Here is a 54,886-nt window from a genome sequence, read left to right as displayed (position 1 = left end):
AGGACCAGGTGGAGGCGTGCCGCGAGGCCCTCGGTCGGGTCCGTCAGGGCATCGAGCTGTTGCGTGCCAAGCCGGACCTGATGAAGGCGTTCCGGCTCGCCAACCGCGCCATGGCCGTCCAGCGGGCCCGCAGCTCATGGGTGAAGAACGGACGTGCCGGAAGCCCCGACCCGGCCGCAGGCCGTTGGCGCCCCTTCCAGATCGCGTTCATGCTGCTCTGCCTAGCCGGCATCGACGACCCGAAACACGACGACCGGCGGATCTCCGACCTGCTGTGGTTCCCTACCGGCGGCGGCAAGACGGAGGCGTACCTCGGGCTGATCGCCCTCACCGCGTTCCTGCGTCGCCTCCGCAAGGGCGCGGACGGCGGAGGCGTCACCGTCCTCATGCGTTACACGTTGCGTCTGCTCACGCTCCAGCAGTTCGAGCGCGCGGCGATCCTGCTCTGTGCCATGGAGGAAATGCGGCGGCACACACCGGAGTTGGGGCGTGAGGAGTTCTCCGTCGGCATGTGGGTGGGTCGCTCGGCCACCCCCAACACGCTGGCCCAGGCCGACCGCAGGCTGGACGAACTGCGCGCGAATCTCGACAAGCGCCTGGCCACCGAGAACCCCGTTCAGTTGCACGCCTGCCCCTGGTGCGGGACCCGCCTCGACGCCCGGGACTACGAGGTCGACGAGGACGCCAAGCGGATGCACGTCCGCTGCCCCGGCACGGACTGCGACTTCGCCGAGGGCCTGCCCGTCCACCTGATCGACGAGGCGGTCTACGACGCCCGACCCACGCTGGTGATCGCCACCGTCGACAAGTTCGCCTCGATGCCGTGGCGCCCGGCGACCTCGGCGCTCTTCAACCTCGACGACCCGGCGGACCGCACCTCGCCCCCGGAGCTGATCGTTCAGGACGAACTCCACCTGATCTCGGGGCCGTTGGGGACGCTCACCGGTCTCTACGAGACCGCTGTGGACGCGCTCGCCGAACAACCCAAGGTGATCGCCTCGACGGCCACCATCCGCCGCGCCGCCGACCAGGGACGCCACCTCTTCGCTCGCGCAGTACGACAGTTCCCGCCCGCCGGTCTGGACGCCCGCGACTCGTGGTTCGCCGTGGAGACACCGCGCGAGGAGAAGGCGAGCCGCCGCTACGTCGGCCTCTTCGCCCCCGGCACCAGTCAGTCCACCCTGCTGATCCGTACGTACGCCACCCTCCTCCACCGGGCCGCGCAGGCGAAGACGGAGGACGAGGTCCGCGACGCGTACTGGAGCCTCGTCGGCTACTTCAACAGCCTCCGGCTGCTCTCCGCGGCCGAACTCCAGGTCCATGACGACGTGGTGGCCTATCTGGAGCTGCTCGCCGAGCGTGAAGGGGTGAGGGTCCGCTCCGTCGCCAACTACTCGGAGCTGACGAGCCGCGTGGACGCCAGCGAGATCCCCACCCGGCTCAGGGGGATCGAGAAGAGGCTGCCCGACGAGGACACCGTGGATGTCCTGCTCGCCACCAACATGATCGCGGTGGGCGTGGACGTGGAGCGGCTCGGGCTCATGGCAGTGATGGGACAGCCACAGACGACCGCCGAGTACATCCAGGCCACGAGCCGGGTCGGGCGCGCGCACCCCGGGCTGGTCGCCGTCATGCTCAACTCCGCCCGTTCCCGCGACCGTTCCCACTACGAGAGTTTCCAGCACTTCCACTCGGCTCTCTATCGCGAAGTCGAGTCCACCTCGGTCACGCCGTTCTCCTCCCGCTCCCGCGAACGGGCCCTGCACGCGGTGATCGTGGCCCTCGCCCGCATCCTGATCCCTGCCGCCCGGCCCAATGAAGGTGCCGGCGAGGTCGAGGCCTACGAGCACATCCTTCGGGGCCGGATCAAGGAGGTACTCCTTGATCGTGTCCGTGAGGTCACTCCGGAGGAGGCCGATGCCGTGTCCCAGGACTTCGACGAATTCGTCGCATGGTGGTGCGCCGCGGCTGACATCCATGGCGGCCTGCTGTTCGAACCGCGCAGGGGCAGCCGTGTCCCCGCGCTCCTGAAGTCGTTCGACGACGAGTCCGAGGACGGCAAGGCGTGGTCCACGCTGTGGAGCCTGCGCGATGTCGATGCCGAGTCCGCCCTGTTCATGGAGGGAACCCGATGACCCCGCCCCCCGCCCGTCGCCGCCGGACCGGCGCGAACGGCGCCGCTCCCGCTCACAACCTCCCGCGGCGCGGCGAGGTCCGCCGCGCCCAGGCGATCACCACGTACGGCGTCGGGGCGCTGATCGCCGTCGACCACGAGTCCTTCGTCGTCTCGGGTCTGGACGAGGCCGACAGCAGCTGGAGCCCCGACGAGTCCCCCCGCATCCACGAACGGCGTCTGGCCCGAGTGCTCGGGGTCGACTACTTCCGGCTTCCGCCGGCATCCGACGACACCAGCAAGGACGGCCTGCGGGTTCGTCGTTTCCCCGTGATGCACTCCTGCCCGGAGTGCACCGAGTTGCAGCGGCACCGCGACTTCAACCCGCCCGCCGGTCGCAGCGTGTGCGGGACGTGCGAGGTCGACCTCGTACCCTCCCGTTTCGTCGTCGCCTGCGAGAACGGGCACCTCGGCGAGTTCCCGTACTGGCACTGGGTCCACCGCTCCGCCGACCGCGGTGCCACGAGGCCCGGGCAGTGCGGGGGCAAGCTCAAGCTACGCTCGTCCGGGCGCACGGCCTCGCTCCGCTCGATCCTCATCTCCTGCACCTGTGACCGGGCTCCCGAGGTGTCGATGGAGGGATCCTTCCGCAGGAACGCGCTCAAGGATCTGGGCCTCACGTGCCGAGGTCCGCGCCCGTGGCTCGGCACATCCGCCCCCACGCAGGACTGCGGACTCCCCCTGCGCACGCTCCAGCGCGGTTCTTCGGCGGTGTGGCAGCCGGTGCTGAAGTCGGCGCTCTCCATCCCGCCGTGGAGCGACGGCCGGGCGGATCCGCTCGCCGAACACTGGCCGAAGCTTCGGAAATACACCGATCGCACGGCCGTCGAGGGCTTTCTCGACGCCATATTCGACGACGAGTGGCCCGTTTCCCTGGACGAGGTGATGGAACTGCTCGACGCGGAGCGCGAGGAGGACCCCGACCTCGAAGGCGAAGCAGCCCCGGACCATCGCTACCGAGCCTTGCGGAACATGGAGTATGAGCGTCTGCGCGCCGGCAACGACGAGCGGGAGCGCTCCCGCGACGAGCAGTTCGTCTGTGAGAGTCCGCTGGGTGACCAGAGTGTGCTGGATCCGCTGGGCGTCACCGGACCGATGCTGGTCAAGAAGCTCCGCGAGGTACGCGCCCTGAAGGCGTTCACCCGGCTCGCCCAGCCCGATGCGGCGACCGAACCGAAGGAAATGCCGCTCTCCGACACCGCCCTGCGTTGGCTGCCAGCCATGGAGGTGCGGGGCGAGGGTGTCTTCCTCCGCCTGGACGAGGACCGTCTCGGCACCTGGGAGAAGGCCCCGGCGGTGGCGGCGCGGATCGAGCGGATGCGCACCGCTCACCAGCGGATGCTGGACCAGCGGGCCGACGACCCGAGCGGGGCCGTCCCCTCTCCGGCCACGCCCCGGATGGTGCTGCTGCACACCCTGGCCCACGCCCTCATCAACGAGTGGAGTCTGAAGGCGGGCTACCCGGCCGCGTCCCTGCGCGAGCGCCTGTACGCCGCCGACGACATGGCAGGCGTGCTCGTCTACACGGCGACGAGCGACTCGGCCGGCAGCCTCGGCGGTCTCGTGGCGCAGGGCGAACCGGAAGCCCTCGACGACGCGATCCGTTCGGCCGTCCATCGTGCCGAGTGGTGTTCCTCCGACCCACTGTGCGTCGAATCCGAGGCGTCCGGCACAGGCGGAACGAATCTCGCGGCCTGCCACGCCTGCGTGATGCTCCCCGAGACAAGTTGCGAGCACAACAACATCCTGCTCGACCGCGCCCTGCTCGTCGGCACCCCCGAGGGCCCCGAGGCGGGATTCTTCGCCCACGTCCTGAATCCCTGACGTCCGGCCGAGTGTTCTCCTCCGCCTTGGTCCAGCGCGCCTTCGAGGAGCTGTGAATGCCTGCGGCCCTCAGCCCTCCCCCCAGCTGCGATGGTTCAAGTCGTCGTACAGCGGCGGTAACGCGATCGAGTGCGCGGAAAGCGCGTCCGCCGCGATCGCCAGTACGTGAACTACTTGGCTTCCCCTTCGAAGTGAGTCAGAGCACGGTCCAGCACGTCGTCCGCATCGCGGCCGTGCGCCTGCATCCAGCGGAGGAGGTCGGCGATGATATCGGTCGCCGCCTCCTCTGCCGCGGCGAGAGCCAGCGGTTCCGATTCCGCACCAGCCGGGCCCAGTCCCTTCTTTCCCTGTAGCTGTTGAGTAGCTCGTCGACTCCGACAGTCAGAGGGCGGACCGTGTGAGTACAGGTCGCGGGCAGCCCAGTGGCCATCTCGCACCATGTCACCTTGCGGTCAGCACGCAGCTCGACACCCCACCGGTCGGCCATGGCACCGATGAGTGCCATCCCGCGGCCGGCTTCGCTGTTCAAGTCCGCCTGGACCAGAATCGGCAGGGCGCGGGTGTCGGGGTCATGAACCTCGACACGCAGGTAGCTGCCGTTCATGGAGACGACGAGGGTGGCCGGGGTTCCGAGACCAACGTGGGTGATCACGTTTGGTAACCAACTCGCTGACGCAGACCTGCGCCACGTCGATCACATCGGGCAAGTGCCACCCGTCCAGGTGGAGCCGCAGGGTACGCCGCAGGGCCGCCAACTCCCGAGGTTCCACGAGGAAGGGCAGGTCCCACGGCTTCCTCGGCATGCAAATGATGCAGTCCATCCTTCAACTCCCTGCGCCAGACGGTAGGTTGCGGTATGCGATGCACCGAACACTCAGAGTTGCACTGAAACTCTCAGAATGAAACTCTCAGACAGAGAGGATGGGAGCACGGCAACAACTGTGCGCCCCCGGCGCGCGCTGGCTTGCTACCACGGTGGGCAGGCCAAGACCATCTGGTTGGATCAACATGAAAGGTCACCGCATGCCAGTCGGGCCCACGACTCGCCGTCGCCAACTTGGCTCTGATCTACGTCGACTTCGTGAGCTCAAGGGCCTGTCCCTTGAGGAGGCGGGGACGCGCGTCGGCATCTCCAAGGCGACGCTCAGTCGCTACGAGACGAAGGAGGCCACAGTCAAGTGGCCGATCGTTGAGGCGCTGTGCCGGGAGTACGACACATCCGGCGAGGAGCGCCACGCCTTGGTCGAGCTGGCGAAAGGCGCCAAGATTCAAGGGTGGTGGAGGTCGCTCGCCGACCCCATCCCCGAGTCTATGAACCTCATGCTCACCCTCGAAGACGAGGTAGTGCGCGAAGACCACTACGCGTGCGTGTACGTCCCCGGGCTGCTACAGACACGCGCCTACGCAGAGGCTGTGCACCGCACGTCCGAAGTGGACTGTGCTGAACGGGAAGTTCAGCACATGGTCGACATCCGCATGAAGCGGCAGGAAATCCTTCAGCGTGACGAACCTCCGCGGATCTGGTGCGTGGTCGACGAGGCAGCCCTACGACGTCAGGTCGGTGGAGCCGAGACCATGCGGCGGCAGCTCCAACATCTCCTTGCAGTCTCGGATTTGCCCCACGTCAACATCCAGGTGTTGCCCTTCGCGACAGGTGCGCACGCGGCAGCGGTGGGCAGCTTCGCCATCCTTCGGGGCCCTTCTCCCGAGCTGGACGTGGTGTACATGGACCTTCTCGGCGGCGGGCTTTTCATGGAGAAGCGGGCGGAGTTGGATCGTTATAGGTTGGCGTTCGAATACCTCAGTGCGCAGGCGCTTGATTTCGAGTCCTCGACTGAGCTCATCGACCGTATGAGCAGGCAGTCCAGATGACCGCACCTTCGACGCCCCAGTGGTTCAAGTCCTCATACAGCGGCGGCAGTGGAACCGAGTGCGTGGAGTGTGCGTCCGTCGACGGCGATGCGCTCATAAGGGACTCCAAGCATGCAAGCCGCTGGCCCGTCAGGCCCGGCCGGCGCAAGCCTGTTCATGTCGATCGTCACCCATCACCACGGAGGGCACATGGCGCTGCACCGGCTGGGCAAGGACCCCGGCCGGCTGGCACAGCTGGACGTCCCCGATCACGGAACGGTGATCGAGTTCCCGCGGCGCATGACGCCGTTCTTCCCGGAGGTGAACAGCCTTGTCCGAGACCGCGTTTGAGGATCTTATCCGCTCGGCTCGGCACAGCGCCCGCCACCTTGAGACGCGGGACGCGTACGCGCTCGACGAGGACTACCGGCAGTGGACCGCGGGCGACCGGTTCGATCCGGTGGAACGCTGGCCCTGGTGGTTCGAGCTGGTTTCCGCCACCGTCGCCCGAGGTGTGTCCGTGCGGCGGGCCCGTGTCGTCTCGGAACCAATCTCGCCCTATGTCCGTTACGAGTACGAGCTCACCAGCCCGCACAACGTCAAGGCCGGCGAAGAGGTCCGCTGGCTGCCCCGCAGGCATGCCTCCGCCCTCGCCCTGCCGGGGAACGATTTCTGGCTGTTCGACAACGAGTCCGTACTGTTCAATCACTTCGCCGGGGACGGGATGATGACCGGCGAGGAGCTGGTCACCGACCCTGCCGTCGTGAAGCTGTGCGCCTCGGCCTTCGACTCCGTATGGGACCGGGCTGTCCCCCACGAGCGCTATCAGCCGCTTGGATAGAAAGTGTTCGCATCACCGAACCTTGTCGTCCCCGCCTCTCAGAGAGGACAGGACCAATCGCCCATACCGCGTGGTGAGGGCTCCCGCCGTGGCTGCGACCGACAATGTCAGGGCGATGAACAGGTGTGCCCAAGAGTTGTCACCGAGGACCTGGAGGATGCTGAGGGCTGTGCCGAGTGGCAGGCCGAGGATGGTGAGGACGCCGAGGGCGCCGCTGATCTGCTGACTTTCCTGGTTCTGTACGAGTCTGCTGTAGTCGGCCGCTTCGGCGAGGATCTCGTGGAAGCGGGCAGGCAGCCGGTGCTGGTGCTGGAAGGCGAGCAGCAGATCGTTCGCCGGTCCGTGCGCGGTGAGGTGCTGTCGCCAGTAGGTGCTGCGGAAGACGGCGATGTTCCTCTCCAGTGCGGCGACCCGGCGGGCCAGCTGTGACGTGTTGAACACCTCGGAGAGTTCGTCGGTGAGCTCGTCGATGTGATCGCGCTGGAGCGCGCCGAGAAGCAGGGCGTCGAGGTAGACGGTGCGGGAGTGCAGCGCGGCGAATTCGAAGAAGTCGCCCGCACCGGTGTCGGCCCGGTGACCGAGGAAGGCTGCCCCTTGACGCAGTACGAGCGCGCTCCAGTCCGCCGAGATCCTCACCGTGTCCTTGAGCTGTTCGCCGGCGGTCTCCGGAGGCAGCGGGAAGTCGTCCGGGGTGGAGCGGGACGCCAGTTGCCACAGCCAGCGGTCCGCGCTCGGCGGCAGTGTCCCCTCCAGGCCGGAGCGCAGGGCAGCAGTCTGCTCTGACGTGGGGGTCATGAAGGCGATGGTGTATGGCTGGGCTATGGCGAACGGTGCGCCGGGGTGGTGAACGTCGGCGATGCCAGCGAGCAGACCGGTCGGGTCGAAGGGGCCGGTGAGCGGGTTTTCCCCGGAATCGCGCCGCCCGACCAGGGCCCTCAGCAGGGGCAGCAGTGGCCCCTCCGCGCTCAAGTGCAGCACGGCGAGGGCATGTTCCTGATTGTGGGCGATGGCCGCGTGGAGGAGTTCCATGCCCAGCAGGCGCAGCCCGTCCTGCTTGATGTCCAGCGGCAGGTGCCAGCGTCGTGGCCGCCCGGGTGCCCCGTAGAGCGCGCGGGCAGAAGCCGGGGCGAAGTAGGTGGACCGAGTGGCGGCGTCGGTGCGGCGGCTGCCCAGCTCGAAGGGGAAGGGGCCTTCAGGCCAGTCGGGGACGCGCAGCAGCCGCACCGGCAGGACGACGGTCAGTTCCTGGCGTGCGCCCGTGACGTGGTCAAGCGGTGGGGCCCCATGCCTGATCACCGGTAGTACTCGGACGGGTCCGGCTGGTCGAGGCGGATGACGAACTCCGCCCGGTCGGGGCTTTCGGCGCTGACGTGGAAGCGAACGCGCTCGCCTGTGCGGATCGTCCGGAACCCCTCGGTCACGATCTGCCGGTAGTCGAAGCTGTAGTACCGCTCGTCTTCCTCGTCCTGAACCACGTAGGTGCCCAGTGCGCCGCTCAGTCCCCCGCCGCTCGGACGCCTGTCCACAATGATTCCTTGACGCGGCCCGCCGCCACTCATGCCGTCGTCTCCTCTGCCGATGACGCGCCGAGGTCCTGGACGCACCGGAAGCCGACCGCGTTGCTCGTGCCGCGCTTGCGGTAGACGCCCTTGCTGCCGGCCTGCACCGCGCGCATCGGGTTGTCGTAGCTGCCACCGCAGATAACGGCTTCGCCAGGGTCGCCCAGACTGGTGGACGTCCATTCCCAGCAGTTGCCCACCATGTCGACGACACCGAACGGGGAGCGGTTTCCGGGCCGCTCGTCGACGGGTTTCACCCCGGCCCCGCGCACGGCGCCGCCCGCGAAGTCCCGGTACCACGCCTGATACGTCACCACGGGGCGGCCGACCCAGGTGTCGGCACAGTTGATCCGGGTGCCGTCGGGGTCATCGCCCCATGGGAACAGGCGACCGTCCGCGCCACGTGCGGCGGCCTCCCACTCAAGGGAGGTCGGCAGGCGTTTGCCCTCGAACGCCGCGAACGCGTATGCGCTCCACCAACTGACGCAGATGGCCGGGTGGGCGTCGTAGCGCGGGTTCTCGTAGTAGTCGCGCCGCTGTAGCCGGTCGGTCCAGGGGCGGTGGGTGACACCGGCCGGCTGGTCCGGGTGGTCCCACTGCGAGGTGCCGTCCGGGTCGAGGGCGTCAAGGAAGCGGCGGTAGCGCGCCACGGTCACCGCATGGCGGTCGAAGCGTACGGAATTCCCCACTCGGCGGATCAGCAGCCGTTCTGCCGGCCCGACCAGGTACGCCCCGGCGGGAAGCACGCAGTCGTCAGTCTCCGGGCTGCTGGGCATGGCGGCGAGGAACGCACGCACCTGCTCGGTGAGGAAGGCGCCGCCGGAAAGGTCGGCTGCCACGTCCCGGTTCGCCGGCTCGGTCAGAAATCTGGCAGCCAGGAGTTCCTGGTAAGCCGTGTGTACGAAGGCTACGTGTTCGGGGCCGACCGGCCGCACCAGCGGAGCGAGTACGCAGGCGTCGAGATCGAGGCGTCCGTCTCTGAAGGCGTCGGCTCCCAACTGCCGGTGCAGATCGGCGAGGGAGAAAACGGTGCGGTCGGTGAGGAATGCGTGTCCCAGCGCGGCGGGGAGCCGCTGCTCCAGACCGGGTTGTCCACGATCGGTCAGCGTACGGGTGATGTGCGTGCCCAGGATGTCCGCGAGCGGCTGCCCGGGCGGAAGGCTCAGTGCCGCCGCGAGACGCTTTTCCAGAGGCGTCGCCTCGGCTTCGGCCAGGCGCACGACATGGAAGTGCGGCACCCGGGACGGGTCGAGGCCGTTGGCGTACATCTGCTCGACCAGTTGCTCGGAGCGGCCCGCGCCGCTGTCCAGCAGCTGACGCACCTGGGGCGAGTCCGCGAGGAAGGACACCCGTGAGCTCATCACCACGGTGGATTCAGCGGACAGGACAGCGGCGAGATCGGTGAAGAGCCGCAGGAATCCGGCGGGGCTTGATTCGTCGACGCCTTCATCGACGGCATCGAGCACGCACAACGCGGTCCCCGAACGGATCAGGTAGAGGAAGAGGTCGTAAGCGCGTGAGCGGTCCGATGTCATCGCCGGCGCGAGGAGGCGGGCCACGTACTCGGAGAACGGTTCGTCCTTCGGTTTGAGCCCGAGGTCGAAGTAGAAGCGGAAACGGCGGAGTTCCGGGTTGGCGGCCAGCGCGCGCAGCAGCGTGCTCTTGCCGCTCCCTGGGCGGCCGGTGACCAGGATGTTCGCGCTGCCGTGCGCCAGGCGGGACAGCAGCTCCGCCACATCGTCGCACTGCTCCATCCGCGACTCACCGGTCCGCGGGTCCATGGTCAGCGCTGCCCCCGGGACAGCGGCCCTCGGTTCCGCCGGGTTGTCGGCGGAACCGAGGTCGGCAAGGTGCGTATCGAGATTGACGACGGTGTCGACGAAGCCGTCGTAACGCACGATCCGGAAGTCCAGCCCCAGCATCCGGTGGAGGGCACCGGGCTCGGCACCTCCGTCGTCGTCCAGCACGACGAACCGGGTGAGCTTGGGCAGCCGGGTGCGCAGCAGTTCCCCGCCGCTGGACGCGAGGACGGCGCTCAGGTCTCCGGCGTCCCTGGAGAGCATCAGCTCGACGTACTCCAACCGCATCCCCGACTCACGGCAGAACAGCTGGTACACGGTGTCCGGGCTGAGGACGAACCGCTTGGCCTGCCGGTATCCGAGGGTGACGTACAGCCCTGCGAGGAACTCGCAGCGGCGGGCCACCTCGGGCGCCACGTCGGGCTCACCGCCAAGGAGTGCCGCGCTCCCGGTGTCGGTGAACCAGACCAGCACGTCGACGAGTCTGCGGACCGCCAGCAGCCCGTCCTCGTCGCTTATGTCGTATCCGTCATGGGTGGACCGGTTGCGGAGCCGCCGGATGTCGTCGAGCGCGTCCAGCACCGTGCTGCTGCGAATGTGGGGACGACAGCGCTTGACCAGGTCGTTCAGCGCCTTCGTCGAAGGGTCGCCCTCGACGCCGTGATGGCGCCACAGCTCCTTGAGAAGCTTCTCGGTCAGTTTCCCGACCAGGGCCACCGCGTTCTCGGGGTAGCCGTCATTGAGGGACCGTAACGGACGCTCCAGGTCGAGCCCCAGTCGATCCGCGATCCGCGAGTGGTCGTCGAGCTCACTCCGCAGTCGCCGCAGCCGTTCATCGACCATCGTGCTCACTCGGACTCCCCAGGTCGCCGACCGAGGACGAACGCGAACCGGTCCGGGAACACCAGAACAGGTTCCGGATGGGCCAGTCGCATCTCTTCGATGCCCTTCTCGATCTCGCTGTCGCTGAAGGTCGAGAGCAGGGACATGTAGCGGGCGCGCACCATGCCGAGGTACTTGTCCCGGTCGATGCGCAACTCATGCTCGACGTAACCGAGGCTGGCTTCCAGCCCAGCCGCGCTCAGGTGTCTCTCGATACCGGCGGGGTCGGGCTGCAGCTCCTCGAACCGCGCGAGGGCCGCCTTGAACAGCGGGTACTGGATGGTGGCCGGAAGCATCACCACCAGCAGCCGGCCGCCGGGCGCGAGCCGGTCCGCCAGGCCGCGAAGCGTCTGCGCCTGATCGGCCACATGGTGCACCGACTCTTTCAGCCACATCGCGTCGAGCTGCTCGTACGGCAGAGGAGTGCGTCCTTCCGCGATGTCCTCGGCGGAAGCGACGATCGGCGTCAGATCCGCCGGAGGCGGCGTGCCGAGCTGGCCGAGCATCGCCTCGGAAGGATCGATGCACAGAATGGGGTGGCGAGGCTGAAGCTGGTTCGCCACTTCTCTGGCGAACAGCCCGGTACCGGAGCCGACGTCGGCGATCCGATCCGTGGGGACGAGCCGCAACGCCTCGGCGATCCGGCCGGACATCCAGGGAACGTAGTGCGGACCGTAGACCCAGTGCTCGTCGTACTCGTCTGCCAATTCCTCGTAATGACCTCGCACTTCGCGCCGCTCCACGATCCCCCTCGGTGCCCCTCGTGTGTGTCCGGTCATGCTGGACAAGGCACAGGCAGGTTATCTCAGGTGTTCGTTCGGCGACAGCCTGTAATTGCCCGCGCGCATCTCGTTTCGAGCGCCTGCACGGCAAGCTGACGACGTTGTCCTTGAGCACGCGAGCGGTCCCGGCCGACGGGGCGCCGCAAGGTGTACGGCGCCCGGATCCCGTGACGTGTCAGGCCATAGACGCCAGCTCCGCCCTCCCGAACAACAACGCGTAGCCAGGGGGAAGTTGGGCCAGTACCCGCGTGGTCAGGGCCGCGCCGATCTCCGTCGCGACCACACTGAGGACCGAGCTGACGTCCCAGCGGGCCGTTGCCGGGGTGGAGTTGTCGAGGGTGGTGGCGACCGAGTCCACGAATTCCCTGGCTGTCAGGGGGTGGGGGACCGGGATCTGGGCGGCGATCACGCGGCCGGCCTCGGGGGGCAGGGACTGGGCCAGGGCGACGCGTTCGTCGCCCGTCACATGGCTGCCGAGGGCCGCGAGGACGACGCGGGTGATGCGTTCGGCCTCCGCGCTCGTCGGGTACTGGCCCGCCTCGCGGACGGCCTCGGTCAGGTCCTGCCAGCGGGGCGACGGGGTGGGGGCGGTCGTTCTCGGGTGCGGCTCTGTCGCCGTCGTGGTCATCTTGGGGGCTCCTTCTGCGGGGCGCATCCGTACGTCCAATGGCCGGTTACCCCGCAGGGCGGCCGGCAGCCGGGACGGGTGGGCAGGGTTGGGGGCCGAACGGCCCTGCGCGGGGCGGGACTTCGGGTATCCCGCCCCGCGCCGCGCGTCAGCTGCCGAGCTGCTTGCGCGAGGGTGCCCCGCCGGTGATCTGGATGCGCCGGGGCTTGGCCTGTTCGGCGACCGGGATGCGCAGGGTCAGGACACCGGACTCGTAGGAGGCGTCGATGCGCTCCGTGTCGAGGGTGTCGCCGAGGAAGAGCTGGCGGGTGAACGTGCCCGTGGGCCGTTCGGCGACCAGCGTCTGCGCGCCCTCCGGGGCGGGACTGCGGCGCTCCGCGCGGACGTTGAGGACGTTGCGCTCGACGTCCAGCTCGATCGTCTCCGGGTCGATGCCCGGGAGGTCGAAGTGGACCAGGAAGTCGTCACCGGCGCGATAGGCGTCCATCGGCATCGCGGACGGACGGGCGGCGTTGCCGCTGACCTGCTGCACGAGTCGGTCGAATTCGCGGAACGGGTCGGTACGCATGAGCATCACGGGTCACTCCCTTCTTCAGGTGCTGGGTGCGATGCCCTACGGCTTCTTATATAGCTCGAAGCCGGAAACTTGACAAGCCTCGACTCAGGTCAGGTCGGCCCGCGCGCCTGCGCGTTAGCCTCGGCATCCTCTACGACATACGGAGGCATTCATGGCCAAGGTTCCCAGCGCCGTCGTCGCCGCGAGCGGGCTCGTCGGCGGGTACGGGGTGGCCCGGTGGACGAAGAAGCGGCCGCTCGGCGGGGCCGTGCTCGCCGTCGCCGGTGCCGTCGCGGCGCAGCAGTGGCGCAAGCGGGCCGGGAACACCGCCGCGGGTGTGCTGACCGCCGCCTATGTCGGCGGCTTCGCCGGGTCCCACCCGCTCGCCAAGAAGGTCGGCGCCTGGCCCTCCGTCCTCGGTGTCGCGGGCGCCGTCGCCCTCGCCTCCTGGGCCGTCGCCGACCGCAAGGCCTGATCGGGAGGCGGGGAGGCGAGGGCAGGGCAGGCAGGAGGCAGGCGAGAGGGCCGGACACGCCGAGACACGCCACGCCAACCCAACCCAAGCCAAGCCCACCCAAGTCAAGTCAAGCCGCGCCAAGGCGAGAAGAGCCGAGCAGGCCGAGGGCCCGCCAGGCACGGCCCGGCCCCACCAGGCCCCACCCCGGCCGGGCACGGCCCGGCCCCACCAGGCCCCACCCCGGCCAGGCACGGCCCGGCACCGCCCGGCCCGGCACCGCACGGCCCCGCCCCGCCCCGCCCGCCCCTCCCCGCCGAAGTCCTACGGCCTGCTCGCCGCCGGTGGCGACGGCGGTGCCGACGGGCCCTGGGTGCCGGGGGGCGTCCCCGGAGTGCCGGGTGGCGTTCCCGGAGTGCCGGGCCCGCCCCGGCCCGGGGTCCGCGTCCCCTCCCCCGTCCCCTCCCCCGACGCCTCCCCCTCGTCCACCGCCGTCAGGGGCCTCGCGATGTCCTCCAGGGAGCGGCGTTCCGCCCGTACGGCCAGTGCCGCCGCCACCAGCCCCGCCGCGCACATCAGCGCCGCCCCGATGGAGAAGGCCAGGACCGTGTCGCCGACCCGGCCCGTGCCGGTGAGGTCGGCGAAGAGCAGGGGGCCGCTGATGCCGCCGGCGGCGGTGCCGAGGGCGTAGAAGAACGCGATGGACATCGCGCGCGTCTCCATCGGGAAGATCTCCGACACCGTCAGATACGCGCTGGACGCGCCCGCCGAGGCGAAGAAGAGGACCGCGCACCAGCAGGCCGTCAGCGTCGTCGCGCTCAGCGCGCCCCGGTCGAACAGCCACGCCGTGCCGAACAGCAGCAGGCCCGAGATCAGATACGTCGAGGAGATCATCACCCGGCGCCCGACCGTGTCGAAGAGCTTGCCGAGCAGCAGCGGGCCGCAGAAGTTTCCGACGGCGATGACCGCGAAGTAGTAGCCCGTACGGTCGGTCGGCACCGCGAAGAACCTCGTCAGGATCGCGCCGAAGCCGAAGGTGATCGCGTTGTACAGGAACGCCTGGCCGATGAAGAGGGAGAAGCCGAGCACCGCACGCCTGCGGTAGCGGCCGAAGACCGTGCGGGCGATCTCCCGGAAGGTGATGCTGCCGCGCCGGCGGATGGCGAGGCGGACGTCCGTCGCCGGCAGCCGGGTGCCCTTCTCGGCCTCCACCTGCCGTTCGATGCCGGAGACGATCTCCTCCGCCTCCTCCTCCCGGCCGTGGATCAGCAGCCACCTCGGGCTCTCCGGGACGTGCCGCCGCACGAGCAGGATGACGAGCGCGAGTACGGCGCCGAGCGCGAAGGTCAGCCGCCAGCCGACGTTCATCGGCAGCAGGCCGGTGTTCAGGGCCACGATGGACAGCAGCGAGCCGCCGACCGCGCCCAGCCAGAAACTGCCGTTGATGATCAGGTCGACCCGGCCGCGGTAGTGCGCCGGGATCAGCTCGTCGATCGCGGAGTTGATCGCCGCGTACTCGCCGCCGATGCCGAAGCCGGTCAGGAAGCGGAAGAGGAAGAACCACCAGGCCTCCCAGGACACCGCCGTCAGGGCCGTCGCCACCAGATACACCGCGAGGGTGATCATGAACAGCTTCTTGCGGCCGTAACGGTCGGTCAGCCGGCCCCAGAACAGGGCGCCCACACAGGCACCCGCCACGTACAGCGCGGCCGCCACGCCCGTGATCTGACCGGACGTGATCGACAGACCGCTGCCCGGTTCGGCCAGTCGGCTGGCGATGTTGCCGACGACCGTGACCTCCAGACCGTCGAGGATCCACACGGTGCCCAGGCCGATCACGATCGTCCAGTGCCAGTGGGACCACGGGAGGCGGTCGAGGCGGGCGGGGATGTCGGTGGTGATGGTCCTGCCGGTTTCCGGCGACGCCTTCTCGGCTGCTGTCATCGGCTCCCTCCTCGTCGAAGGACGCCCCCCTTGCGTGGAGGACGGCATGACGACGGGTGCCCCGCTCTCGCCGATACAGGCGCCGGGTGACCGGCCGTCAGCCGCCCACCGCCCGCGACACCGTGAAGATCAGCAGTCCCGCCAGTGATCCCACCACCGTGCCATTGATCCGGATGAACTGCAGGTCGCGGCCGATGTGCGCCTCGATCTTCCGGGTGGTGTGCTCGGCGTCCCAGCCCGCCACCGTGTCCGTGATCAAAGAGGTGATCTCCGCCCGGTAGGTGGTCACGACGTGCACCGCCGCGCCCTCCAGCCAGTTGTCCACCTTCTCCTGCATCTTCGGCTCGCTCGCCATCCGCGTGCCCAGCGACAGCAGCGCCGAACGCAGCCGCGTCCGCAGCTCGCTGCGCTCGTCCTCCGCCGCCGCGACCATCATCGACCGTACGGCCGTCCAGGCGGACGCGATCAGCTCCTGCACCTCGCCACGGCCCAGCACCTCGCCCTTGAGCCGCTCCACCCGCGCCCGGGTCTCGGTGTCCGACTGGAGGTCGGAGGCGAAGTCGTTGAGGAAGCGGTCGAGGGCGCCGCGCGCCGGGTGGGACGGCATGTCCCGCATCTCCGCGCAGAAACGCAGCAGCTCCTTGTAGACGCGCTCGCCGACCTTGCGGTCCACGAACCGCGGGGTCCAGCCGGGCGCCCCGCCCTGCACGGCGCCCATCACGCTGTCGCCGTGCAGCACCAGCCAGTCGTGGGCGCGGGTGACCACCAGGTCCACGGCCCGCTTGTGACCGCCGTCGGCGACGACCTTCTCCAGCATCTTGCCGAGGCCGGGCGCGATCTCCCGGGCGCCGGCCCGCCGGGTGATCGCCTCCCCGACCACCGCCTGGACGTCGGAGTCCCGCAGCACCGTCAGCGCGCCGCGCAGCGCGGTCGCCAGCTCCGCCGTCACCCGGTCCGCGTGCTCCGGCTCGGCCAGCCAGGCACCCAGCCGGGCACCGACGCCGACGGCGCGCAGCCGTTGCCGTACGACGTCCTGGGAGAGGAAGTTCTCCCCCACGAACTCGCCCAGCGAGACGCCGAGCTGGTCCTTCTTGGTGGGGATGATCGCGGTGTGCGGGATCGGCAGGCCGAGGGGGTGCCGGAAGAGCGCGGTGACCGCGAACCAGTCCGCCAGCGCGCCCACCATGCCCGCCTCCGCCGCCGCGGAGACGTAGTCCGCCCAGGCGCCCGCGCCCGCGTTGCCGGCCAGCTTGGCCAGGACGTAGACCACGGCCACGAACAGCAGCAGGCCCGTCGCGGTGAGTTTCATGCGCCGCACCCCGCGCCGGCGCTCCTCGTCGGCCGGGGTGAAGGCCGTCATCGTCCGGTACGACGCGGCCGGTCCGGCCGTTCCCGTCTCGATAGGTTCCATCAGCTCCACCCGTTCGGTGATCCCGCGCACAATTGTCCCCTCCTGACCGACTCCCGGAACGGAACAGGAGTTCCCGGCGTCTGTTCCGGCGGGGGTTCGGACGGGGCCCCACCCGTTCGCCCCGGCCCATGAAGCATCATGAACTCATCAAGACCGGAGCCCGGGGCTCCCTCGCCCGAGGAGAACGGCACAAGCGTGACCAGCCGGCATCACGGGGCCCCTGAGGTGCCCCGCGCACAGCACCGCGCGAAGTACCTCGCCCTGCTCGGCGCACTCCTCGCCCTCGTGGTCGTCGTGTGCGCCGGGATCTACGTCACCGCCGCGGCCGGCGACCGCGCCACGGGCGGCGCCGTCGCCGACGGCCGCCCGCACCGCGACTCCTCCGCCGCGCCCGTCTCCACCGGCACCTGGGTCGGCTCCTGGGCGAGCGCCCCCGCCGGCGGCGAACCGGGCACCGAGACGGCCGGCCTCGCGGGCCACTCCGTGCGCAACGTCGTCCACGCGGACGCCGGGGGTACGAGTGCCCGGATCACGCTGTCCAACCTCTACGGCCAGACACCGCTGGACATCACCCACGCCACGATCGCGCTGTCCGCCGGGGACGCCGGCGCCGCGGCCGACGCGGAGACGATGCGGCGCCTCACCTTCGGCGGCGCCACCCGCGTCGTCATACCCGCCGGCGACCAGGCCGTGAGCGACGCGGTGCGGCTCCTGGTGCCGCACGACGCCGACGTCCTCGTCACCACCTACTCCCCCACCCCGTCCGGGCCGGTCACCTACCACCCGCACGCCCAGCAGATCTCCTACGTCGCCACCGGGGACCGCACCGAGGACACCACCGGTGCCCCCTACACCCAGCGGACGCCGTACTGGCGCTATCTGACCGCGCTGGACGTGCTGAGCAACGAGGCCGACGGCACGGTCGTCGTCTTCGGCGACTCCCTCACCGACGGCATCACCTCCACCGTCAACGCCAACCGCCGCTGGCCCGACGTCCTCGGCGACCGGCTGCGCTCCGCGCTGGCGAACGGGCAGCGACTGCCCCGCTACGGCGTCGTCAACGAGGGCATCAGCGGCAACCAGGTCCTCGCCGACGGGCTCGGCCGCCCCGCGGAGAACCAGAGCGGCCTCGGCCGCTTCGGGCGCGACGCGCTCGCGCGCACCGACGTCAAGGTGGTCGTCGTCGACCTCGGCATCAACGACATCCTGCGCAACCCCGAGGTCACCGCCGACCCCGACCGCCTCCTCACCGGCCTGCGCACCCTGGTCCGCGAGGCCCACGCGCGCGGGCTGCGGGTCGTCGGGGCGACCCTGATGCCGTTCCGGGGGCACCGGGGCTGGACACCCGCCCGGGAGGCGGTGCGGCAGCGGGTCAACGCGCGGATCCGCGCGGGCGGGGTGTACGACGCGGTGGCCGACTTCGACAAGGCGCTGCGCGACCCGTACGACCCCCGCCGGCTGCGCCCCGACTACGACTCCGGGGACCATCTGCACCCCAGCGACCTGGGCTTCGCCACGATGGCCGGGGCGTTCGACCTGCGGACGCTGAAGGGTGCGGGGCAGGCGGAGCTGTGAACCGGGGGCGAGGAATACTGGGCGGCATGACCCGCTTGATCCTCGCCACCCGCAACGCCGGAAAGATCACCGAGCTGAGGGCCATCCTGGCCGACGCCGGACTCCCCCACGAACTGGTCGGCGCCGACGCCTACCCCGAGATCCCCGACGTCAAGGAGACCGGCGTCACCTTCGCCGAGAACGCCCTGCTCAAGGCGCACGCCCTGGCGCAGGCCACCGGGCTGCCCGCGGTCGCCGACGACTCCGGCCTGTGCGTGGACGTGATGAACGGCGCGCCGGGCATCTTCTCCGCCCGCTGGGCCGGCCGCCACGGCGACGACCAGGCCAACCTGGACCTGCTCCTCGCCCAGCTCTCCGACATCGCCGAGGAGCACCGCGCCGCCCACTTCGCCTGCGCCGCCGCCCTGGCCCTGCCGGACGGCACGGAACGCGTGGTCGAGGGCCAACTGCGCGGCACCCTGCGCCATGCCCCGGCCGGCCCGAACGGCTTCGGCTACGACCCGATCCTCCAGCCGGACGGCGACAGCCGCACCTGCGCCGAGATGACCGCCGAGGAGAAGAACGCCATCAGCCACCGGGGCAAGGCCTTCCGGGCACTGGTACCGGCGGTACGGGAACTGCTGGGCTGAGCTAGCACAGCGGCCCCGCACCTTTGAAACGAAGGTGCGGGGCCGCTTCCGCTTGTGCGCCCGGTCGGATTCGAACCGACAACACCAGACTTCTAAGGCCTGTCTCTCTGCCGTTGGAGTACGAGCGCAAACCGTGCCCTTACTTTACTGGGGGAGAGTATGCCTTCGCCGACCACCTCGGCACCAGGTGCTCGTCGTTGCGTGGCAGTTGGGGCACAGCAGGCGCAGGTTCTCCCGCCGGTCGTCGCCCCAGTCCCCGTCGATGTGGTCGACCTCCAGCGTCATGGGCTGCCCGAGCCACTCGGTACCGATGCCGCACTCGGCACATCGCTCCGGTACGCCCACCTCGCGGAGCGCACGGCGTAGCAGACGTGTTCGTGTCCGACGCACGCCGTCGTGCTTGACCAGGATGTCCTCGGGGCGCTTCGCACGGGCTGTGCCGGTCTTGCCACGCTGGTGTGCCCGCCCCAGGAAGCGCGCGGTCGAGACACCCGCTTCCGCGACCCACCCACGCAGCAGCGCGCGCTGCGTTCCGGTATCGGGGCGCCGAAGACGACGCAGCGTCTCCGCTATGGAGAACGACTCAAGGACGGCGGTACGCACCTCGTCGGGCCCGGGGCGGCCGGCGTCGGCGAACCGCTCGCGCGTGCGCCGTACTCCGCCGCTCATGCTCCACCGGACCACGCATGACGCTTCTTGCCCCGCCCCCGGTAAGAGTCGGTGACCGAATGGCAGTTGGGGCAGAGGAAGCGGAGGTTCTCGATGCGGTTGTCACGCCAGTTGCCATCGATGTGGTCGACCTCCAGCGGGAGCGGACGGCCCCGCCACACCGGCTCCGTGCCGCACCGCGCGCAGCGTTCCTCCACACCCAACTCGTTCATCGCCCTCTTGAGCCGCTGTCCCGGGATACGCGCGGCCTGCGCCGACGTACTCTCGACCAGGATCTCTTCGGCGGTTCGGCGGCGCTGGTTGTATCTCATCCGCTCAGTTCGGATCACGGACGTGAAATGCGAGGTGTCGAGTCCGTACGCCTTGATCCGCCGGGCGATGTTGGTCTGGTGACCGCCCACGGAGTCGAGTCCGAGTCGACGCACCACCTCGTTGACGCTGACGGATGCCGCCACCACCGGCTCGAGAATGGCACGCGTCCATTTCGCCCCCTCCCGTTCGAAGTGCGACGTATCCACCCCGAGCTTCTTCATGCGCCGCGCGATGTAGCCCCGCGTCGAACTCTTCGGATCCACCCCCAGCCTCTCCAGGGCCTCCGACAGCGTCCGTGCCCCGCGAGCCGCCTCTTCCAGGCGGTCCTTGTCGTATGCGCTGGCCCCCATCGAACCCCCTCCGGTCCGGGCGTGCGTTCGTAGCCCGCACTGGTCAACGAACCGGTTGCCGGACAGTCACGCACGGAACGTGAAGGCGGCCCGCACCATGTCGTTCCGGTGCGGGCCGCCAGCGGTGACAGAGGGGCTCAGATGCCCAGATCCTTGATGATCTTGGCTACGTGGCCGGTGGCGCGGACGTTGTAGAGGGCGTGGGAGACCTTGCCGTCCTCGTCGACGACGATCGTGGAGCGGATGACGCCCATGTAGGTCTTGCCGTAGTTCTTCTTCTCGCCGTAGGCGGCGTAGGCCTCGGTGACCTTTTTGTCCGGGTCGGCGAGGAGGGTGACCTTGAGGGACTCCTTCTCGCGGAATTTGGCAAGCTTTTCCGGGGTATCCGGGGAGATGCCGATGACGTCGTAGCCGGCGCCGGCCAGCAGGTCGAGGTTGTCGGTGAAGTCGCAGGCCTGCTTGGTGCAGCCGGGGGTGAGGGCCGCGGGGTAGAAGTAGACGATGACCTTGCGGCCCTTGTGGTCCGCGAGGGAGACCTCGTTACCGTCGGCGTCCGGGAGGGTGAAGGCGGGGGCCACGTCCCCCGGCTGGAGTCGCTCGCTCATCGGACCAGCGTAACCGGGGGCCCTTGCGGTGCGGCGCGGGCGGGAGCTGACAGACTGTCCGGGAACAGGACAGCAGGATTTCGGCAGACTTCGGAGGCCGTACGGTGGCGGACACGGCGGACACCAGAACCCCGGCGCAGATCGAGGCGGACATCAGGCGCCGCCGCGAAGTGCTGGCCGAGACGCTCGACGAGATCGGGGTGCGGGTGCATCCGAAGACGATCGTCGGGGATGTGAAGGCCAAGGCCGTGGCCAACATCGACCACACCGTGGGACGTGCGTACGTGCAGGTCAACCGGATGGTGAGTGATGTCAGGGCGCAGTTCACGGACGAGGACGGCCGGCTGCACGTGGAGCGGGTCGTGCCGGCGGCGCTCGTCGTGGCCGGGGTCGTGGGTCTCGTCGCCCTGTCCCGCCGCGGCGGGCGGAGCGGTCGGCGCGGCCGGCGCTGACCCGACGGCCACCCGGGGGACCACGGGCGCGGTGAAGGCAGGTAGGTTCGAGACGTGAGCGCCAACAGACACGAGCAGAGCACCCCGCAGCACGACAAGCTGCCCATCCGGATGCTGCACGACCGGGTGCTGGTCAAGCAGGAGACCGGTGAGGGCGAGCGGCGGTCGGGGGGCGGCATCCTGATCCCCGCCACCGCCGCGGTCGGACGCCGGCTGGCCTGGGCCGAAGTCGTCGCGGTCGGCCAGAACGTACGGACCGTGGAGCCCGGCGACCGCGTGCTGTTCGACCCGGAGGACCGGGCCGAGGTCGAGGTGCGGGGCGTGGCCTACGTCCTCATGCGCGAGCGCGACCTGCATGCCGTGGCCGCGGACCGCTTCGAGGGCTCGGAGGACTCGACCGGGCTGTATCTGTGAGGCCGTGACGGTCGTGAGGCCGTGGCGGTCGTGAGGCCGTGGCGGTCGTGAGGCCGTGGCGGTCGTGAGGCCGTGGCGGTCGTGAGGCCGTGGCGGTCGTGAGGCCATAGCGGTCGTGAGGCCATAGCGGTCGGCAATGACGACGAAAGGGCTGGTGACAGTGGTCACCAGCCCTTTCGTCGTGCCTTTGCTACCTTCGAGGACGAGCCCGACGAGACGCGCCGTACCGGGATGCAGGCAAAGACGACGCACCGGAAGTCAGACGCCGTTCGTCTCGGAGGTGCCGTCGTGGCCTGGGTTCTGCTTGTCGTGGCCGGTCTGCTGGAAGTGGGCTGGTCGATCGGCATGAAGTACAGCGAGGGTTTCACCCGGCCGGTGCCCAGTGTGCTCACCGGTGCCGGGATCGTCGCCAGCATGGTGCTGCTGTCGTACGCCGCCAGGTCCCTGCCGATCGGCACCGCCTACGGGGTGTGGGTCGGTATCGGGGCGGCCGGGGCGGCGGTGCTCGGCATGGTGGTGCTCGGTGAGCCGGTCACCGCCGCCCGGGTCTTCTTCGTGTGCCTGCTGCTGGTCGCCGTGGTGGGGCTGAAGGCGACCAGCGGCTGAGCGCGGCTCAGAGGCCGGGGCCACCGCCCGGCCCGCTGCCCGCGACGGTGCCGGTGCCGGTGCCACCGCCCGCGCCGCCGCCCGTGGCCGTGCCACCACCGCCGCCCGGGGAGCCGCCCGCGGCGCCGCCGCTCGTCGTGGTGTCGCCGCCGGTCGCGCCGCCGACGGTGGCCGGGTCGGCGCCGGTCGTGCCGCCCGTGGTGGTGTCGCCGCCGGTCGTGCCGCCGGCCGTCATGCCGCCGTCGGCCGGGGTGCCGGTGGTGCCGCCGTCGGTCGGGGTGCCGCTCGGGGTGCCGCCGGGCTGGGTGGCGCCGCCGGTGTCCTGGCCGTCGGTGCTCGCGGACTCGCTCGGCACGCCGGGCGCGGGCGGCTGCGGCTCGTCGGCCCCCGGCTGGAGCTGGAGGTCGAAGGAGGCCACCGGGGCGTTGCGCAGCGCGTCGTGGGTGTACTGGGCCCAGATCTGGGTGGGGGCGCCGCCACCGTTCATACGGGCCTGGCCGAGCGCGCCGTACAGCGGCATGTGCTTGGCCGTCACCGGGTCCTGGCCCATCACGGAGACCACCGTGGCGAGGTCCGGGGTGTAGCCGGCGAACCAGGCGGCGGTGTCGTTCTCCGCGGTACCGGTCTTGCCGGCCGCCGGACGGCCCGCGGCCTGCGCGGCGGTGGCGGTGCCGCCCTGGACCACGCTCTTCAGCATGGAGGTGGTGGTGTCGGCGGCGCTGCGGCTGACGACCTGCTTGACCGACGCGTCGGGCAGCTTGACCTCGTCGGTGCCGTTCCGGGTGATCTTCTGGACCAGGGTGTACGTGCCGTGCTTGCCGTGGTTGGCGAGCGTGGCGTATCCCTCCGCCATGTCCAGGACGCTGGCGGTGGCGGTGCCGAGCGCGATGGACGGGTACGGCTGGAGGTCGGGGGTGTCCGCGGGGAGGCCGAGGTCGATCGCGGTCTTCTTGACCTTGCTCGGGCCGACGTCGACCGCCATCTGCGCGTACACCGCGTTCACCGACAGGTCGGTGGCCTTGGTGACGGTGATCTGGCCGTACGACTTCTGGTCCTCGTTCTGCGGGGCGTACGTGCCGCCGCTCCAGCCCTGCACGGGGCGCTCGTTGGTGCCGTCGTACTGGGTGTTCGGGGTGATCCGGCGGCCGTCCTCGGTGGTGGAGCCGTTCTCCACCGCGGAGGTGAAGACGAACGGCTTGAAGGTGGAGCCGACCTGGAAGTCACCGCGGGTCGCGCCGTTGGTGTACTGCTTCACGTAGTCGATGCCGCCGTACATCGCGACGACCCTGCCGGTCTTCGGGTCGACGGAGGCACCGCCGGCCCGGACGTAGCTGTCGGCCTTGTTGTTCTTCTTGTCCAGCTTGGAGACGAGCTGGTCGTCGACCGCCTTGACGAAGGCGTCCTGCTTGTCCTTCTGGATGGTGGTCGTGATGCGGTAGCCGCCGGCCGCGAGCTGGTCGGCGCCGATGATGTCGTTGGTGGTCAGGTAGTGCTTGACCGCCTCGACGAGGTAGCCGCGCTGGCCGGACATGCCGGTGGAGCTCGTCTGCTCCTTCGGCATCGGGAACTTCATCCCGGCGCGCTCGGACTGGCTGAGCCAGCCCTTCTTGACCATGCCGTCCAGGACGTAGTTCCAGCGGGCCACGGCCGCGTCCTTGTTCTCCGGGTGGGCCACGACGTCGTACTCGCTCGGCGCGTTGACGAGCGCGGCGAGGTAGGCGGCGCGGGCCGGGTCGAGGTCCTGGGCGTCGCGGCTGTAGTAGGCCTGGGCGGCGGCCTGGATGCCGTAGGCGTTGCGGCCGAAGTAGCTGGTGTTGAGGTAGCCCTCCAGGATCTCGTCCTTGGACTTGTTCCGGTCGAGCTTGATCGAGATGAAGAACTCCTTGGCCTTGCGGGTGACCGTCTGTTCCTGGGCCAGGTAGTAGTTCTTCACGTACTGCTGGGTGATCGTGGAGCCGGACTGCTTGCCCTTGCCGGTGGAGGTGTTCCACGCGGCGCGGATCATCGCCTTGGGGTCGACGGCCGACTCGGTGTAGAAGTCGCGGTCCTCGGCGGCCAGTACGGCGTGCTGGGCGGCCTTGGAGACCTGCGCGAGCGTCACGTTCTCGCGGTTGATCTCACCGTCGCGGGCGAGCTGGGAGCCGTCGGCGTAGAGGTACACGTTGCCCTGCTGGGTGGCGAGGGCGTTGGCCGGCGGGATGTTGACGAGCGAGTAGCCCACGAAGAACAGCCCGATGACGGCGAGCAAGGCGACGATGAAGGTGCCGAGCACCATCTTCCAGGTCGGCAGGAGCCGCCGCCATCCGGTGCGCTTGGGCTTCTTGGCCTTCTTCTTGCCCTTGCCGCCGCCGGTGTCGGGGGGCGTCTCCGGGGCGGCGGCGAGGACGGCGGTCTCGGGCCCGGCGCTCGGGCCGGTGCCGGTGCCGGTACGGGGGCCGGGGGTGGCGGCGCCGGCGGTGTTCGCGGCACCGGCGAGGCCCGCGGCGCCGACGGCACCCGCCACGCCCGCCGCACCAGCCGCGCCCGACACCTTCGCCGCGCCGACGGCGCCTGCCGCACCGGCACCTGCCGCGCCCATGCCGGGAGCGGAGGGGCGGGGGCCGCCCGGCCGGGAGCCGGTCGTGTGGGCGGTGGGGCCGGTCGCGTTCGGCCCGGCCGCGGGGGAACCCGCCTTGGCGGCGTCGCCGGGTTCGCCCTTGCGCGGGGCGTTGACGCGGCGGAGTACCTGGGTGGTCTCGGGTGCCGGGGTCTCCTGACCCGGCTTGCCGGCGTCCTTCGCGGAGTCCTGGGGCTTCCGGGGCGGCGTGACACGGCGCAGCACCTGGGTGCTCTCGGCGGGCTGTTCGGGTGCGCGGGCGCCGGGGACCTGTGGCTTGGCGGAGCCGGCGGTCCGGTCGGCGGTGCCCTCGCCCTCGGCGGCCGTCGCCGCGGCCTTGTCCGTACGGGCGTCCCGTGCCGCCTGCCGGGCACGGGCGACGGAGGCCGTACGGTCCTGGGGTGCGGGCACGGAACGGCGAGCCGTGTCGGCCCCCGCCGTACCGGTCTCCCGGACACCCTCGGTCCCCCCGGCACGCCCGCCCTCGCGAGCACCCTCGGAGTCCTCGGCCCGGCCGGTCCTGCCCCCGCGCGCGTCCCGGTCGGCACCGGCACCGCGACCCGCGCCGACGCCTCGGTCCGCGTCCGCGGATCGCCCGGCGCGTTCGCCGCGACCGGCGTCCTCGGCCTCCCCGGCCTTTCCGGCGCCCCCGGCCCGCGTCTCGGGCCTCACGGGCTTCTCCTGCCCCTCGGCCCCCTCCGGCTTCCCGGCGCCGTCCGACTCCCCGGTGTCGTTCTCCTCGGTGTCCTTCACCCGGCCGGTTCCCTCCGGAGGAGTGGTGGGGGATCCCGGCGTCGGGGTCCCGGGCCTCGCAGCCGGCAGCGGCTTTTCCGGTGCCACGCCTTCGTTCGGCTGCTGCGGCTGTGGCTCGTCGCTCATCTCGTGCACGGACTCCTGTTTCGCGTCGTACGTTCCCGTACGCCTCGTACGCCTTCTGCGTCCCCCGTTTGAAGACTCTCGCACCTGGCGTTCCGTTCCCGGATTCCGGCACGCTTCCGGCACAAAATGCGTGGCCGGCCACCGGGCCTCCGGACTAGGCTCCTGCGCTTCGGTGTCGAGTGGTCCGAGGAGGTCGACTGACGTGGGCGCGGGACGGTTGTACGCGGCCGTCGCGTTAGGGGGGTTCAGACGGTACGCGACGTACAGGGCCGCGACTGCGGCAGGGGTCTTCACCAACACGGTCTTCGGGCTGATTCTCGTCTACACCTACAAAGCCCTATGGGATCTGAAACCGCATCTGGGGGGATACGACCAGGCGCAGGCCATCACCTACGTGTGGCTGGGCCAGGCGTTCCTGTCGACGCTGGCGATCAGCGGCGGGGGCGTCGAGGACGAGCTGATGGAACGCATCCGCTCGGGGGACGTGGCCGTCGATCTGTACCGGCCCGCCGACCTCCAGCTGTGGTGGCTGGCCGCGGACCTGGGCCGGGCCTTCTTCCAGTTGCTGGGCCGGGGCGTGGTGCCGTTCGTGTTCGGCGCGCTGGTCTTTCCGGCGTACCTGCCGGCGGACGCGGGCACCTGGGCCGCGTTCCTGCTCGCCGTGCTGCTGGCCATGCTGGTCGGCTTCGGCCTGCGCTACCTGGTGGCGCTCAGTGCGTTCTGGCTGCTGGACGGCACCGGGGTGAGCCAGATGACGTGGCTGCTCGGCTACTTCTGCTCGGGGATGCTGCTGCCGCTGAACGTGTTCCCGGGCGCGCTGGGCACCGTCGTACGGGCCCTGCCCTGGTCCTCGCTCCTCCAGGCGCCGGCGGACGTGCTGCTCGGGCAGGGGGACCCGCTGCGCACCTATCTGTTCCAGGGGGCGTGGGCCGTGGTGCTGCTCGGTGCCGGGCGGCTGCTCCAGTCGGCGGCGACGCGGCGGGTGGTGGTGCAGGGTGGCTGAGCGCGGGCGGCTCGCGGAGGGCGTGCGGGCGTACGGGCTGATCGCCGGGATGTGGATCCGGTCGACGATGGCGTACCGGGCGTCGTTCGTCATGACCACGTTCGGGAGCTTCGCGGCGACCTTCTTCGACTTCGTCGCGATCATGCTGATGTTCTCGCGGGTGCGCGCCCTCGGCGGCTGGTCGCTGCCGGAGGTGGCGTTCCTGTACGGGCTGTCGGCGGTCTCCTTCGGCCTGGCGGACCTGGTGATCGGTTCGATGGACCGGCTGGGGCGGCGGCTGCGGGACGGCACGCTGGACGCGCTGCTGGTGCGGCCCGCGCCGATACTGGCGCAGGTGGCGGCCGACCGGTTCGCGCTGCGGCGTCTGGGGCGCCTGGCGCAGGGCTCGATGGTGCTGGGGTGGGCGCTGACGCGGCTGGACGTCGACTGGACGGCGGACCGGCTGCTGCTGATGCCGCTCACGCTGCTCAGCGGCTGCGGGATCTTCTGCGCGGTGTTCGTGGCGGGGGCGGCCTTCCAGTTCGTGGCGCAGGACGCCGCCGAGGTGCAGAACGCGTTCACGTACGGCGGCACGACGCTGTTGCAGTATCCGCCGACGGTGTTCGCGAAGGACCTGGTGCGCGGGGTGACCTTCGTGCTGCCGCTGGCCTTCGTCAACTGGCTGCCCGCCACGTACGTCCTGGGGCGGCCGTATCCGCTGGGCCTGCCGGGCGGGCTGGCCTGGGCGACCCCGCTGGTGGCGGCGGGCTGCTGCGCGCTGGCCGGGCTGGCCTGGCGGGCGGGACTTCGTTCGTACCGGAGCACAGGGAGTTAGGACCTCATGGACGACTTCATCGCGCTGGAGAAGGTGGAGAAGGTCTTCTCGGTGCGCCGCAAGACCGGTTTCCTCAAGCGGGAGCGGCACGAGGTGCGGGCGGTGGACTCGCTGTCGTTCACCGTGGCGCGCGGGGAGATGGTCGGTTACATCGGGCCGAACGGCGCCGGGAAGTCGACCACGATCAAGATGCTGACCGGCATCCTGACGCCGAGCGGCGGCCGGCTGCGGGTCGCGGGCATCGACCCCTCGCGGGAGCGCTCGCGCCTCGCGCACCGCATCGGGGTGGTGTTCGGGCAGCGCACCACGCTGTGGTGGGACCTGCCGCTGATCGACTCCTACCGGCTGGCCCACCGCATGTACCGCATCCCGGACGCCCGTTACCGGGAGAACCTGGACCGGCTGGTCGAACTGCTGGAACTGCGCACCCTGTTGGACACCCCGGTGCGGCAGCTCTCGCTGGGCCAGCGGATGCGCGGGGACATCGCGGCGGCGCTGCTGCACGACCCGGAGGTGCTGTACCTGGACGAGCCGACGATCGGCCTCGACGTGGTGTCCAAGGCCAAGGTGCGGGGTTTCCTGCGGGAGTTGAACGCCGCGAGCGGCACCACGGTGCTGCTGACCACCCATGACCTCCAGGACATCGAGCAGTTGTGCTCCCGGGTGATGGTGATCGACCACGGCCGTCTGGTGTACGACGGCGCGCTCACGGGGCTGCACGAGGCCGGGGAGAGCGAACGGACCCTGGTGGTGGACCTGGAGCGGGAGCTGCCGCCCGTCGAGGTGCCGTCGGCGCGGGTGGTGCGGGTGGAGGGGCCCCGGCAGTGGCTGGCGTTCCCGGCGGGGCAGTCGGCGGCGCCGGTGGTCGCGCATCTGGCGGCGGAGTATCCGCTGGTGGACCTGTCGGTGCGGGAACCGGACATCGAGGCCGTCATCGCCAAGATGTACGCGGAAAAGGCGGTCTCGTAGGCTGCCGCCATGACCGACGACGCACGTCCGGACCTCCGCGCCTCCGACGCCGACCGGGAACGGGTCGCCGAGGTGCTGCGCGACGCCCTCGCCGAAGGGGCCTCGACATGGGCGAGTTCGAGGAACGGCTGGAGGCGACGTACCGGGCGCGGACGTACGGCGAGCTGACCCCGATCACCCGGGACCTGCCTGCGGCCCCCGCGCCGGTCTCCTTCGCCAAGGCGCCGGTCCGGGACGGCGGTTGGGCCGCCCGCGTGGTCGGCGGCGAGGGCTCCTCCACCGGTGGCGTCGCCATCCTGTCGGGCTTCGAGCACAAGGGCCGCTGGACCATGCCCAGGCGCTTCGACTGCCTCACCTTCATGGGCGGTGGCGTGATCGACCTGCGGGACGCGGACTTCGCCGACCACGAGGTGGAGATCAACGTGGTGGCGGTCATGGGCGGCGTGCAGGTGATCGTGCCGCCGGGCGTCGAGGTCGTGGTGCGGGGCGTCGGTGTCATGGGCGCCTTCGAGCACCCGAGGGACGACGGCCTGCCCGAGCCGGGTGCCCCGCGGGTGGTCGTCGGGGGTCTCGCGTTCTGGGGCGGGGTCGGGGTGACCCGCAAGGCGAGCAAGGGCGCGCTGCGGCGGGCCCGTGAGGAGCGCGGGGCGGCGTAGGCACCGGCGGCTACTTGCTGCACACCTTCGTCAGCTCGCCCGCCGCGTCCGTCACCGGCCCCACGTCCGGTGTCCGATCGCCGTCGCGCAGCGCCGTGCGGACGTCGCCCACGGCCTTGTCCAGGTCGTCGACGGCCTTGTCGAGGTCGGCGTCGTCGGTGCTGTCCCCGATCTTCCGCAGGTTCTTCTCGATGGCGTCGAGCGCGGAGTCGGCCTGCCCCGGGTCGTTCGCCGCGTTCTCCACCGCCTGCTGGAGGTCCGTCACGCTGTCGGCGATGGTGTCGGCGGTGTGCACGCAGTCCATCGCCTTGTCCACGGCGTCGCAGCCGCCGACGAGGCCGGCGGTGAGCACGGCGGTCGCCACGATGACGGCGAGACGGCCTCTGGTGGCGGCCATGATGATGTTCCCCTCCCCGGACGTCCCTCATCTCATGCGTAGGGGTAGGACGCGGGGAGGGGCCGCCGGGTTGCCCGCTACGAGGCGAGCGTGGCCTCCAGGGCCGCCCGCTGGTGCGCGGCCAGCGCGTCGCAGCCGCCGACCGCCAGGTCGAGCAGCGCGTTCAGCTCGTCGCGGGCGAACGGCTCCGCCTCCGCGGTGCCCTGGACCTCGACGAAGCGGCCATCACCGGTGCAGACGACGTTCATGTCGGTCTCGGCGCGCACGTCCTCCTCGTAGCACAGGTCGAGAAGGGGGACGCCGCCGACGATGCCGACGGAGACCGCGCTCACCGTGCCGGTCAGCGGCTGCCGGCCGGCCTTGATCAGCTTCTTGCCCCGCGCCCACGCGACGGCGTCGGCGAGGGCGACGTACGCGCCGGTGATGGCCGCCGTCCGCGTGCCGCCGTCGGCCTGGAGGACGTCGCAGTCGAGGACGATGGTGTTCTCGCCGAGCGCCTTGTAGTCGATGACGGCGCGCAGGGAGCGGCCGATGAGGCGGGAGATCTCGTGCGTACGGCCGCCGATGCGGCCCTTGACCGACTCGCGGTCGCCGCGGGTGTTGGTGGCGCGGGGCAGCATGGCGTACTCGGCGGTGACCCAGCCCTCGCCGCTGCCCTTGCGCCAGCGCGGCACGCCCTCGGTGACGGAGGCGGTGCAGAAGACCTTGGTGTCGCCGAAGGACACGAGGACGGAGCCCTCGGCGTGCTTGCTCCATCCGCGTTCGATGGTGACCGGTCGGAGCTGTTCGGGAGTACGGCCGTCGATGCGAGACATGGCATGGAGCCTAGCCGTAGATACGGAAGGGGCTCCTCCCGCCTCGGGAAGAGCCCCTTACCGGTGAATCCCGGTCCGGGTGTCACATCATGTCTTCGATCTCCGCGGCGATCGGGTCGGCGTCGGTGCCGATGACGACCTGGATGGCGGTGCCCATCTTGACGACGCCGTGGGCGCCGGCGGCCTTCAGGGCGGCCTCGTTCACCAGCGCGGGGTCGGACACCTCGGTGCGCAGGCGGGTGATGCAGCCCTCGATCTCCTCGATGTTGTCGATCCCGCCGAGGCCGGCGACGATCTTCTCAGCCTTGGTGGCCATGTTCCTTCTCCCCTGATCCGAACCGCTTTGTCGCAGTAACCCACAGTTGGCCCATCTTCGCGAGCGGTCATGCCGCGCGTGCCGAATGATGGCGATCACGACAGCGGAACCGTCCGGGCAACTGGTCTACACCAGCGAAGGGACGGTCGCCAAACCGCGTCCGAGTCGAGTGGCCGGAGGACGCCCATGAGCGAGGGGAGTCCGGCGCGGGAGCGCTGGGGCCGGCTGTTCCAGGGGCTGCAGAAGATGGGGCGCAGTCTCCAGCTTCCGATCGCGGTGCTGCCGGCCGCGGGGCTGCTGATCGGGCTCGGGCAGCCGGGCGTGGTGGGCGCGGACGGTCTGGGCTGGACGACGGTCGCGAAGGTGATGCGGGGCGCGGGCGGGGCGCTGCTGGACGGTTCGCTGGGGCTGCCGCTGCTGTTCTGCGTGGGCGTGGCCATCGGCATGGCGAAGAAGGCCGACGGCTCGACGGCGCTCGCGGCGGTCGCGGGGTTCCTCGTCTATTACGGGGTGCTGCACCAGTTCCCGCAGGACTGCCCGGCCGGTTCGACGGCGCTGCCGGGGGTGGGCTGCCGGGCGGGGGACGGGACGGTGGCGGCGTTCACCTTCCAGAACCCGGGGGTCTTCGGCGGGATCGTGGTGGGTCTGCTGGCCGCGTTCCTGTGGGCGCGTTTCCACCGTACGAAGCTGGTGGACTGGCTCGGCTTCTTCAACGGCCGCCGCCTGGTGCCGATCCTCATGGCGTTCACGGCCATCCTCTTCGCGGCGCTGTGCCTGTGGGTGTGGCCGCCGGTCGGGGCCGGGCTCGAGAGTTTCAGCCGCTGGCTGCACGCGGCCGGGGCGTGGGGGGCGGGGCTGTTCGGCGTCACCAACCGGGCGCTGCTGGTGGTGGGCCTGCACCAGTTCCTGAACGTGCCCATCTGGTTCCAGTTCGGCAGTTACACGCAGCCGGACGGGACCGTGGTGCACGGCGACATCAGCATGTTCCTGGCGGGCGATCCGCACGCGGGGCAGTTCACCTCGGGCTTCTTCCCGATCATGATGTTCGCGCTGCCGGCCGCGGCGCTGGCGATCACGCACTGCGCGAAGCCGCACCGCCGCAAGGAGGTCGGCGGTCTGATGCTGTCGGTGGCGCTGACGTCGTTCGTCACGGGGATCACCGAGCCGATCGAGTACTCGTTCATGTTCATCGCGCCCGTCCTGTACGCGGTCCACGCGGTGCTCACCGGGGTGTCCATGGCGGTGACCTGGGCGCTCGGGGTGCACGACGGCTTCAGCTTCTCGGCCGGTCTGATCGACTACGTCATCAACTGGCACCTGGCGACCAGGCCCTGGCTGATCATCCCGATCGGCCTGTGCTTCGCGGCCGTCTACTACACCGTCTTCCGCTTCGCCATCACCAGATTCGACCTCAAGACCCCCGGCAGGGAGCCGGAGGCGGAGGTCGAGGACGTGACGGGACTCTGACGACGGCACGCGGGCCGGCCCTGCACGGGGCGTAGCGTTCCGGTCGCGAAATTCGTGGTTCCTTACGGCACCTTCATCGTGCTACAACAGGTCTACACCAGTGAGTGGTGTAGACCACCACCCGATGGAGGACGACGTATGAGCACCGCCACCGCCACGGCGGCCCCCGCGAAGAAGCGGGGAGCGGGCCTGTTCCAGGGCCTGCAGAAGGTCGGCCGGAGCCTTCAGCTCCCGATCGCCGTACTCCCGGCCGCCGGCATCATGGTCCGGCTCGGCCAGGACGACATCTTCGGCAAGGACGGCCTGGGCTGGGACAAGGTCGCGACGGTCTTCAACGCGGCCGGCGGTGCCCTGACCGGCTCCCTCCCCCTGCTGTTCTGCATAGGCGTGGCCATCGGCTTCGCGAAGAAGTCGGACGGCTCCACCGCCCTCGCCGCGGTCGTCGGCTTCCTCGTCTACAGCAAGGTGCTCCAGGCCTTCCCGCTGACCGCGGAGCACGTCGACCACGGCAAGATCGTGGCGGCGTCCTACAACGACCCCGGTGTCCTCGGCGGCATCATCATGGGTCTGCTGTCGGCCGTGATGTGGCAGCGCTTCCACCGCACCAAGCTGGTGGACTGGCTCGGCTTCTTCAACGGCCGCCGCCTGGTGCCGATCCTGATGGCCTTCGTCGGCACGCTCGTCGGCGTCTTCTTCCTCCTGGTCTGGGAGCCCGTCGGCAAGGGCATCACGCACTTCGGCGAGTGGATGACGGGCCTCGGGGCCGGCGGCGCCGCGCTGTTCGGTCTGGTCAACCGCGGCCTGATCCCGATCGGCATGCACCAGTTCGTGAACACGGTGGCCTGGTTCCAGCTCGGCGACTTCAAGAAGGCGTCCGGCGAAGTGGTGCACGGCGACATCAGCCGGTTCCTCGCGGGCGACCCGTCCGCCGGTCTCTTCCAGTCCGGCTTCTTCCCGATCATGATGTTCGGTCTGCCGGCCGCGGCCCTCGCGATCGCGCACTGCGCCCGTCCCGAGCGCCGCAAGGTCGTCACCGGAATGATGGTCTCGCTCGCCCTGACGTCCTTCGTCACGGGTGTCACCGAGCCGATCGAGTTCTCGTTCATGTTCATCGCGCCGCTGCTGTACGTCGTCCACGCCGTGCTCACCGCGGTGTCCATGGCGGTGACCTGGGCGCTCGGGGTGCACGCCGGCTTCAACTTCTCCGCCGGCTTCATCGACTACGCGCTCAACTGGCATCTGGCGTCCAAGCCATGGCTGATCATTCCGATCGGACTGGTCTTCGGCGCGGTGTACTACGTGGTGTTCCGCTTCGCGATCCTCAAGTTCGACCTGAAGACGCCGGGACGTGAACCCGAGGAAGAAGTCGAGGACCTCACGAAGGCGTGAGACCCACCGGCACGAAGAAGACCCCGGAACCGTCAGGGTTCCGGGGTCTTCGCGTGCGTCGCGTGCCTCAGATCTCGTACACCGCGCCCCGCACCGCCAGGTCCACCGGGCCCGGGAACGCCTCGCGCGCGTCGCGGAGGTTGATCTCGGGGTCGGTCCAGGGGGCGATGTGGGTCAGGACCAGGCGGCGGGCGGCGGCGCGGGCGGCGGTCTCGCCGGCCTCGCGGCCGTTGAGGTGGAGGTCGGGGATGTCCTCCTTGCCGTACGTGAACGCGGCCTCGCACAGGAACAGGTCGGTGTCCCGGGCCAGCTCGTCCAGTACGGGGGTGACACCGGTGTCCCCGGAGTACGTCAGGGACCTCCCGCCGTGCTCCAGCCGGACGCCGTACGCCTCCACCGGGTGGCGGACCCGGTCGGTGTGCACCGTGAAGGGGCCGATCTCGAACGTGGCCGGCTTGACGGTGCGGAAGTCGAAGACCTCGCTCATCGAAAAGGCCGAAGGGGTGTCGCCGTGCGCCGTGGTCAGACGGTGCTCGGTGCGCTCGGGGCCGTAGACCGGCAGGGCCTCGCAGCGCCCGCCGTCGTGCCGGTAGTAACGCGCGACGAAATAGCCGAGCATGTCGATGCAGTGATCGGCGTGCAGGTGGCTGAGGAAGATCGCGTCGAGGTCGTAGAGACCGCAGTGGCGCTGCAGCTCGCCGAGGGCGCCGTTGCCCATGTCGAGAAGCAGCCGGAAGCCGTCGGCCTCGACGAGGTAGCTCGAACAGGCCGAATCCGCGGACGGGAACGACCCCGAGCAGCCGACGACGGTGAGCTTCATGAAGCAGAAACCTCCGTAGGCGAAAGACGGGTGGGCAAAGGATCCCCACAGGGACGAGGACCCTCGGAACAAGGGCTGACGGGGGTCGTGCGGTCCGTCGAGCGTACGGCGCCGCGGCGTGGGCCGCGCCTCTGCCAGGGGCCGTTGTGGGCGAACTCACCTGTGCTGTCACCGGTTCGGCTGGCCCCCGGGGCGCACGGGATCCGCACAAGGGCGCGCGGCCCGCGGCGCGCGCCGGTAACGTCGTCGTATGGACACGTCCTGGTGGCTGGCGCTCGCGGCGGTGGTACTGCTCGCGCTGGTGGCCACGGGCATCGACGGCTGGGGCCGCGGGCGCCGGCCCGGCGGGCGGCGGCTGCGGCCACCGGGCCGGGCGGGCGCGCGAGCGGCGCGGGCGCGCGGCCGGCACCCGGCGCCGGGTGACATCTGGTGGGCGAGCGTGCCCTACGAGGACCGCGCCGACGTGAAGGACCGGCCCTGTCTGGTGCTGGCCGTGCGGGGCGACCGGGCCACGGTCGCGAAGATCACCAGCAAGTACCACGACGAGCGCGCCGGGGTGATCCCGCTGCCGCCCGGCGCGGTCGGCGACGCGCGGGGCCGGCCGAGCTTCCTGCGGACCGACGAGCTGCGCGAGGTGCCGCTCGGCGACTTCCGCCGCCGGGTGGGAGTGGTCGACCCGGTCCTGTGGGACCAGGTGCGCCACCTCGCCCGGTGAGGCTCCGTCAGTTCTTCACCGCCACGTCAGTTCTTCAGCGGCACGTCAGTTCTTCACCGTCACGGTGACCGTCCATTCCTGGATGGCCTTGCAGGACATGTGCCCGGGGGTGGTGGCGCACATGGGCCGGGCGGACGTCAGCTTCCCGGTGCCGGCGGCCTTCGCGCGGTAGGCGGCCTCCGCGTCGCCCGGCCGGATGACGAGGCCGGAGTTGATCGCCTCCAGGGCGCCGCCGGTGACGGTGAGCGGCTTCCAGGGGCGGTCCTTGGTGCCGCCGAGGCCGATCCGCACCTCTCCGCCCTTGGCCACGCAGACGGTGCGCCCGCTGTCGGCGGCCGTCAGCCGCACCTGGTTCATGCACACCGGGGCCTGGTGCCCGGGGGCCGGGGAGACCTTCTGGCTCGCGGTGGAGCTGGAGTGGGTGCCGCAGCCCGCGAGGAGCAGCGAGGTGGCCGCGAGGGCGAGGAGTGTCGTACGGCGCATGAGGGACCGCCTTTCCGCGGGCCTCCGGTCGGCCCGCCTGGTACGGGTGTGACGTACCGCGGCCGTGAACGGATCCCGCCATTGGGCAAAGTACCGGCCAACGAACGGATCCCGCACGCGGAAGGCTTCCGCGTGCGGGATCGCAGGTGGTGCGGGTGTTTCAGGCGGTGCGGGTGATCAGCTGGTCGCCACGGACGTGTCGTCCACGAGGAAGCTGGTCGCCAGCGAGGAGTCCTCGACGCCGTTGAACTTCAGGGTGACCGTCTGGCCCGCGAGGGACGAGAGGTCGAGGCTCTTCAGGACGTAGCCCGAGCTGGCGTTCAGGTTCGAGTAGGTCGCCAGGGTGGTGGAGCCGGCGGTGACCGTCAGCTTGTCGTACGCGGTGCTCGTGCTGGTCTCGGCGGTGTCGACGTACAGGTAGAAGGACAGGGTCGCCTTGCAGCCCGTGGGGATCGTCACCGACTGGGAGATGCTGTCGGTGTGCGAGGTGCCGTAGCCGTCCATCCAGGCGTAGTACGAGCCGCTGTGGGCCGGGGCGCCGGTGTCGTTGGTGATGACGCCGCTGCTCGCGGTCCAGCCGGTGTTACCCGACTCGAAGCCCGGGTTGGACAGCAGCTGGGACGAGGTGCAGCCGCTGCCGCCGCTGGTGCCCACGGTCCAGGTGAAGGAGGTGGAGCCGGTGGCGCCGGTGGAGTCCTTCGCGGTGACGGTGACCTGGTAGGTGCCCGCGGTGGACGCGGTACCCGAGATCACGCCGGTGGAGCTGTTGATCGACAGGCCGGTCGGCAGGCCGGAGGCGCTGTAGGTCAGGGCCGCGCCCGCGCTGTCCGAAGCCTTGATGGAGAGGCTGACCGAGCTGCCGGTCGTGGTGGACTGGCTGCCCGGGTTGGTGACGGACACGGTGTTGCCACCGGTGGTGCCGCCCGAGGTGAAGGCGGCGGTGCCGTTCGGGGTGCCCCAGCCGGTCGGGCCGTCGTAGCCGGCCGCGGCCTTGCAGAAGTACGACGTGGTGCAGGAGCCGTTGGAGCCGCTCGTGACGTCGTTCAGGTTGCTGGTGTGGCTGTAGGGGTACTTCGCCGGGTAGTCACTGGTGCCCGGGGTGCCCGCGAGGGCGTAGGTGCCGGCGATGATCGGCGCGGAGGCGCTGGTGCCGCCGTAGACCGCCCAGCCGCCGCTGCCGTAGGAGTCGTAGACCGCCACACCGGTGGCCGGGTCGGCGACCGCGGAGACGTCGGACTCCATGCGCTTGGAGCAGCCGGTGTCGGTCTGCCAGGTCGGCTTCGGGTCGTACGCCGAGCAGCCGGAGCCGGTGCCCTCGGTGGAGCTGGTGTTCCACACCGACTCGGTCCAACCACGGGAGTTGGTCGAGGTGTTGAGGGCGGTACCGCCGACGGCGGTCACGTACTGGGAGGTCGCCGGGTACTCGGCACCGTAGCCCGAGTCACCCGCGGAGACGGTGATCGCGACACCGGGGTGCTTGAAGTACTGCGTGTCCAGCGTGGTCTCCGAGGAGTCCTCGGAGCCGCCCCAGCTGTTGGAGACGAACTTGGCGCCGAGCGCGACGGCCTCGTTCTCGGCGGCGCCGAGGTCCGCGTCGGTGGCCGAGCTGGCCTCGACGAGGATGATGTTGCAGTTCGGGCAGATCGCGCTGACCATGTCGACGTCGAGCATCTCTTCGCCGGCCCAGCCGCTGTCGTTGGTCGGCAGCGAGGTGGTGGAGCCGGTCTGGCTGACCTGCTTGAAGCAGCCGTTGGCCTTGGTGCACGAGGAGAGGCCGTACGTCGACCGGTACGTACCGAGGTCCGCCTCGGCGTTCGGGTCGTTGTAGGCGTCGACGATGGCCACGGTCATGCCCGAACCGGCCGTGGTGGGCAGGTTGTAGGCGCTGTGCAGGTTGGCCGGGGAGAGGCCGGAGGGCGTGGCGTTGGGCGTGATCGCCGAAGCCAGCTTGCTCGCGATGTCCGTGCGGCGCTGCGCGAAGCAGGACATGGTGCCCACGGAGTGGTCGGTGCCACAGACGTGGGTGGTGGGGACCTTCTGGCCGGCCTTGCCGGTCGAGTGGAAGGTCTGCCGCGTGGGGTCGGTCAGCGCCTTGTTGTTCTGGGTGACCTTGCTGGTCTGCGGGTGGGCCGCGACAGCGGGCTGGGCCGCGCCGGCCGTCGGCGCGGCGGCGAATCCGGCGACGGTCAGGGAGAGAGCGGGAAAGGCGACGGCCAGAAGTCTGCGCACACTTCGGGTTCGCCCGCTCGGGCGTGACTCACGCATGTGGGTACTGCCTCCATCGGGAAGTGGGGTTTCTCGCACTGGTTGGCAGGCACGTGACGCGCGTAGCGGCGGCAACGCAGTCATGAGCATGACACCTCAGACACCCCGCCGTGCCGCGTGAACGTGACATGACAGGGTGCGGGAGGAACCTAGCCCCGCACCCAGTTCACCCGGCAGTACCGGAAGGAATTCTTTGCTTGTCCATAGGATGGGCTTAGCCCCCTCGTGAGAGGGGGCTGGCGATCGCTTGGGACGGAAAGCGGGCGAAAACCGCGCTCGGGACTAAGCCCAGAGCTGGCCCTGCAGCGTCTCGATGGCGGCCTCCGTGGTAGCGGCCGTGTAGACGCCCGTGGAGAGGTACTTCCAGCCACCGTCGGCCACCACGAAGACGATGTCGGCGGACTCGCCCGCCTTGACCGCCTTCTTGCCGACGCCGATCGCGGCGTGCAGGGCGGCGCCGGTGGAGATGCCCGCGAAGATGCCTTCCTGCTGGAGGAGCTCACGGGTGCGGGTGACCGCGTCGGCGGAGCCCACGGAGAAGCGGGTGGTGAGCACGGAGGCGTCGTACAGCTCGGGGACGAAGCCCTCGTCCAGGTTGCGCAGGCCGTAGACCAGGTCGTCGTAGCGCGGCTCGGCGGCCACGATCTTCACGTCCGGCTTGTGCTCGCGCAGGTAGCGGCCGACGCCCATCAGGGTGCCGGTGGTGCCGAGACCCGCGACGAAGTGGGTGATGGAGGGCAGGTCGGAAAGGATCTCCGGGCCCGTGGTGGCGTAGTGGGCGCCCGCGTTGTCCGGGTTGCCGTACTGGTAGAGCATCACCCAGTCGGGGTGCTCGGCCGACAGCTCCTTGGCCACCCGCACCGCGGTGTTGGAGCCGCCCGCGGCCGGCGAGGAGATGATCTCCGCCCCCCACATGCCGAGCAGGTCCCGGCGCTCCTGGGAGGTGTTCTCCGGCATCACGCACACCATCCGGTAGCCCTTGAGCTTGGCCGCCATGGCCAGCGAGATGCCGGTGTTGCCGGAGGTCGGCTCCAGGATGGTGCAGCCGGGGGTGAGCCGGCCGTCCTTCTCCGCCTGCTCGACCATGTGCAGCGCGGGCCGGTCCTTGACCGAGCCGGTGGGGTTGCGGTCCTCCAGCTTGGCCCAGACGCGAACCTCGGGGGACGGCGACAGCCGCGGCAGGCGCACCAGAGGGGTGTTGCCCACCGCGGCCAGCGGGGAGTCGTAGCGCATGCTGTTCAGCGACCGATCAGCGCTTGCCGCCGGCGACGGCCGGCAGGATCGTGACGTTGTCGCCGTCGGACAGCTTGGTGTTGATGCCGTCCAGGAAGCGGACGTCCTCGTCGTTCAGGTAGACGTTGACGAACCGGCGCAGCTGGTCGCCGTCCACGATGCGGGCCTGGATGCCCGCGTGCCGGCTCTCCAGGTCGGTGAACAGCTCGGCGAGGGTGTCCCCGGTGCCCTCCACGGCCTTCTGGCCGTCGGTGTACGTGCGGAGGATGGTCGGGATGCGGACCTCGATGGCCATGATTGCGGGCTCCTGTCGGAAGGGTCTTCGGGGGCTGCGGGCTCGGTACGTCAGCCGAGGGGCGCGCCACCGTCAGCGGCCGACGGCGCGCACCACAGTCGTAACCATGGGCTCATCGTAACGATTCCCGGTCCGCGGACCGGGGTGTGATCCCACCTGGCGGACGATTCCCGGTCGGATGCTGAGATCAGTAGCTCTCGACGACCCGGACCTCCTCCTCGGTGACCTCTCCGTCCACGATCCGGAAGGAACGGAACTGGAAGTCGCCGAGGCCGTCCGTGTCCGCCGTGGAGACGAGGACGTAGTGGGCGCCGGGCTCGTTGGCGTAGGAGATGTCCGTGCGCGAGGGATATGCCTCGGTCGCGGTGTGCGAGTGGTAGATGACCACCGGCTCCTCGTCCCGGTCGTCCAGCTCGCGGTAGAGCTTGAGCAGATCGCCGGAGTCGAACTCGTAGAAGGTCGGCGACATGGCCGCGTTCAGCATCGCGATGAACCGCTCGGGGCGGTCCGAACCGGCCGGGCCCGCGACGACACCGCACGCCTCGTCAGGGTGGTCCTTGCGGGCGTGGGCGACGATCTGGTCGTGGAGGGCCTGGGTGATGGTCAGCATGACAGCCAGGATAAGCAAGGGGCCGCCTCGTACCGAGGGGTGGTACGAGGCGGCCCGCATGCTGGACGTCCTGAGCGGCGGTCGCCGGGGGCACCACGAGTGCTCCCGGCGGCCGGACGTCCGGGGAGTGGCCGGTGCCCCGGCGTCAGCGCTTGGCGAAGGCCGCGGCCTCCGGGTTGCGGCGCTTGAGCACCAGGTAGGAGACGCCGAGGATCAGACCCCACAGCGGCGCGCAGTACAGCGAGACACGGGCGTCCTTGTCGATGCCCATCAGCACGATCACCATGCCGATGAACAGCAGCGCGAAGACGCTGGCGTACGGGGCGCCGGGGGCCCGGAACTCCGAGCGGGGCAGCAGTCCGCGGTCGGACGCCCTGCGGTAGCGGAGGTGGCAGACGAGGATGACGATCCACGCCCACATGCCGGAGATGGTGGCGAAGGAGACGACGTAGTCGAACGCCTTGCCCGGCCACTGGTAGTTGATCCAGACGCCGACAAGCATCAGCGCGGCGGAGAACGTGGTGCCCACGAGCGGGGTGCCGCTGCGGGTCAGCCGGGTGAACAGCTTGGGGCCCTGGCTGTTGAGGGCCAGGTCACGCAGCATCCGGCCGGTGGAGTACATGCCGGAGTTGCAGGAGGACAGGGCGGCCGTCAGCACCACGAAGTTGACGATGCCGGCGCCGACCGACAGGCCCATCTTCTGGAAGGCGGCCACGAAGGGGCTCACCCCGGGGTGGAACTCGGTCCACGGCACCACCGACAGGATCATGATCAGCGCGCCGACGTAGAAGACGGCGATCCGCCACGGCACGGTGTTGATCGCCTTGGGCAGCACCTTGCGGGGCTCCTTGGACTCGCCCGCGGTCACACCGACCAGCTCGACGGCGAGGAAGGCGAACATGACCATCTGGAGCGTCATCAGGGTGCCGCTGACGCCGTGCGGGAAGAAGCCGCCCTCGTTCCACAGGTGGCCGACCGAGGCGGTGTCGCCGGCGTCGGAGAAGCCGACCGTCAGGATGCCCAGGCAGATCAGGATCATGCCGATGATCGCGGTCACCTTGACCATGGAGAACCAGAACTCCAGCTCGCCGAAGAGCTTCACGGAGATCAGGTTGGCGGCGTAGAGCACGATCGTGAAGATCAGCGCCGAGGCCCACTGCGGTATGTCGAACCAGTACGTCATGTACGCGGCCGCGGCCGTGACCTCGGTGATGCCGGTGACCACCCAGAACAGCCAGTACGTCCAGCCGGTGACGAAGCCCGCGAAGGGGCCGATGAACTCGCGCGCGTACTCCGAGAACGAGCCGGAGACCGGGCGGTACATCAGCAGCTCGCCGAGCGCGCGCATGATCAGGAAGATGACGAGGCCGGCTATGGCGTACGCCAGGATGAGGCTGGGACCCGCTTTGGAGATGCCCTTGCCCGCGCCGAGGAACAGACCGGTGCCGATGGCACCGCCGATGGCGATCATCTGGATCTGACGGGAGCCGAGCCCGCGCTGATAGCCCTCGCCGTCACCGCCCTCCGCCCCCTCGGGCATCGGGCCGTCGGGCCGCTGGTCGACCTGCGCTGAGGTCATGGTGGTGCGCCTTTCTCCATTCCGGCCCCGGCCTTTCGTCGGCCGCGGACCGGGTTTCGAATCCCCCCGGATTGATGGAGTCGGTGCCTGGCCGGCGGTTGCCGGCTCGGTGGCGCACCCGGCCGAACATGGGTGGTGTTCGCCGGGCGGTCGTGAAGATTTATCACGGCCGCAACACTGATCGCGGGAAGGGAGTGTGGCGCGCTCCACAGGAAGAAGCGGACAAAGAGCGAGCGAATATGACAGAACAGGCCGCAAGGGTGACGGGATCGTTATCCGGATTTGAGCGTCCGCTGAGCGGACGCTCAAATCACGGAAATCACGACATAAGGGTCGTCACCAGGGTTTCCTGGAGGCCGCCCAGCCACAGATAGGCCATCACCATCGGCTTGCGCGGGTCCTCGTCCGGCAGCCGGTAGAGCAGCTCGGTGTCGTCGTCGTCCGTGATCTCCAGGCGGGAGCCGATCGCCAGCCGGAGGTCGTTGAGGGAACCGAGCCAGCGCCGGGACTCCTCGGTCGACAGCTTCAGCACCGCGCCGCCCTCGTCCACCGGGGCCAGCGCGTCGAGGCTGCGGATCACCGCGAGCGCGTTCTCCCGCTTGCCGGCCCTGAGGTCGTTCTCCGTGAAGCGGCGGAACTCGGCGGAGTGGGCGCGCCGCTCCTCGGCCTGGGCGGGCGAGTCCGGGGCCTTCTCCGGGTCGCTGTACGCGTCCGGGAAGAGCCGGCGCAGCACCGGGTCCGAGGGCGGCTCGCTCGGCCCCTCCGCGAACAGCTCGGCGAGCGGGTCGCTGGGGGCGTCCTCGCCGGGGCCCGGCCCGATCAGCTCCAGGAGCTGGACGGCCAGGGAGCGGATGATGGAGATCTCGACGTCGTCGAGCGCGACGGCCGCGCCGCCGCCGGGAAGCGGTTCGAATTGTCCGGGCATGGAATTGGGTCGCTACTTCCGGTCCTGCTGGAGGGTGGCCCACAGGCCGTAGCCGTGCATCGCCTGCACGTCGCGTTCCATCTCCTCGCGCGTTCCGCTGGAGACGACCGCCCGGCCCTTGTGGTGGACGTCGAGCATGAGCTTGGTGGCCTTGTCCTTGGGATAGCCGAAGTACGTCTGGAAGACATACGTCACATAGCTCATGAGGTTGACCGGGTCGTTGTGCACGATGGTGACCCAGGGGACGTCGGGTTCGGGTACGGCGAAGACCTCCTCCGCCGACTCGGTGCGTTCGATCTCTACGGGCGCGGGTGACGTCACAGTGCCCATGCTGCCACGCGGGCCGGAAATCGTCACACTGACGAGATGGGGGTACGCTACTCGCCATGAACACAGCGGACCTTGGGCTGCCGGTGGACGTTCCCTCGACGGCGCTCTTCACGGACCAGTACGAGCTGACGATGTTGCAGGCCGCGCTGAAGGCCGGCACGGCCGAGCGGCGCAGCGTCTTCGAGGTCTTCACCCGGCGGCTGCCGGACGGGCGGCGCTACGGCGTGGTCGCGGGCACCGGACGCGTCCTGGACGCGGTGGAGAACTTCCGCTTCGACGAGGGCGTCCTCGGCTTCCTGCGCGAGCAGCGGATCGTCGACGAGGAAACCCTGCGGTGGCTCGCCGGCTACCGGTTCAGCGGGGACATCTGGGGCTACCCCGAGGGCGAGGTGTACTTCCCCGGCTCCCCGCTGCTGCGCGTGGAGGGCAGCTTCGCCGAGTGCGTGCTCCTGGAGACGGTGATCCTCTCCATCCTCAACCACGACTCGGCCATCGCGGCCGCCGCCTCCCGGATGGCCGCCGCCGCCGGTGACCGGCCGCTGATCGAGATGGGTGCCCGCCGCACCCACGAGCTGTCGGCCGTCGCCGCCGCCCGCGCGGCCTACGTCGGCGGTTTCGCCACCACGTCCGACCTCGCGGCCGGCTTCCGTTACGGCATCCCGACCGTCGGCACCTCCGCGCACGCCTTCACCCTGCTGCACGACCGCGAGCGGGACGCCTTCCAGGCGCAGGTGGACACCCTCGGCCCCGGCACCACGCTGCTGGTGGACACGTACGACGTCACCGAGGCGGTCCGTACGGCGGTGGAGGTGGCCGGGCCCGGGCTGGGCGCGGTGCGCATCGACTCCGGCGACCTGCTCCTGGTCGCGCACCGGGTCCGCCAGCAACTGGACGAGCTGGGCGCGACCAGCACCAAGATCGTGGTCACCTCCGACCTGGACGAGTACGCCATCGCCTCGCTGGCGGCCGCGCCGGTGGACGCGTACGGCGTCGGCACCCAGCTCGTCACCGGTTCCGGGCACCCGACCGCGTCCATGGTCTACAAGCTGGTCGCGCGCGCCGAGACGGCGGATCCGGGGGCGCCGCTGGTGCCGGTCGCGAAGAAGTCCAGCGGCGGGAAGGTGTCGGTGGGCGGCCGCAAGTGGGCGGCCCGGCGGCTGGACGCGGACGGGATCGCCGAGGCGGAGGTCGTGGGCACCGGACCGGTGCCGCCGGAGCTGGCGGACCGGCAGCTACTCGTACCGCTGGTCGAGGGCGGCCGGGTGGTGGCCCGCGAGCCGCTGGACGTGCCGCGGGACCGCCATATCGCCGCCCGCGGGAACCTCCCGCTCTCCGCGACCCAGCTCTCGCGCGGGGAACCCGTGCTTCCGACGGAGTACGTCCACGAGGGCTCGGGTAGCTAGGGGCTGTAACTCCCTGGGCTCGGATACCTCACCACCAGCAGAAGGACACCATCATGCGCCGCGCCTTGATCGTCGTAGACGTGCAGAACGACTTCTGCGAGGGGGGCAGCCTCGCGGTGGCCGGCGGCGCGGACGTCGCCGCCGCGATCACCGAGCTGATCGGACAGGCGGCGGGCACCGGCTACCGCCATGTGGTGGCCACCCGTGACCGCCACATCGCGCCCGGCGGCCACTTCGCGGACGACCCGGACTACGTCCGCTCCTGGCCGGCGCACTGCGTCGCCGGCACGGAGGGGGTGGGCTTCCACCCCAACTTCGCCCCCGCGGTCGCCTCCGGCGCGGTCGACGCCGTCTTCGACAAGGGTGCCTACGCCGCCGCCTACAGCGGCTTCGAAGGCGCCGACGAGAACGGCACCCCGCTCGCCGACTGGCTCCGCGCCCGCGGTGTCGAGGAGGTCGACGTGGTGGGCATCGCCACCGACCACTGCGTCCGGGCGACGGCCCTGGACGCCGCGCGGGAGGGCTTCCGCACCCACGTCCTGCTGGACCTGACGGCCGGCGTCTCCCCGGGGACGACGGACCGGGCCCTGGCGGAGCTGAAGGCGGCGGGCGTGGAACTCACCGGCAAGGCCGTGGTGGGCGGCTGATCGCGGCTGGTCCCTACCGCGCCATCGCCGAGCCGCGCAGCAGCGCCCGGATCGGGTGCCACAGCTCGGTCATGACCCCGTCCCCGGGGGCGGGGGCGGTGCGCCATATGAGGCCGTCGGGGTGGTGCAGGACCGCCGTGATCTCGTCCGGTGTCGGGGGCGCGGTGTTGCCCCGCAGGTAGATCGCGCGCAGGCCCAGGTTGCGCAGCCGGGTCAGGGCGCGGGCGCGGTTGCGGGCATGGACCAGGACGCGCACGCCGGCGGCGTCGTACGGCAGGTTCAGCGCGACGACGACGCTGCCGTTCGGCAGTTTGCAGAAGCCTCCAGCGGCCATGCGGTCACAACCCCGTTCCGTTCGGTGTCAATAAGCGAGCCACAGAACGCACCTAAACACGATCGGCGGCGACCCGCCAGGGGTTGCCGCCGATACGCGTCTGACCTGCGAAGTCGTGAACTACTTCACCGCGGGTCCGACCTGGAGCGAGATCGTCGAGCCGTCCTTGGCCTCCTTGACGATCGCGATCTTGGTGTTGGTGTCAGTTACCTTCACACCGCTGGACGGGTTCGCCGGGTCCCAGTAGGTGTTCGCGTGGTCGTCGAAGACCGGGACACCCTTCGAGGAGGGGATCACCGTGGCGACGTCCGCCTTGTGCAGCGTGATGCCGTCCGTGCCGTACAGGCTGAAGGGGGAGTCGTACGCCTGCATCCGGCCGCGCATCAGCGTGCCGTCGGACCACCGCAGGGCGGTCGGGTGCGAGTCGATCGGCAGGATCTGACCGGTGCCCGGGTGGTCGTTGACGTTGGTGTTGTTGTCGACCTGGGAGGTGTCCCACTTCCAGATCAGCAGGCCGTTCTGGTACGGGTAGTGCTCGACCCAGTCGGGCCGCGCCGCCGAACCGAAGTTGTACGGGCCCGACTTGAGCGTGGCGTCGTACGACACGTACTGCCGGTTCTCGGCGACGTAGTACTGCGGGTAGTCCTTGGTGAAGGACGCCCCGATGCGGGTGAACCCGCCGGTGGTCCACGCGTCGTCGGCCGACTCGGCGTCGTCCGAGAAGACCTGGCTGCCGTCGGCCGTCACGGCGATCTCGTCCGCGGTGAAGCCGCTCTCCGCGACGCCGCCGTCCGTGAGGTAGCGGAAGCGCAGCTGGATCTTCTGGCCGGCGTAGGCGTCCAGGGAGTACGACAGCTTCTTGTTCGTCTCCGAGGCACCGGTCAGCGCGGGGTTGCCGCTGCCGTCACGCGGGATGGCCTGGCCGTCCGCGGTGCCGTCCAGGGCGGTCCAGTTGGCGCCGCCGTCGGTGGACACCTCGGTGTAGAGGTAGTCGTAGTCGGTCTCGATCGCCCACCAGCCGTCCAGGCTCAGCGTGGCCGAGGACTTGCCCGTGAGGTCGACGGACCGGGTCAGCGTGTTCTTCAGGTCGTTGCCGCTGCCGCTCCACCACTGGGTGGCACCCTGCGCCGGCTCGGTGACGGTGGTGGTGACCGCCTTGTCGGGCAGGCTGACGACCAGGCCCTGCTTGTTCTTGGTGTTGTACTCGGCGACACCCAGCTTGTGCGCGGACGCGGTGCCGGCCTTGGCGACGTCGTAGTTCAGCCAGCCGAGCTGGAGCTTGTCCCACGCGTTCATGTCGTCGGGCAGGTCACCGATGGACTCCTTGCCGGTGCCCATCCAGGAACCGGAGGACATCAGGGTCCAGAAGCCGGTGGAGTTGTCGCCACCGTCGGTGTCGTACTCGTCCGGCAGACCGAGGTCGTGGCCGTACTCGTGGGCGAAGACTCCGAGTCCGCCGTTCTCCGGCTGGATGGTGTAGTCGCCGACCCAGACACCGGTGTCACCGACCTGCGCGCCGCCGAGCTTGTTGGCGTCGGGGCCGGTGGCGCCGGCGTCGGTGCCGTAGGCGTACCAGCGGTGGGCCCAGATCGCGTCCGTGCCCTGGACGCCGCCGCCCGCGGACTCGTCCTCGCCGGCGTGGACCAGCTGGAAGTGGTCGATGTAGCCGTCGGGCTCGTTGAAGTCGCCGTCGCCGTCGTAGTCGTAGCGGTCCCACTGGTCGTACTTGGCCAGGTCCGCCTTGATGTCGGCGTCGGACTTGCCGGCCGCCTTCTGCTGGGCGACCCAGGCGTTCAGACCGTCCTTGACGACGTTCCACACGCTGGTGCAGTTGGTGGAGCCGCAGGCGTCGTTGCCGTAACGGGCCTCGTTGTAGGGGACCTTGACCCAGTCCGAGACCTCGCCGTCCACCGAGTAGCGGCCCGAGGACTGCGTCTCGTAGTACTTCTTCAGCGACTCGGTGCCCGAGCCGGTGCCGAAGTAGAGGTCCTGGTAGTGCTTCTGGTCGTAGTCCGCCTGCCAGGCCGTGGAGTTGTCCTTGGCGCGGTCCGGCGCGGCGATCTGGTTGTGCAGCGGGCCGGGGGTGCCGCCGTACCGGGAGTCGGTCTGGTCGCCGAACTCCACCAGGATGGTGAAGATCTTGTCGGTCTTCTCGCGGCTGAGCTCGACGTACTTGCTCTTGCCCTTGCCGCTCTTGAGCTTGACGACCTTGGAGCCGTCACGCTCCTGCGGGCTCGCCTCGCCCGCGATGAGCTGGTTGAGGGCCTCCGTGCGCTGGGCCCGCTGGGTCTTGCTCAGCGGCCCGTCGAGGTCGTGCGACTGCTGCCCCACCGCGGCGGGGTCGTGCCGGTTCACGGCACTGGCCGGGGCCTGCTGCGTGCTCGCCTCCGCGACGGCGAAGGTGGCGAACGTGGCGGAGGCCGCCGCGAGCGTCACGCCTATCGCGGCCGCTCTGAACGTCCAGGATCTGCTGGTCACTTGAGTTCCTCCCCCGCGCCCCGCGCGCGGACAGGGGGTTCCTGGGTTCGGAAGTCCGTGCGCGCATGACAAGCGCGTGTTCAAGTGACGTAATTTGACTAGAGGTTTAGGAGAAAAGACAGATCTTGACTCGGAAAGGTCTGGTGGACTATGCAAAGTTGACGCCTGTTTTAGACAGACCGTGCTTCCTGTGCGCCCCCCGTGCATCGGCACCGTGGGTTAGGTCACGCTTACCGGGACGTCCGGTCGGGCATGCAGCCGAGGAGAGAGAGTCGAACGGCCACCCGATACCCGAAGACCTCCGAGGACACGATCGCCATGCCTCGTCCGACCGTCGCCCAGTTCGCCTACGGTGTGAGCACCGTGATCGTCTCGACCCTGGCCATGCTGCTGCTGTCCCAGACGAGGTCGGGCCTCGGGATCCTGGTCATCGCCCTCGCGGCGCTCGCGCTCGGCCTGCTGGTCGCGATGACGGTCCCGGCGCCGGGCGGCCGCGGGGCACAGCGGGAGGCCGCCGGGACGGCCTCCGAGGAGGAGCGCGTCCCGACGGCCCTGTGACGCCGTCCGGGCGGTGCGGTTATTCGGGCGGTGCGGTTCTTCGGCCGGTGCGGTCCTTCGGTCAGCGCGGACGTTCGGTGTCGGTGCTGACCACGACCGTCTTGGCCGCCTTGTCGTGCAGGCCCTGCTTGTAGGGCCGGTCGAAGAAGCTCCAGCCGCCGCAGATCACGGTCCAGACACAGGCGCAGCAGAAGGCGAACGGCAGCCACAGCACGAGGGCGCGCAGGAACGCGGTCTGCGTGCCGGGGGTGGCGCCGTCGGACAGGTTGGCCACCCGCATGCGCAGCCACTTCTTGCCGGGCGTCTGGCCCGTCTTGTGGGTGAAGAAGGTGTCGTAGGCGATGTAGAGGACGGCGGCGATGACGGACTGGGCGAGGGAGCGCCCGGCTTCGACGCGGCCGGTGTTCACGTCGTACTCGCGGACGTTGAACGCCCAGGTGAGCAGCCATACGACGATGCCCACCAGGATCATGTCGATGATGCGGGCGAGGGTCCGCTTGGCGCTGTCGGCGAGCGGGGGCATGCCGGCGAGGGGGTCGGCGGGGTAGCCGCCGGAGCCTCCCCCGTAGGGACCGCCCCCGTAGGGGCCGCCGGGGGGTGGCGGCCGGTCGCCGCCGTAGGGGCCGCCCTCGTGGGGGCCGCCGGGCGGCGGGGAGTCGTACGGTGAGCCCTGCCCCTGGCTCGGCGGGGGCGGCTTCCTGAACGGGTCGTCCTCGGGTGGCTGCTCTCCGGAGCCGGGGGGCGGTGCGCTGCTCATGGCCCGAGTGGATCGCGAACGCCCCGGCTCCGCACCCGGCGGAGCGCCGTCCGGCGGACGGCCGTCCGGGCGACGGCCGGGTCCGTCGTCCCCGCGTCAGCCCGCGACGAAGGTGTGGGCCGCCTTGTCGTGCCAGCACTGGTGCCAGGGCCGGTCGAACAGGCACCACAGCACGCCCACGATCCCGATGCCGAGCAGGCCGGGGACGCTGTAGACCAGCCAGCGGCGCAGCGCCGGGGCGAAGGCCGGGGGCTCGTGCCCCTCGATGTCGCGCACGTCGAGGCCGCACAGCTTCTTGCCGAGGGTGCGGCCCCACTTGACGGTGGGCAGGACCTCGTAGACGACGCCGAGCACGAGCAGGACGGCGACGACGATGCCGAGGCTGGTGCCGGTGGTGCCGTCGAGCAGCCAGACGGTGACCTCGTGCCCCGACTGCCTGGCCACGTCGATCTTCTGCTGGACGTGGTCGAGGGCCCGGATGCCGAGGGGGACGGCCACGACGGCGGTCACGGCGCCCACCACCACGGTGTCGACCAGCCGGGCCGCGAACCGCTTGCCCAGTCCGGCGGGGCGGGCGGCGGCCTGCCTGCGCGCCGCCGCCTGGAACACGTCCTCCACCGGCGGCTTCCACGGCGCCACGGGCGGCTCCTCCGCGCCGCCCCCGGCCAGTTGGTGCACCTGCCGCGCCCAGGACCCCTGTCCGGGCCCGCCCTGCTGCGGCACCTGCGGGGCCGCGGGTGCCGGCTGCCGGTTCCGGGGCGGCTGTACGGCGCCGAAACCGGGCTGCGGGGAGGGCGCCTGGGGCGTGGCGGGCGGCGCGGGAGTGGGGGTGGGGGTGGGCGTGGGCGCGGCGACCGGGCCCTGGGTGCCGAAGCCGGGCGCGTCGGGCTGCTGCGGCGGTACCGGGCGCATCGTCATCGTGCCGTCGTCCGTACGGCTCGTGACCGGGCGCCGGAAGACGAAGGTGCCGGGGTCGGGGGCGTCGTGCTCGGCCGGCGGGATCGTGGCGGTGCCGTCGGTCCGCTCCGCCCGCCCGTCGGGCTGCGCCGGCTGCTCCGCGGGCATCCTCGGGTCGGTGCCCCAGGCGCCGCCCTGCGCGGGCACGGAGGCTTGACGCGGGTCGGCCTGCCCGGTCGCGGAGGAGGCCGGCGCCCCGGACGAGGCCCACTGCCCCGGCTGCCCGTCGGAGCCCGGCTGCCCGTCGGATCCCGGCCGCCCGTCGGAGCCCGGCTGCCCGGCGCGCGGGTCCGGTCCGGACGCCCCGGACCCGTCCCACCGCCCGCCCGGTCCGGGCCGGCCCCATCCGCCCGCCTGGTCCGCCCGGTCCGCCGGCCGGCCGGGTTCGTGCCGATCGGAGCCGCCCTCATGACCGGAGCCGCCCGCGTGACCGGGGCCGCCGGCCGCGGGCCACTGTCCCGCCGTCCCCGAACTCCCCGCGTCCCCTGCGGAGTCGCCCGTGACCGCCGGGCCGAAGGCCGAGGGGCCCCCGGGTTCCTCGTCGAAGAAGAGCGGGCCCGTCTCCTCCACGGCCGGGGTGACGCCGGGTGGTGGGGCGAGCGTTTCGCCGTCCTTCGGTGCCGGGCGGCTGGTGCCGGGCACCCAGGCGGCGCCGCTCCAGTACCGGACGTAGCCGGGGATGGACGGGTCCGGGTAGTAGCCCTCGCGAGGCCGGTCGTCACCGGGGGCCGGGGTTGGGGCGCTCATGTCCGTCGTCCCGTATCTGCTCGTGGGTGGGATGGGCCTCCCACATCTATCAGACCCGGGCACGCGCCACCGCAAGTCCCGCAGGTCCCACTCCATCCGGGCAACGCCGCGCCTGCTTTCCGGCCCGGTCCGAAAAAAATTTTCCGAACCCGCGTAATGCCGGGGCCGTTCCCCTCTCTGGGTAGGGGACCGCACCGAGCGGTCCCGTGCGGTTCCCGACACGAAAGGAAACCCAGGTCATGCGGCTCACCGTGGTGGAGCGGGAACTCGAACTCAAGCTGATCCTGTCACCTGAGCGGAGCATCACCGTGCCGGCCCGGCTCGGCTACCGCTCCGACGACCCGTACGCCGTCCACATCGTCTTCCACATCAACTCCGCGTCCCCGGTGCACTGGACGTTCGCCCGCGAGCTGCTGGTGGAGGGGGTGTTCCGGCCGTGCGGGCACGGGGACGTGCGGGTGTGGCCGACGAAGGCGGAGGGGCGCAGCGTGGTGCTGATGGCGCTGAGTTCGCCCGGCGGGGACGCGCTCCTGGAGGCGCCGGCCGCGCAGGTCTCCGCCTGGCTGGAGCGGACGCTGCGCGTGGTCCCGCCGGGGACGGAGGGCGGGCAGCTCGGCATCGACGACGCCCTCGACCAGTTGCTCGCCCGGTGAGCCCCCGCGGGCCGGGGCCGGGGCGGGGGTCCGCCCGGCGGTCTCAGAAGAGCTTGCCCGGGTTGAGGATGCCGAGGGGGTCGAAGACCTGCTTCACCGCCCGCTGCATCTCCACCCCGACCGGCCCGATCTCCCTGGCCAGCCACTCCTTCTTCAGCACCCCGACGCCGTGTTCCCCGGTGATGGTGCCGCCCAGTTCCAGGCCGAGCGCCATGATCTCGTCGAAGGACTCGCGGGCCCGCCGGGACTCGTCCTCGTCCTGGGCGTCGAAGCAGACGGTGGGGTGGGTGTTGCCGTCGCCCGCGTGCGCGCAGACGCCGATCGTCAGGCCGTACTTCGCGGCGATCCGGTCGATGCCCTCCAGCATGGCGCCGAGCCGGGAGCGGGGCACGCACACGTCGTCGATCATCGTGGTGCCCTTGACCGCCTCCAGCGCGGGCAGCGAGAGCCGCCGGGCCTTGAGGAGCATCTCGGACTCGGCGGCGTCCTCGGCGGGGACCACCTCGGTGGCGCCCGCGGCCTCGCACAGGGCGCCGAGGGCGGCGAGGTCGGCGGCCGGGTCCGGGGTGTCGAAGGCGGCCAGCAGCAGCGCCTCGGTGGTCTCCGGCAGGCCCATGCGCGCCATGTCGTTGACCGCCTTGACGGTCGTACGGTCCATCAGTTCGAGCAGGGAGGGGAGGTGGCCCCGCTCCATGATCCGGCAGATGGCGTCGCAGGCGGTCGCGGCGGAGGGGAACTCGGCGGCCAGCACGAGCTGCGCGGGCGGCTTGGGTTTCAGGCCGAGGACGGCGCGCACGACGATGCCGAGGGAGCCCTCGGAGCCGACGAACAGCCGGGTGAGGTCGTAGCCCGCGACGCCCTTGGCGGTGCGCCGGCCGGTGGACATGAGGCGGCCGTCGGCGAGGACGACGTCCAGGCCGAGGACGTACTCGGCGGTCACCCCGTACTTCACGCAGCACAGGCCGCCGGAGCCGGTGCCGATGTTGCCGCCGATGGTGCACATCTCCCAGCTGGAGGGGTCCGGCGGGTAGTACAGGCCGTGTTCCTCGACGGCCCGGGAGAGGGTCGCGTTGATCACGCCCGGTTCGACCACGGCGACCCGGTCGACGGGGCTGATCTCCAGGATCCGGTCCATCTTGGTGAGGGACAGCACGACGCAGCCGTCCGAGGCGTTGGCCGCGCCGGACAGGCCGCTGCGGGCACCCTGGGGGACGACGGGGACGCGCAGTTCGGTGGCGGTGCGCATGACGTGCTGGACCTGTTCCACGGTGCGCGGCAGGACCACGACGGCGGGGGCTCCGGCGGGGCAGAAGCTGGCCATGTCGTGGGCGTAGGCGGCCGTGACGTCGGGGTCGGTCAGCACGGCCTCGGGGGGCAGTCCGGCCAGGAGCCGGTCGGTGAGGCTGCCGGTTGCTGCGATGGCTTCATCGCGACGTGCTTCGATGCGGCTCATGATCACAGGTTCGCACTCACGGCCATCGGTGTGAAGCCGTCAGCCGCCTGCCTCACCCGGCGCGATCTTCTTGTCGTATTGACGCACAGTGAGCGCCATGGACAACCGAGTGAGCGAGCCGGGTACGTTCCCGAGCGGCGCGCCGCCCGCACCGCGCCGTTCCCGGCGGCTGCTGCGGCGGGTGCTGGTCACCGCGCTGAGCGGCGGAGTGGTCGCGGGCGCGGTTCTTGCCGTGTGGCCGGGGCTCGGACCGGGGGCCGCCAGCGCGCCCGCCCCGGGACCGCGGGCGCACCGGGTGCAACTGCGCGCCCCGGCGCGGGCGGCGCAGGCGCTGACCGCGGTGGCCTCCGGGGTGCCGGCGGCGCTGCCCGCCCTGACGGCGCTGATCGGGCAGCAGGAGCAGCGGGTGCGGGCCCAGCCGCGGGACGCGAAGGCGTGGGCGGTGCTGGGCACGGCGTACGTCGAACGAGGGCGCGCCACGGCCGCGGCGGCGGACTTCCCGCGGGCCGAGCAGGCGTTGGAGACCTCGCTCCAGGTGCTGGACGAGGAGCAGAACCTCCAGGCGCTGGACGGCATGGCCGCGCTGTCGCTGGCGCGCCGGGACTTCTCGGAGGCGAAACGTTACGCCGAGCAGGCCCAGGAGCTGGCGCCGGACCGGTGGTCGTCGTACTCCCGGCTGATCGACGCCGACACCGGGCTCGGCGACTACGAGGCGGTCGGCGAGTCCCTGGAGAAGCTTCTGGCGCTGAAGCCGGGCGCGGCCGAGCGGCCCGCCGTGATGGCGCGGGCGGCGGCGGTCTACCGGGACCGGGGCTGGCGCGAGGACGCGGTGGCGCAGCTGACGGACGCGGCCGCCGCCGCCCGCTCCCCCGCCGAACAGGCCGCCTATCTGACCCAGTTGGGCCAGCTCGCCTTCGAACGGGGTGACTTGCAGGACGCGTTGCGGCACTACGACGCGGCCCTGCGCCAGGACGCCGCGCAGCCGGCCGCGCCGGCCGGACGGGCCCGGGTGCTGGCGGCGCTGGGCCGTTCGGCGCAGGCGGTGAGCGCCTACCAGAGCGCGCTGGCCCGCCGCCCCGACCCGCGCGACGCGCTCGACCTGGGCGAGCTGTACGAGTCGCTGGGCATGGCCCAGAAGGCCCGGGAGCAGTACGACCGGGTGCGGGAGCTGGCGCGCCGGGAGACGTCGGACGGGGTGGACGACGAGCTGGTGCTCGGCCGGTACGAGGCCGACCACGGGGACGCGCAACAGGCCGTGGAGCGGCTGCGGGACGAGTACGAGCGGCAGCCCGGTACCGAGGTGGCCGACGCGCTCGGCTGGGCGCTGCACCGGGTCGGCGAGGACGACGAGGCGCTGGAGTACGCGACGACGGCGACGGACGGCACGAAGGGCGGCGGGGTGCGCAGCGCGCTGTTCGCCTACCACCGGGGCGCGATCGAGGCCGCGCTGGAACTGGACGGCCCCGCCCGGCGCAGCCTCCAGGAGGCCCTGCGGATCAGCCCGGCGTTCTCCCCGCTGTGGTCCCGGGAGGCGCGATCGGCGCTGGCGGCGCTGGGGGATCCGCCGGAGGTGGAGGCGCCGGGGTGAGGGCGGGGCGCGGCCGGGTGGCGCGCCCGAGACAGCCGGCCCGGGGGCGTGTCCGGGCGGGTGCGCGACGGGGACCGGCCGGTGGGTGCGGCACCGGCGGTCCCCGTCGTGGCGGCGGCGGCCTTCGCGGAGGCCGCCGCTCTCCTTTGGCTGCTTAGAGGTTGCCCCGCTTGGCCTGCTCGCGCTCGATCGCCTCGAACAGGGCCTTGAAGTTGCCCTTGCCGAAGCCCATCGAGCCGTGCCGCTCGATGAGTTCGAAGAAGACGGTCGGCCGGTCCTGGACCGGCTTGGTGAAGATCTGGAGCAGGTAGCCGTCCTCGTCGCGGTCGGCGAGGATCTTCAGCTCACGCAGCGTCTCCACGGGCACCCGGGTGTCGCCGACCCACTCGCCGAGGGTCTCGTAGTACGAGTCGGGGGTGTTGAGGAACTCGACGCCGGC

General features: G+C 70.7%; 52 protein-coding genes, 1 tRNA gene, 2 pseudogenes and 1 riboswitch (2 of these 56 cut by a window edge). Of the genes and pseudogenes, 24 read left to right on the top strand and 31 right to left on the bottom strand.

Annotated features, from left to right (window positions below):
• The 6 genes and pseudogenes from AB0927_RS00750 to AB0927_RS00725 all read left to right on the top strand — a co-directional run.
• Positions 1–2,135 carry the 3' portion of a helicase-related protein gene (locus AB0927_RS00750; RefSeq protein ID WP_366665278.1) on the top strand. 1,111 nt of this gene lie to the left of the window's left edge, so the window shows 2,135 of its 3,246 coding nt (coding positions 1,112–3,246); its start codon lies beyond the left edge, outside the window; its stop codon occupies positions 2,133–2,135.
• Positions 2,132–3,997, top strand: a complete 1,866-nt coding sequence (locus tag AB0927_RS00745; RefSeq protein ID WP_366665277.1) for a DUF1998 domain-containing protein — start codon at positions 2,132–2,134, stop codon at positions 3,995–3,997. The genes AB0927_RS00750 and AB0927_RS00745 overlap by 4 nt, the downstream gene beginning before the upstream one ends.
• A 1,023-nt stretch (positions 3,998–5,020) precedes the next feature.
• On the top strand, positions 5,021–5,869 hold the full coding sequence (locus AB0927_RS00740) for a helix-turn-helix transcriptional regulator (RefSeq protein ID WP_366665276.1): 849 nt from the start codon (positions 5,021–5,023) through the stop codon (positions 5,867–5,869).
• Positions 5,866–5,940 (top strand): annotated as a pseudogene (locus tag AB0927_RS00735) (DUF397 domain-containing protein); the annotation flags it as partial. The gene AB0927_RS00740 and the pseudogene AB0927_RS00735, both read left to right, overlap by 4 nt.
• A 40-nt stretch (positions 5,941–5,980) precedes the next feature.
• Entirely contained in the window at positions 5,981–6,199 is a 219-nt protein-coding gene (locus tag AB0927_RS00730; protein ID WP_366665275.1) for a hypothetical protein, read from the top strand.
• A complete protein-coding gene (locus AB0927_RS00725; protein WP_366665274.1) occupies positions 6,180–6,689 on the top strand; it encodes a DUF6879 family protein in 510 nt (169 codons plus the stop codon). The genes AB0927_RS00730 and AB0927_RS00725 overlap by 20 nt, the downstream gene beginning before the upstream one ends.
• 12 nt (positions 6,690–6,701) lie before the next feature.
• On the opposite strand, the gene AB0927_RS00720 is transcribed toward AB0927_RS00725, so the two are convergent.
• The 6 genes from AB0927_RS00720 to AB0927_RS00695 all read right to left on the bottom strand — a co-directional run bounded on the left by AB0927_RS00720 (position 6,702) and on the right by AB0927_RS00695 (position 12,913).
• On the bottom strand, positions 6,702–7,985 hold the full coding sequence (locus AB0927_RS00720) for a hypothetical protein (protein WP_366665273.1): 1,284 nt from the start codon (positions 7,983–7,985) through the stop codon (positions 6,702–6,704).
• Entirely contained in the window at positions 7,982–8,215 is a 234-nt protein-coding gene (locus tag AB0927_RS00715; protein WP_366665272.1) for a hypothetical protein, read from the bottom strand. The genes AB0927_RS00720 and AB0927_RS00715 overlap by 4 nt, the downstream gene beginning before the upstream one ends.
• A gap of 29 nt (positions 8,216–8,244) precedes the next feature.
• Entirely contained in the window at positions 8,245–10,890 is a 2,646-nt protein-coding gene (locus AB0927_RS00710) for an SUMF1/EgtB/PvdO family nonheme iron enzyme (RefSeq protein WP_366665525.1), read from the bottom strand.
• A 5-nt stretch (positions 10,891–10,895) separates the two neighbouring features.
• Complete coding sequence (locus AB0927_RS00705; RefSeq protein ID WP_366665271.1) at positions 10,896–11,672, bottom strand: class I SAM-dependent methyltransferase; 777 nt, start codon at positions 11,670–11,672, stop codon at positions 10,896–10,898.
• A 214-nt stretch (positions 11,673–11,886) separates the two neighbouring features.
• Positions 11,887–12,339 carry a DUF2267 domain-containing protein gene (locus tag AB0927_RS00700; RefSeq protein WP_366665270.1) on the bottom strand — a complete coding sequence of 151 codons (453 nt, stop codon included), beginning with the start codon at positions 12,337–12,339 and terminating at the stop codon, positions 11,887–11,889.
• A gap of 148 nt (positions 12,340–12,487) precedes the next feature.
• Positions 12,488–12,913 (bottom strand): Hsp20/alpha crystallin family protein, encoded by a 426-nt coding sequence (locus tag AB0927_RS00695; RefSeq protein ID WP_366665524.1) that lies wholly within the window; start codon positions 12,911–12,913, stop codon positions 12,488–12,490.
• Positions 12,914–13,067: 154 nt separating this feature from the next.
• On the opposite strand from AB0927_RS00695, the gene AB0927_RS00690 reads away from it, so the two are divergent.
• The gene (locus tag AB0927_RS00690) at positions 13,068–13,370 is read left to right on the top strand and encodes a hypothetical protein (RefSeq protein ID WP_366665269.1); all 303 of its coding nucleotides are present in this window, start codon (positions 13,068–13,070) and stop codon (positions 13,368–13,370) included.
• 303 nt (positions 13,371–13,673) lie between these two features.
• Here the strand turns inward: AB0927_RS00690 and AB0927_RS00685 are convergent, their stop codons facing one another.
• Complete coding sequence (locus AB0927_RS00685; RefSeq protein ID WP_366665268.1) at positions 13,674–15,293, bottom strand: MFS transporter; 1,620 nt, start codon at positions 15,291–15,293, stop codon at positions 13,674–13,676.
• 97 nt (positions 15,294–15,390) lie between these two features.
• Positions 15,391–16,704 carry a DUF445 domain-containing protein gene (locus AB0927_RS00680; RefSeq protein ID WP_366665267.1) on the bottom strand — a complete coding sequence of 438 codons (1,314 nt, stop codon included), beginning with the start codon at positions 16,702–16,704 and terminating at the stop codon, positions 15,391–15,393.
• 225 nt (positions 16,705–16,929) lie between these two features.
• Between AB0927_RS00680 and AB0927_RS00675 the strand changes: the two genes are divergently transcribed.
• Positions 16,930–18,279, top strand: a complete 1,350-nt coding sequence (locus AB0927_RS00675; RefSeq protein WP_366665523.1) for an SGNH/GDSL hydrolase family protein — start codon at positions 16,930–16,932, stop codon at positions 18,277–18,279.
• A 26-nt stretch (positions 18,280–18,305) separates the two neighbouring features.
• Positions 18,306–18,908: an RdgB/HAM1 family non-canonical purine NTP pyrophosphatase gene (gene rdgB / locus AB0927_RS00670; protein ID WP_366665266.1), complete on the top strand. Its 603-nt coding sequence runs from the start codon at positions 18,306–18,308 to the stop codon at positions 18,906–18,908.
• A 55-nt stretch (positions 18,909–18,963) separates the two neighbouring features.
• On the opposite strand, the gene AB0927_RS00665 is transcribed toward rdgB, so the two are convergent.
• The 4 genes from AB0927_RS00665 to bcp form a co-directional block, all read right to left on the bottom strand.
• A tRNA-Leu gene (locus tag AB0927_RS00665) sits at positions 18,964–19,036 on the bottom strand.
• Between the two features lie 16 nt (positions 19,037–19,052).
• Positions 19,053–19,577, bottom strand: a complete 525-nt coding sequence (locus AB0927_RS00660) for an HNH endonuclease signature motif containing protein (protein WP_366665265.1) — start codon at positions 19,575–19,577, stop codon at positions 19,053–19,055.
• Positions 19,574–20,239, bottom strand: a complete 666-nt coding sequence (locus tag AB0927_RS00655) for an HNH endonuclease signature motif containing protein (protein ID WP_366665264.1) — start codon at positions 20,237–20,239, stop codon at positions 19,574–19,576. The genes AB0927_RS00660 and AB0927_RS00655 overlap by 4 nt, the downstream gene beginning before the upstream one ends.
• 137 nt (positions 20,240–20,376) lie before the next feature.
• Positions 20,377–20,844: a thioredoxin-dependent thiol peroxidase gene (gene bcp / locus AB0927_RS00650; protein ID WP_366665263.1), complete on the bottom strand. Its 468-nt coding sequence runs from the start codon at positions 20,842–20,844 to the stop codon at positions 20,377–20,379.
• 104 nt (positions 20,845–20,948) lie between these two features.
• Here bcp and AB0927_RS00645 point away from each other — a divergent pair, with 104 nt between their 5' ends.
• From AB0927_RS00645 to AB0927_RS00635, 3 genes are all read left to right on the top strand, one after another.
• The gene (locus tag AB0927_RS00645; protein ID WP_366665262.1) at positions 20,949–21,296 is read left to right on the top strand and encodes a DUF3618 domain-containing protein; all 348 of its coding nucleotides are present in this window, start codon (positions 20,949–20,951) and stop codon (positions 21,294–21,296) included.
• A gap of 54 nt (positions 21,297–21,350) precedes the next feature.
• Positions 21,351–21,710 carry a co-chaperone GroES gene (locus AB0927_RS00640; RefSeq protein ID WP_366665261.1) on the top strand — a complete coding sequence of 120 codons (360 nt, stop codon included), beginning with the start codon at positions 21,351–21,353 and terminating at the stop codon, positions 21,708–21,710.
• 178 nt (positions 21,711–21,888) lie between these two features.
• Positions 21,889–21,963: riboswitch (guanidine-III (ykkC-III) riboswitch) on the top strand.
• Positions 21,964–21,998: 35 nt separating this feature from the next.
• Positions 21,999–22,316, top strand: coding sequence for a multidrug efflux SMR transporter (locus AB0927_RS00635; protein WP_366665260.1), 318 nt, complete (start codon positions 21,999–22,001; stop codon positions 22,314–22,316).
• A 7-nt stretch (positions 22,317–22,323) separates the two neighbouring features.
• Here AB0927_RS00635 and AB0927_RS00630 read toward each other — a convergent pair whose 3' ends face one another.
• On the bottom strand, positions 22,324–25,137 hold the full coding sequence (locus AB0927_RS00630) for a transglycosylase domain-containing protein (RefSeq protein WP_366665522.1): 2,814 nt from the start codon (positions 25,135–25,137) through the stop codon (positions 22,324–22,326).
• Positions 25,138–25,993: 856 nt separating this feature from the next.
• Here AB0927_RS00630 and AB0927_RS00625 point away from each other — a divergent pair.
• The 4 genes and pseudogenes from AB0927_RS00625 to AB0927_RS00610 form a co-directional block, all read left to right on the top strand.
• Positions 25,994–26,794 carry an ABC-2 family transporter protein gene (locus AB0927_RS00625; RefSeq protein ID WP_366665259.1) on the top strand — a complete coding sequence of 267 codons (801 nt, stop codon included), beginning with the start codon at positions 25,994–25,996 and terminating at the stop codon, positions 26,792–26,794.
• A 49-nt stretch (positions 26,795–26,843) separates the two neighbouring features.
• Complete coding sequence (locus tag AB0927_RS00620; RefSeq protein WP_366665521.1) at positions 26,844–27,608, top strand: ABC transporter permease; 765 nt, start codon at positions 26,844–26,846, stop codon at positions 27,606–27,608.
• A 6-nt stretch (positions 27,609–27,614) separates the two neighbouring features.
• Complete coding sequence (locus tag AB0927_RS00615) at positions 27,615–28,577, top strand: ATP-binding cassette domain-containing protein (protein WP_366665258.1); 963 nt, start codon at positions 27,615–27,617, stop codon at positions 28,575–28,577.
• 9 nt (positions 28,578–28,586) lie between these two features.
• A pseudogene (locus AB0927_RS00610) lies at positions 28,587–29,221 on the top strand (DUF1707 domain-containing protein); the annotation flags it as partial.
• Positions 29,222–29,243: 22 nt separating this feature from the next.
• Here the strand turns inward: AB0927_RS00610 and AB0927_RS00605 are convergent.
• The 3 genes from AB0927_RS00605 to AB0927_RS00595 all read right to left on the bottom strand — a co-directional run bounded on the left by AB0927_RS00605 (position 29,244) and on the right by AB0927_RS00595 (position 30,761).
• Positions 29,244–29,630 (bottom strand): hypothetical protein, encoded by a 387-nt coding sequence (locus AB0927_RS00605; RefSeq protein WP_366665257.1) that lies wholly within the window; start codon positions 29,628–29,630, stop codon positions 29,244–29,246.
• 77 nt (positions 29,631–29,707) lie between these two features.
• Positions 29,708–30,445, bottom strand: a complete 738-nt coding sequence (gene rph / locus AB0927_RS00600) for a ribonuclease PH (protein ID WP_366665256.1) — start codon at positions 30,443–30,445, stop codon at positions 29,708–29,710.
• A gap of 82 nt (positions 30,446–30,527) precedes the next feature.
• On the bottom strand, positions 30,528–30,761 hold the full coding sequence (locus AB0927_RS00595) for a PTS glucose/sucrose transporter subunit IIB (protein WP_366665255.1): 234 nt from the start codon (positions 30,759–30,761) through the stop codon (positions 30,528–30,530).
• 186 nt (positions 30,762–30,947) lie between these two features.
• Between AB0927_RS00595 and AB0927_RS00590 the strand changes: the two genes are divergently transcribed.
• Both AB0927_RS00590 and AB0927_RS00585 read left to right on the top strand, forming a co-directional pair.
• A complete protein-coding gene (locus tag AB0927_RS00590; protein WP_366665254.1) occupies positions 30,948–32,228 on the top strand; it encodes a PTS transporter subunit EIIC in 1,281 nt (426 codons plus the stop codon).
• Between the two features lie 138 nt (positions 32,229–32,366).
• The gene (locus AB0927_RS00585) at positions 32,367–33,617 is read left to right on the top strand and encodes a PTS transporter subunit EIIC (protein ID WP_366665253.1); all 1,251 of its coding nucleotides are present in this window, start codon (positions 32,367–32,369) and stop codon (positions 33,615–33,617) included.
• Between the two features lie 67 nt (positions 33,618–33,684).
• Here AB0927_RS00585 and AB0927_RS00580 read toward each other — a convergent pair whose 3' ends face one another.
• Positions 33,685–34,437, bottom strand: a complete 753-nt coding sequence (locus AB0927_RS00580; protein ID WP_366665252.1) for an MBL fold metallo-hydrolase — start codon at positions 34,435–34,437, stop codon at positions 33,685–33,687.
• Positions 34,438–34,687: 250 nt separating this feature from the next.
• On the opposite strand from AB0927_RS00580, the gene AB0927_RS00575 reads away from it, so the two are divergent.
• Complete coding sequence (locus AB0927_RS00575; protein WP_366665251.1) at positions 34,688–35,152, top strand: type II toxin-antitoxin system PemK/MazF family toxin; 465 nt, start codon at positions 34,688–34,690, stop codon at positions 35,150–35,152.
• Between the two features lie 45 nt (positions 35,153–35,197).
• On the opposite strand, the gene AB0927_RS00570 is transcribed toward AB0927_RS00575, so the two are convergent.
• The 8 genes from AB0927_RS00570 to clpS all read right to left on the bottom strand — a co-directional run bounded on the left by AB0927_RS00570 (position 35,198) and on the right by clpS (position 42,872).
• Positions 35,198–35,635 carry a hypothetical protein gene (locus AB0927_RS00570; RefSeq protein ID WP_366665250.1) on the bottom strand — a complete coding sequence of 146 codons (438 nt, stop codon included), beginning with the start codon at positions 35,633–35,635 and terminating at the stop codon, positions 35,198–35,200.
• A 177-nt stretch (positions 35,636–35,812) separates the two neighbouring features.
• On the bottom strand, positions 35,813–37,900 hold the full coding sequence (locus AB0927_RS00565; RefSeq protein ID WP_366665249.1) for a putative Ig domain-containing protein: 2,088 nt from the start codon (positions 37,898–37,900) through the stop codon (positions 35,813–35,815).
• 282 nt (positions 37,901–38,182) lie between these two features.
• The gene (locus AB0927_RS00560; RefSeq protein ID WP_366665248.1) at positions 38,183–39,133 is read right to left on the bottom strand and encodes a cysteine synthase; all 951 of its coding nucleotides are present in this window, start codon (positions 39,131–39,133) and stop codon (positions 38,183–38,185) included.
• A 16-nt stretch (positions 39,134–39,149) separates the two neighbouring features.
• Positions 39,150–39,428 (bottom strand): MoaD/ThiS family protein, encoded by a 279-nt coding sequence (locus AB0927_RS00555; protein ID WP_366665247.1) that lies wholly within the window; start codon positions 39,426–39,428, stop codon positions 39,150–39,152.
• A gap of 187 nt (positions 39,429–39,615) precedes the next feature.
• A complete protein-coding gene (locus AB0927_RS00550) occupies positions 39,616–40,038 on the bottom strand; it encodes a M67 family metallopeptidase (protein ID WP_366665246.1) in 423 nt (140 codons plus the stop codon).
• Between the two features lie 145 nt (positions 40,039–40,183).
• Entirely contained in the window at positions 40,184–41,617 is a 1,434-nt protein-coding gene (locus tag AB0927_RS00545; RefSeq protein WP_366665245.1) for an amino acid permease, read from the bottom strand.
• 319 nt (positions 41,618–41,936) lie between these two features.
• Entirely contained in the window at positions 41,937–42,542 is a 606-nt protein-coding gene (locus tag AB0927_RS00540) for a DUF2017 domain-containing protein (RefSeq protein ID WP_366665244.1), read from the bottom strand.
• Positions 42,543–42,554: 12 nt separating this feature from the next.
• The gene (gene clpS / locus AB0927_RS00535) at positions 42,555–42,872 is read right to left on the bottom strand and encodes an ATP-dependent Clp protease adapter ClpS (protein ID WP_351868189.1); all 318 of its coding nucleotides are present in this window, start codon (positions 42,870–42,872) and stop codon (positions 42,555–42,557) included.
• Positions 42,873–42,928: 56 nt separating this feature from the next.
• On the opposite strand from clpS, the gene AB0927_RS00530 reads away from it, so the two are divergent.
• Positions 42,929–44,275, top strand: coding sequence for a nicotinate phosphoribosyltransferase (locus tag AB0927_RS00530; RefSeq protein ID WP_366665243.1), 1,347 nt, complete (start codon positions 42,929–42,931; stop codon positions 44,273–44,275).
• A gap of 53 nt (positions 44,276–44,328) precedes the next feature.
• Positions 44,329–44,922 (top strand): isochorismatase family protein, encoded by a 594-nt coding sequence (locus AB0927_RS00525; RefSeq protein ID WP_366665242.1) that lies wholly within the window; start codon positions 44,329–44,331, stop codon positions 44,920–44,922.
• A gap of 13 nt (positions 44,923–44,935) precedes the next feature.
• Here the strand turns inward: AB0927_RS00525 and AB0927_RS00520 are convergent, their stop codons facing one another.
• Both AB0927_RS00520 and AB0927_RS00515 read right to left on the bottom strand, forming a co-directional pair.
• Complete coding sequence (locus AB0927_RS00520; protein ID WP_366665241.1) at positions 44,936–45,256, bottom strand: hypothetical protein; 321 nt, start codon at positions 45,254–45,256, stop codon at positions 44,936–44,938.
• Between the two features lie 120 nt (positions 45,257–45,376).
• Positions 45,377–47,734, bottom strand: a complete 2,358-nt coding sequence (locus AB0927_RS00515) for an immune inhibitor A domain-containing protein (protein ID WP_366665240.1) — start codon at positions 47,732–47,734, stop codon at positions 45,377–45,379.
• A 318-nt stretch (positions 47,735–48,052) separates the two neighbouring features.
• Here AB0927_RS00515 and AB0927_RS00510 point away from each other — a divergent pair, with 318 nt between their 5' ends.
• Positions 48,053–48,292, top strand: coding sequence for a hypothetical protein (locus AB0927_RS00510; protein ID WP_366665239.1), 240 nt, complete (start codon positions 48,053–48,055; stop codon positions 48,290–48,292).
• Between the two features lie 61 nt (positions 48,293–48,353).
• Here AB0927_RS00510 and AB0927_RS00505 read toward each other — a convergent pair whose 3' ends face one another.
• Both AB0927_RS00505 and AB0927_RS00500 read right to left on the bottom strand, forming a co-directional pair.
• Complete coding sequence (locus AB0927_RS00505) at positions 48,354–49,049, bottom strand: RDD family protein (RefSeq protein ID WP_366665238.1); 696 nt, start codon at positions 49,047–49,049, stop codon at positions 48,354–48,356.
• Between the two features lie 96 nt (positions 49,050–49,145).
• Complete coding sequence (locus tag AB0927_RS00500) at positions 49,146–50,753, bottom strand: RDD family protein (protein WP_366665237.1); 1,608 nt, start codon at positions 50,751–50,753, stop codon at positions 49,146–49,148.
• A gap of 239 nt (positions 50,754–50,992) precedes the next feature.
• On the opposite strand from AB0927_RS00500, the gene AB0927_RS00495 reads away from it, so the two are divergent.
• Positions 50,993–51,406 carry an SsgA family sporulation/cell division regulator gene (locus AB0927_RS00495; RefSeq protein ID WP_366665236.1) on the top strand — a complete coding sequence of 138 codons (414 nt, stop codon included), beginning with the start codon at positions 50,993–50,995 and terminating at the stop codon, positions 51,404–51,406.
• A gap of 43 nt (positions 51,407–51,449) precedes the next feature.
• Here AB0927_RS00495 and AB0927_RS00490 read toward each other — a convergent pair whose 3' ends face one another.
• The gene (locus AB0927_RS00490; RefSeq protein WP_366665235.1) at positions 51,450–52,865 is read right to left on the bottom strand and encodes an FAD-linked oxidase C-terminal domain-containing protein; all 1,416 of its coding nucleotides are present in this window, start codon (positions 52,863–52,865) and stop codon (positions 51,450–51,452) included.
• A 91-nt stretch (positions 52,866–52,956) separates the two neighbouring features.
• On the opposite strand from AB0927_RS00490, the gene AB0927_RS00485 reads away from it, so the two are divergent.
• Positions 52,957–54,447, top strand: a complete 1,491-nt coding sequence (locus tag AB0927_RS00485; RefSeq protein ID WP_366665234.1) for a tetratricopeptide repeat protein — start codon at positions 52,957–52,959, stop codon at positions 54,445–54,447.
• A 154-nt stretch (positions 54,448–54,601) separates the two neighbouring features.
• On the opposite strand, the gene hppD is transcribed toward AB0927_RS00485, so the two are convergent.
• Positions 54,602–54,886, bottom strand: the 3' end of a protein-coding gene (gene hppD, locus AB0927_RS00480) for a 4-hydroxyphenylpyruvate dioxygenase (protein WP_366665233.1). 864 nt of this gene lie beyond the right edge of the window; only the last 285 of its 1,149 coding nucleotides appear in the window; its start codon lies off the right edge, out of view; its stop codon occupies positions 54,602–54,604.

The organism is Streptomyces sp. NPDC048106 (assembly GCF_040706415.1).
Lineage (GTDB): Bacteria > Actinomycetota > Actinomycetes > Streptomycetales > Streptomycetaceae > Streptomyces.
Note: the sequence above shows the minus strand (reverse complement) of the source record. Positions and strands in the feature narration are given on the sequence as shown.

What these genes read in the sequence shown, in the direction of transcription:
- AB0927_RS00710 (WP_366665525.1), bottom strand. Translation starts at nt 10,890, where the DNA reads ATGGTCGATGAACGGCTGCGGCGACTGCGGAGTGAGCTCGACGACCAC.
- AB0927_RS00500 (WP_366665237.1), bottom strand. Translation starts at nt 50,753, where the DNA reads ATGAGCGCCCCAACCCCGGCCCCCGGTGACGACCGGCCTCGCGAGGGC.
- AB0927_RS00485 (WP_366665234.1), top strand. Translation starts at nt 52,957, where the DNA reads ATGGACAACCGAGTGAGCGAGCCGGGTACGTTCCCGAGCGGCGCGCCG.
- AB0927_RS00585 (WP_366665253.1), top strand. Translation starts at nt 32,367, where the DNA reads ATGAGCACCGCCACCGCCACGGCGGCCCCCGCGAAGAAGCGGGGAGCG.
- AB0927_RS00680 (WP_366665267.1), bottom strand. Translation starts at nt 16,704, where the DNA reads ATGGAACCTATCGAGACGGGAACGGCCGGACCGGCCGCGTCGTACCGG.
- clpS (WP_351868189.1), bottom strand. Translation starts at nt 42,872, where the DNA reads ATGGGCACTGTGACGTCACCCGCGCCCGTAGAGATCGAACGCACCGAG.
- AB0927_RS00530 (WP_366665243.1), top strand. Translation starts at nt 42,929, where the DNA reads ATGAACACAGCGGACCTTGGGCTGCCGGTGGACGTTCCCTCGACGGCG.
- AB0927_RS00510 (WP_366665239.1), top strand. Translation starts at nt 48,053, where the DNA reads ATGCCTCGTCCGACCGTCGCCCAGTTCGCCTACGGTGTGAGCACCGTG.
- AB0927_RS00595 (WP_366665255.1), bottom strand. Translation starts at nt 30,761, where the DNA reads ATGGCCACCAAGGCTGAGAAGATCGTCGCCGGCCTCGGCGGGATCGAC.
- AB0927_RS00555 (WP_366665247.1), bottom strand. Translation starts at nt 39,428, where the DNA reads ATGGCCATCGAGGTCCGCATCCCGACCATCCTCCGCACGTACACCGAC.
- AB0927_RS00745 (WP_366665277.1), top strand. Translation starts at nt 2,132, where the DNA reads ATGACCCCGCCCCCCGCCCGTCGCCGCCGGACCGGCGCGAACGGCGCC.
- AB0927_RS00605 (WP_366665257.1), bottom strand. Translation starts at nt 29,630, where the DNA reads ATGGCCGCCACCAGAGGCCGTCTCGCCGTCATCGTGGCGACCGCCGTG.
- AB0927_RS00580 (WP_366665252.1), bottom strand. Translation starts at nt 34,437, where the DNA reads ATGAAGCTCACCGTCGTCGGCTGCTCGGGGTCGTTCCCGTCCGCGGAT.
- AB0927_RS00685 (WP_366665268.1), bottom strand. Translation starts at nt 15,293, where the DNA reads ATGACAGCAGCCGAGAAGGCGTCGCCGGAAACCGGCAGGACCATCACC.
- AB0927_RS00575 (WP_366665251.1), top strand. Translation starts at nt 34,688, where the DNA reads ATGGACACGTCCTGGTGGCTGGCGCTCGCGGCGGTGGTACTGCTCGCG.
- AB0927_RS00660 (WP_366665265.1), bottom strand. Translation starts at nt 19,577, where the DNA reads ATGAGCGGCGGAGTACGGCGCACGCGCGAGCGGTTCGCCGACGCCGGC.
- AB0927_RS00730 (WP_366665275.1), top strand. Translation starts at nt 5,981, where the DNA reads ATGCAAGCCGCTGGCCCGTCAGGCCCGGCCGGCGCAAGCCTGTTCATG.
- AB0927_RS00690 (WP_366665269.1), top strand. Translation starts at nt 13,068, where the DNA reads ATGGCCAAGGTTCCCAGCGCCGTCGTCGCCGCGAGCGGGCTCGTCGGC.
- bcp (WP_366665263.1), bottom strand. Translation starts at nt 20,844, where the DNA reads ATGAGCGAGCGACTCCAGCCGGGGGACGTGGCCCCCGCCTTCACCCTC.
- AB0927_RS00740 (WP_366665276.1), top strand. Translation starts at nt 5,021, where the DNA reads ATGCCAGTCGGGCCCACGACTCGCCGTCGCCAACTTGGCTCTGATCTA.
- AB0927_RS00615 (WP_366665258.1), top strand. Translation starts at nt 27,615, where the DNA reads ATGGACGACTTCATCGCGCTGGAGAAGGTGGAGAAGGTCTTCTCGGTG.
- AB0927_RS00565 (WP_366665249.1), bottom strand. Translation starts at nt 37,900, where the DNA reads ATGCGTGAGTCACGCCCGAGCGGGCGAACCCGAAGTGTGCGCAGACTT.
- AB0927_RS00700 (WP_366665270.1), bottom strand. Translation starts at nt 12,339, where the DNA reads ATGACCACGACGGCGACAGAGCCGCACCCGAGAACGACCGCCCCCACC.
- AB0927_RS00545 (WP_366665245.1), bottom strand. Translation starts at nt 41,617, where the DNA reads ATGACCTCAGCGCAGGTCGACCAGCGGCCCGACGGCCCGATGCCCGAG.
- AB0927_RS00550 (WP_366665246.1), bottom strand. Translation starts at nt 40,038, where the DNA reads ATGCTGACCATCACCCAGGCCCTCCACGACCAGATCGTCGCCCACGCC.
- AB0927_RS00560 (WP_366665248.1), bottom strand. Translation starts at nt 39,133, where the DNA reads ATGCGCTACGACTCCCCGCTGGCCGCGGTGGGCAACACCCCTCTGGTG.
- AB0927_RS00570 (WP_366665250.1), bottom strand. Translation starts at nt 35,635, where the DNA reads ATGCGCCGTACGACACTCCTCGCCCTCGCGGCCACCTCGCTGCTCCTC.
- AB0927_RS00620 (WP_366665521.1), top strand. Translation starts at nt 26,844, where the DNA reads ATGTGGATCCGGTCGACGATGGCGTACCGGGCGTCGTTCGTCATGACC.
- AB0927_RS00525 (WP_366665242.1), top strand. Translation starts at nt 44,329, where the DNA reads ATGCGCCGCGCCTTGATCGTCGTAGACGTGCAGAACGACTTCTGCGAG.
- AB0927_RS00505 (WP_366665238.1), bottom strand. Translation starts at nt 49,049, where the DNA reads ATGAGCAGCGCACCGCCCCCCGGCTCCGGAGAGCAGCCACCCGAGGAC.
- AB0927_RS00520 (WP_366665241.1), bottom strand. Translation starts at nt 45,256, where the DNA reads ATGGCCGCTGGAGGCTTCTGCAAACTGCCGAACGGCAGCGTCGTCGTC.
- rph (WP_366665256.1), bottom strand. Translation starts at nt 30,445, where the DNA reads ATGTCTCGCATCGACGGCCGTACTCCCGAACAGCTCCGACCGGTCACC.
- AB0927_RS00495 (WP_366665236.1), top strand. Translation starts at nt 50,993, where the DNA reads ATGCGGCTCACCGTGGTGGAGCGGGAACTCGAACTCAAGCTGATCCTG.
- AB0927_RS00540 (WP_366665244.1), bottom strand. Translation starts at nt 42,542, where the DNA reads ATGCCCGGACAATTCGAACCGCTTCCCGGCGGCGGCGCGGCCGTCGCG.
- rdgB (WP_366665266.1), top strand. Translation starts at nt 18,306, where the DNA reads ATGACCCGCTTGATCCTCGCCACCCGCAACGCCGGAAAGATCACCGAG.
- AB0927_RS00655 (WP_366665264.1), bottom strand. Translation starts at nt 20,239, where the DNA reads ATGGGGGCCAGCGCATACGACAAGGACCGCCTGGAAGAGGCGGCTCGC.
- AB0927_RS00590 (WP_366665254.1), top strand. Translation starts at nt 30,948, where the DNA reads ATGAGCGAGGGGAGTCCGGCGCGGGAGCGCTGGGGCCGGCTGTTCCAG.
- AB0927_RS00695 (WP_366665524.1), bottom strand. Translation starts at nt 12,913, where the DNA reads ATGCTCATGCGTACCGACCCGTTCCGCGAATTCGACCGACTCGTGCAG.